47 protein-coding genes are annotated in these 47,396 nt (G+C 37.8%); 20 read left to right on the forward strand and 27 right to left on the reverse strand.

Annotated elements, in window-relative coordinates; genetic code table 11:
• Both K0A91_RS05970 and K0A91_RS05975 read right to left on the reverse strand, forming a co-directional pair.
• The coding region (locus K0A91_RS05970) for an IS256 family transposase (protein WP_295008970.1) at nucleotides 1-988 on the reverse strand (988 nt) is incomplete at its 3' end.
• Between the two features lie 15 nt (nucleotides 989-1,003).
• Nucleotides 1,004-1,126 carry a hypothetical protein gene (locus tag K0A91_RS05975; protein WP_295008972.1) on the reverse strand — a complete coding sequence of 41 codons (123 nt, stop codon included), beginning with the start codon at nucleotides 1,124-1,126 and terminating at the stop codon, nucleotides 1,004-1,006.
• An 80-nt stretch (nucleotides 1,127-1,206) separates the two neighbouring features.
• On the opposite strand from K0A91_RS05975, the gene K0A91_RS05980 reads away from it, so the two are divergent.
• A complete protein-coding gene (locus tag K0A91_RS05980; protein WP_295008974.1) occupies nucleotides 1,207-1,872 on the forward strand; it encodes a uracil-DNA glycosylase in 666 nt (221 codons plus the stop codon).
• Here the strand turns inward: K0A91_RS05980 and K0A91_RS05985 are convergent.
• From K0A91_RS05985 to K0A91_RS06010, 6 genes are all read right to left on the reverse strand, one after another.
• Nucleotides 1,865-2,812, reverse strand: coding sequence for an endonuclease/exonuclease/phosphatase family protein (locus tag K0A91_RS05985; protein WP_295008975.1), 948 nt, complete (start codon nucleotides 2,810-2,812; stop codon nucleotides 1,865-1,867). The genes K0A91_RS05980 and K0A91_RS05985 overlap by 8 nt on opposite strands.
• 56 nt (nucleotides 2,813-2,868) lie before the next feature.
• Nucleotides 2,869-4,818 carry a M3 family metallopeptidase gene (locus K0A91_RS05990; RefSeq protein WP_295008977.1) on the reverse strand — a complete coding sequence of 650 codons (1,950 nt, stop codon included), beginning with the start codon at nucleotides 4,816-4,818 and terminating at the stop codon, nucleotides 2,869-2,871.
• Between the two features lie 15 nt (nucleotides 4,819-4,833).
• Nucleotides 4,834-5,922, reverse strand: coding sequence for a trypsin-like peptidase domain-containing protein (locus tag K0A91_RS05995; protein WP_295008979.1), 1,089 nt, complete (start codon nucleotides 5,920-5,922; stop codon nucleotides 4,834-4,836).
• A 2-nt stretch (nucleotides 5,923-5,924) separates the two neighbouring features.
• Nucleotides 5,925-7,238: a hypothetical protein gene (locus tag K0A91_RS06000; RefSeq protein ID WP_295008981.1), complete on the reverse strand. Its 1,314-nt coding sequence runs from the start codon at nucleotides 7,236-7,238 to the stop codon at nucleotides 5,925-5,927.
• Between the two features lie 135 nt (nucleotides 7,239-7,373).
• On the reverse strand, nucleotides 7,374-7,880 hold the full coding sequence (locus K0A91_RS06005; RefSeq protein ID WP_295008984.1) for a hypothetical protein: 507 nt from the start codon (nucleotides 7,878-7,880) through the stop codon (nucleotides 7,374-7,376).
• A gap of 183 nt (nucleotides 7,881-8,063) precedes the next feature.
• Complete coding sequence (locus K0A91_RS06010) at nucleotides 8,064-8,243, reverse strand: hypothetical protein (protein ID WP_295008986.1); 180 nt, start codon at nucleotides 8,241-8,243, stop codon at nucleotides 8,064-8,066.
• A 197-nt stretch (nucleotides 8,244-8,440) separates the two neighbouring features.
• On the opposite strand from K0A91_RS06010, the gene K0A91_RS06015 reads away from it, so the two are divergent.
• Nucleotides 8,441-9,976 carry a GGDEF domain-containing protein gene (locus K0A91_RS06015; RefSeq protein WP_295008988.1) on the forward strand — a complete coding sequence of 512 codons (1,536 nt, stop codon included), beginning with the start codon at nucleotides 8,441-8,443 and terminating at the stop codon, nucleotides 9,974-9,976.
• A 13-nt stretch (nucleotides 9,977-9,989) separates the two neighbouring features.
• On the opposite strand, the gene modD is transcribed toward K0A91_RS06015, so the two are convergent.
• The 8 genes from modD to K0A91_RS06055 all read right to left on the reverse strand — a co-directional run bounded on the left by modD (nucleotide 9,990) and on the right by K0A91_RS06055 (nucleotide 16,679).
• Nucleotides 9,990-10,805, reverse strand: coding sequence for a ModD protein (gene modD / locus K0A91_RS06020; RefSeq protein WP_295008989.1), 816 nt, complete (start codon nucleotides 10,803-10,805; stop codon nucleotides 9,990-9,992).
• A 3-nt stretch (nucleotides 10,806-10,808) separates the two neighbouring features.
• Nucleotides 10,809-11,582 (reverse strand): sulfite exporter TauE/SafE family protein, encoded by a 774-nt coding sequence (locus tag K0A91_RS06025; RefSeq protein WP_295008991.1) that lies wholly within the window; start codon nucleotides 11,580-11,582, stop codon nucleotides 10,809-10,811.
• Nucleotides 11,582-12,436 carry an ATP-binding cassette domain-containing protein gene (locus K0A91_RS06030; RefSeq protein WP_295008993.1) on the reverse strand — a complete coding sequence of 285 codons (855 nt, stop codon included), beginning with the start codon at nucleotides 12,434-12,436 and terminating at the stop codon, nucleotides 11,582-11,584. The genes K0A91_RS06025 and K0A91_RS06030 overlap by 1 nt, the downstream gene beginning before the upstream one ends.
• The gene (modB, locus tag K0A91_RS06035) at nucleotides 12,437-13,126 is read right to left on the reverse strand and encodes a molybdate ABC transporter permease subunit (protein WP_295009055.1); all 690 of its coding nucleotides are present in this window, start codon (nucleotides 13,124-13,126) and stop codon (nucleotides 12,437-12,439) included.
• A complete protein-coding gene (locus K0A91_RS06040) occupies nucleotides 13,119-13,520 on the reverse strand; it encodes a TOBE domain-containing protein (RefSeq protein WP_295008995.1) in 402 nt (133 codons plus the stop codon). The genes modB and K0A91_RS06040 overlap by 8 nt, the downstream gene beginning before the upstream one ends.
• On the reverse strand, nucleotides 13,517-14,263 hold the full coding sequence (gene modA / locus K0A91_RS06045) for a molybdate ABC transporter substrate-binding protein (protein ID WP_295008997.1): 747 nt from the start codon (nucleotides 14,261-14,263) through the stop codon (nucleotides 13,517-13,519). Before modA ends, K0A91_RS06040 begins: the two co-directional genes overlap by 4 nt.
• A 9-nt stretch (nucleotides 14,264-14,272) precedes the next feature.
• Nucleotides 14,273-15,727, reverse strand: coding sequence for a hypothetical protein (locus K0A91_RS06050; RefSeq protein ID WP_295008999.1), 1,455 nt, complete (start codon nucleotides 15,725-15,727; stop codon nucleotides 14,273-14,275).
• A 160-nt stretch (nucleotides 15,728-15,887) separates the two neighbouring features.
• Nucleotides 15,888-16,679 (reverse strand): TOBE domain-containing protein, encoded by a 792-nt coding sequence (locus K0A91_RS06055; RefSeq protein WP_295009001.1) that lies wholly within the window; start codon nucleotides 16,677-16,679, stop codon nucleotides 15,888-15,890.
• 193 nt (nucleotides 16,680-16,872) lie between these two features.
• On the opposite strand from K0A91_RS06055, the gene pyrH reads away from it, so the two are divergent.
• The 6 genes from pyrH (at nucleotide 16,873) to K0A91_RS06085 (ending at nucleotide 23,808) form a co-directional block, all read left to right on the forward strand.
• Nucleotides 16,873-17,586, forward strand: coding sequence for a UMP kinase (gene pyrH / locus K0A91_RS06060; protein ID WP_295009003.1), 714 nt, complete (start codon nucleotides 16,873-16,875; stop codon nucleotides 17,584-17,586).
• Between the two features lie 134 nt (nucleotides 17,587-17,720).
• Complete coding sequence (locus K0A91_RS06065) at nucleotides 17,721-17,936, forward strand: DNA-directed RNA polymerase subunit omega (protein ID WP_295009005.1); 216 nt, start codon at nucleotides 17,721-17,723, stop codon at nucleotides 17,934-17,936.
• Between the two features lie 5 nt (nucleotides 17,937-17,941).
• Nucleotides 17,942-20,095, forward strand: coding sequence for a RelA/SpoT family protein (locus K0A91_RS06070; protein ID WP_295009007.1), 2,154 nt, complete (start codon nucleotides 17,942-17,944; stop codon nucleotides 20,093-20,095).
• 25 nt (nucleotides 20,096-20,120) lie between these two features.
• Entirely contained in the window at nucleotides 20,121-21,320 is a 1,200-nt protein-coding gene (tyrS, locus tag K0A91_RS06075) for a tyrosine--tRNA ligase (RefSeq protein ID WP_295009009.1), read from the forward strand.
• Nucleotides 21,320-22,411 carry a nitronate monooxygenase gene (locus tag K0A91_RS06080; protein WP_295009011.1) on the forward strand — a complete coding sequence of 364 codons (1,092 nt, stop codon included), beginning with the start codon at nucleotides 21,320-21,322 and terminating at the stop codon, nucleotides 22,409-22,411. The genes tyrS and K0A91_RS06080 overlap by 1 nt, the downstream gene beginning before the upstream one ends.
• An 8-nt stretch (nucleotides 22,412-22,419) precedes the next feature.
• On the forward strand, nucleotides 22,420-23,808 hold the full coding sequence (locus K0A91_RS06085; protein WP_295009013.1) for an N-acetylmuramoyl-L-alanine amidase: 1,389 nt from the start codon (nucleotides 22,420-22,422) through the stop codon (nucleotides 23,806-23,808).
• Here K0A91_RS06085 and K0A91_RS06090 read toward each other — a convergent pair.
• From K0A91_RS06090 to K0A91_RS06100, 3 genes are read right to left on the reverse strand one after another with little or no spacing between them, the layout of a single operon-like run.
• On the reverse strand, nucleotides 23,805-24,884 hold the full coding sequence (locus tag K0A91_RS06090) for a phosphoesterase (RefSeq protein WP_295009015.1): 1,080 nt from the start codon (nucleotides 24,882-24,884) through the stop codon (nucleotides 23,805-23,807). The genes K0A91_RS06085 and K0A91_RS06090 overlap by 4 nt on opposite strands.
• A gap of 1 nt (nucleotide 24,885) precedes the next feature.
• On the reverse strand, nucleotides 24,886-27,069 hold the full coding sequence (gene flhA / locus K0A91_RS06095; RefSeq protein ID WP_295009017.1) for a flagellar biosynthesis protein FlhA: 2,184 nt from the start codon (nucleotides 27,067-27,069) through the stop codon (nucleotides 24,886-24,888).
• 4 nt (nucleotides 27,070-27,073) lie between these two features.
• Nucleotides 27,074-27,475 carry an Rrf2 family transcriptional regulator gene (locus tag K0A91_RS06100; protein WP_295009019.1) on the reverse strand — a complete coding sequence of 134 codons (402 nt, stop codon included), beginning with the start codon at nucleotides 27,473-27,475 and terminating at the stop codon, nucleotides 27,074-27,076.
• 137 nt (nucleotides 27,476-27,612) lie between these two features.
• On the opposite strand from K0A91_RS06100, the gene rpsO reads away from it, so the two are divergent.
• Nucleotides 27,613-27,888 (forward strand): 30S ribosomal protein S15, encoded by a 276-nt coding sequence (gene rpsO / locus K0A91_RS06105; protein WP_137012063.1) that lies wholly within the window; start codon nucleotides 27,613-27,615, stop codon nucleotides 27,886-27,888.
• 48 nt (nucleotides 27,889-27,936) lie between these two features.
• Here rpsO and kdsB read toward each other — a convergent pair whose 3' ends face one another.
• Complete coding sequence (kdsB, locus tag K0A91_RS06110) at nucleotides 27,937-28,653, reverse strand: 3-deoxy-manno-octulosonate cytidylyltransferase (protein ID WP_295009021.1); 717 nt, start codon at nucleotides 28,651-28,653, stop codon at nucleotides 27,937-27,939.
• 104 nt (nucleotides 28,654-28,757) lie between these two features.
• Between kdsB and K0A91_RS06115 the strand changes: the two genes are divergently transcribed.
• The 4 genes from K0A91_RS06115 to trpC are packed head-to-tail and all read left to right on the forward strand — an operon-like array spanning nucleotide 28,758 to nucleotide 31,907.
• The gene (locus K0A91_RS06115; RefSeq protein ID WP_295009023.1) at nucleotides 28,758-29,453 is read left to right on the forward strand and encodes a methyltransferase; all 696 of its coding nucleotides are present in this window, start codon (nucleotides 28,758-28,760) and stop codon (nucleotides 29,451-29,453) included.
• A complete protein-coding gene (locus K0A91_RS06120; RefSeq protein ID WP_295009025.1) occupies nucleotides 29,441-29,821 on the forward strand; it encodes a YkgJ family cysteine cluster protein in 381 nt (126 codons plus the stop codon). The genes K0A91_RS06115 and K0A91_RS06120 overlap by 13 nt, the downstream gene beginning before the upstream one ends.
• Nucleotides 29,814-31,088 (forward strand): hypothetical protein, encoded by a 1,275-nt coding sequence (locus tag K0A91_RS06125; RefSeq protein WP_295009027.1) that lies wholly within the window; start codon nucleotides 29,814-29,816, stop codon nucleotides 31,086-31,088. The genes K0A91_RS06120 and K0A91_RS06125 overlap by 8 nt, the downstream gene beginning before the upstream one ends.
• Nucleotides 31,089-31,106: 18 nt before the next feature.
• Complete coding sequence (gene trpC / locus K0A91_RS06130) at nucleotides 31,107-31,907, forward strand: indole-3-glycerol phosphate synthase TrpC (RefSeq protein WP_295009029.1); 801 nt, start codon at nucleotides 31,107-31,109, stop codon at nucleotides 31,905-31,907.
• Nucleotides 31,908-31,982: 75 nt separating this feature from the next.
• On the opposite strand, the gene K0A91_RS06135 is transcribed toward trpC, so the two are convergent.
• Nucleotides 31,983-32,426: a GatB/YqeY domain-containing protein gene (locus K0A91_RS06135; protein WP_295009030.1), complete on the reverse strand. Its 444-nt coding sequence runs from the start codon at nucleotides 32,424-32,426 to the stop codon at nucleotides 31,983-31,985.
• A gap of 78 nt (nucleotides 32,427-32,504) precedes the next feature.
• Here K0A91_RS06135 and flgH point away from each other — a divergent pair, with 78 nt between their 5' ends.
• From flgH to K0A91_RS06150, 3 genes are read left to right on the forward strand one after another with little or no spacing between them, the layout of a single operon-like run.
• A complete protein-coding gene (gene flgH / locus K0A91_RS06140) occupies nucleotides 32,505-33,227 on the forward strand; it encodes a flagellar basal body L-ring protein FlgH (protein ID WP_295009033.1) in 723 nt (240 codons plus the stop codon).
• Nucleotides 33,172-34,656, forward strand: coding sequence for a hypothetical protein (locus tag K0A91_RS06145; RefSeq protein WP_295009034.1), 1,485 nt, complete (start codon nucleotides 33,172-33,174; stop codon nucleotides 34,654-34,656). The genes flgH and K0A91_RS06145 overlap by 56 nt, the downstream gene beginning before the upstream one ends.
• Before the next feature lies 1 nt (nucleotide 34,657).
• Complete coding sequence (locus tag K0A91_RS06150) at nucleotides 34,658-35,878, forward strand: EAL domain-containing protein (RefSeq protein WP_295009037.1); 1,221 nt, start codon at nucleotides 34,658-34,660, stop codon at nucleotides 35,876-35,878.
• A gap of 4 nt (nucleotides 35,879-35,882) precedes the next feature.
• Here K0A91_RS06150 and K0A91_RS06155 read toward each other — a convergent pair whose 3' ends face one another.
• Entirely contained in the window at nucleotides 35,883-37,517 is a 1,635-nt protein-coding gene (locus K0A91_RS06155; protein WP_295009039.1) for a SulP family inorganic anion transporter, read from the reverse strand.
• 16 nt (nucleotides 37,518-37,533) lie between these two features.
• Entirely contained in the window at nucleotides 37,534-40,164 is a 2,631-nt protein-coding gene (locus tag K0A91_RS06160; protein WP_295009057.1) for a valine--tRNA ligase, read from the reverse strand.
• Nucleotides 40,165-40,348: 184 nt separating this feature from the next.
• Here K0A91_RS06160 and K0A91_RS06165 point away from each other — a divergent pair, with 184 nt between their 5' ends.
• Nucleotides 40,349-40,780: a host attachment protein gene (locus K0A91_RS06165; RefSeq protein WP_295009041.1), complete on the forward strand. Its 432-nt coding sequence runs from the start codon at nucleotides 40,349-40,351 to the stop codon at nucleotides 40,778-40,780.
• Nucleotides 40,781-40,795: 15 nt separating this feature from the next.
• Nucleotides 40,796-41,134, forward strand: coding sequence for a conjugal transfer protein TraR (locus tag K0A91_RS06170; RefSeq protein WP_295009043.1), 339 nt, complete (start codon nucleotides 40,796-40,798; stop codon nucleotides 41,132-41,134).
• 59 nt (nucleotides 41,135-41,193) lie between these two features.
• Here K0A91_RS06170 and K0A91_RS06175 read toward each other — a convergent pair whose 3' ends face one another.
• Nucleotides 41,194-42,018 carry a GGDEF domain-containing protein gene (locus tag K0A91_RS06175; protein ID WP_295009044.1) on the reverse strand — a complete coding sequence of 275 codons (825 nt, stop codon included), beginning with the start codon at nucleotides 42,016-42,018 and terminating at the stop codon, nucleotides 41,194-41,196.
• A 169-nt stretch (nucleotides 42,019-42,187) separates the two neighbouring features.
• Here K0A91_RS06175 and K0A91_RS06180 point away from each other — a divergent pair, with 169 nt between their 5' ends.
• Both K0A91_RS06180 and K0A91_RS06185 read left to right on the forward strand, forming a co-directional pair.
• Nucleotides 42,188-44,263, forward strand: coding sequence for an ATP-dependent helicase (locus tag K0A91_RS06180; RefSeq protein ID WP_295009045.1), 2,076 nt, complete (start codon nucleotides 42,188-42,190; stop codon nucleotides 44,261-44,263).
• 53 nt (nucleotides 44,264-44,316) lie between these two features.
• Entirely contained in the window at nucleotides 44,317-44,862 is a 546-nt protein-coding gene (locus tag K0A91_RS06185) for a c-type cytochrome (protein WP_295009047.1), read from the forward strand.
• Here K0A91_RS06185 and K0A91_RS06190 read toward each other — a convergent pair.
• The 3 genes from K0A91_RS06190 to K0A91_RS06200 are packed head-to-tail and all read right to left on the reverse strand — an operon-like array spanning nucleotide 44,857 to nucleotide 47,155.
• Nucleotides 44,857-45,651: an EI24 domain-containing protein gene (locus K0A91_RS06190; RefSeq protein ID WP_295009049.1), complete on the reverse strand. Its 795-nt coding sequence runs from the start codon at nucleotides 45,649-45,651 to the stop codon at nucleotides 44,857-44,859. The two genes, K0A91_RS06185 and K0A91_RS06190, sit on opposite strands and share 6 nt — an antisense overlap.
• The gene (locus K0A91_RS06195; protein WP_295009051.1) at nucleotides 45,648-46,589 is read right to left on the reverse strand and encodes a DUF3137 domain-containing protein; all 942 of its coding nucleotides are present in this window, start codon (nucleotides 46,587-46,589) and stop codon (nucleotides 45,648-45,650) included. The genes K0A91_RS06190 and K0A91_RS06195 overlap by 4 nt, the downstream gene beginning before the upstream one ends.
• 11 nt (nucleotides 46,590-46,600) lie before the next feature.
• The gene (locus K0A91_RS06200) at nucleotides 46,601-47,155 is read right to left on the reverse strand and encodes a LemA family protein (RefSeq protein WP_295009053.1); all 555 of its coding nucleotides are present in this window, start codon (nucleotides 47,153-47,155) and stop codon (nucleotides 46,601-46,603) included.
• Nucleotides 47,156-47,396: the final 241 nt, after the last annotated feature.

Genomic DNA, 47,396 nt, shown 5'->3' on the forward strand with positions numbered 1-47,396 from the left:
GGACTAACAGACGCAGCACGGAGCCTTGATTTGGAAAAGCACCTACGACTTTGGTTCTTCTTTTTATCTCTTTGTTGAAACGCTCTACTAGGTTTGTAGAGTGTATTTTTCTATGATGCGCTTTTGGAAATGCCAAGAATGTCATCACATTACCGATGTTGTCGCTTAGATATTTTGCCAAACGAGGAAGTTTCTCTTCGTATGTCGCTATCATGCCGTGAGCTTCATTGTGTGCTTCTTGGACATTTTTGCTTTTTAGAACATCATTTAGATATTCTAAAACTCCATTTATCTCTTTTTTCGGTACAATTTTCATCAGGTTACGCTTAAAGTGTACACTGCATAGCTGCCAGCTTGAGCCTACAAAACTATGGGCTGCAGCTTTTTTAATCCCTTTGTGACCATCACTGATAATTAAATCAACTTTTTTCAATCCTCTCTCTTTTAAAGTATCAAAGAAACCTTTATAAGTTGCAAACGATTCTTCATGCATAATATCAATATCTAAAATCTCTCTGTATCCGTCATCATTAACACCAACGGCAATCATCACGGCCATCGAAACAAACCTTGAACCATTAAACACTTTGAGATACGCTGAGTCCGTATAAAGGTATGGATAATACTCTTTAAGAGGTGAAGTGCGAAATTCTGTTATCAGTTCATCAAGCTCATGGGAGAGATTACTCACTGTTGCATGAGAGAGTTCAATCCCAAGCTCTGAGATAACCGATTCAACTTTTCTGGTTGAGACCCCTTTGAGATAGCTCTCTACAATCATCGACACCAGTGCTTTATCGATGCGTGAATAATTTTCAAAAAGCTTTGTCTCAAACTTACCGCTTCTGGCATAAGGACGAAGCAGGTTCAACTCACCAAGTGTAGTTTTTAGCTGTCTCTCTTTATGACCGTTTCGATAATCACTTCTCTCATCAGAGCGTTCATGCTTAGAAGCACCTATGAAGCTCTCAAATTCTTTCTCAAGCACTGAATTTAAAAGCTTCTATCCTATATGACGAAATGCCTCTTGCTTGTTCGTCATAAGCAACGGCATCAACTCCTCTAAATCTAACTCTAATTTTTTCCCTTTGAATTCCATCTCTATGATTCCTTTTATTTTTATCATAGCTGATTTGGAATTTACAGAAATTATTTTACACTACCAAAATTTATATATAATCACGTTATAACTTTTCTAGGATATTAATGAAACTAAGCAAAAACTGGCAAATTTTTTTAGAGGATGAGATAAAAAAAGATTATTTTATAAAACTCAGTCAATACGTTGAATCTGAGTATAAGACAAAAACAGTATTTCCAAAATATGAAAATATTTTCAGAGCTTTTAATCTGCTTACACCCCAAGATGTAAAAGTTGTGATAATAGGACAAGACCCATATCATGGGCATAATCAGGCAAACGGCTTAGCTTTTTCAGTTTGTGATGAGTGTAAAATTCCTCCCTCTTTGGTAAATATTTTTAAAGAGCTTCATGATGATGTAGATTGTGCATTTGCAAAAAACGGAAACTTAAGTAAATGGGTCGAGCAGGGTGTTTTTCTTATTAATGCTGTTTTAAGCGTTGTTGAATCAATGCCAAACTCTCATAAAAATATAGGGTGGGAGATATTTACTGATTTTGTAATTCATCAACTCTCTCTTAAGTGCGAAAATCTTGTTTTTATATTGTGGGGAGCGCCATCTCAAAAAAAAGAGTCTCTCATAGACGAAACTAAACATCTGGTCTTAAAAGCTCCTCACCCATCACCGCTATCTTCATATAGAGGATTTTTCGGCTCAAAACCATTCTCGCAAACCAACTCTTATCTTAAATCTCACAACAGAGATGAGATAGATTGGTGTATCAGTTAACTCTGAATTTTGCCACAATCGCCAGATGGTCGGAGTAGCCTTTGCCTTTGTGTTTTGGCACTTTTGCACGAGATACTTCCCATCTGTGCATCTTCTTTTTATTAAATAGATACTCTTTGTTAAAATTGGTTATACTGCCATGAACATATGCGATATCTTTCGCGTTTAAAAGAGATTGAGAGACCAAAATACTGTCAAGCGTCTCTTTTTTATCTTTATAGATGTATGTATATCTATTCTCTTCGTCTGTATCATACCAGAGGTTGTAGAAGCTGTTTTTTGCATATTTTGTATCAGCGGCTCTCTCTTTTTGATTTATTGAGCCTAAAATATGATTTATGCCTGTTATTCCGTCTGTATCATTATGTTTTCTTTTTCTTTTGAACTTTATATACTCTTCATAGTCAGAGTTAAAATCCCCAAGTAAAATTATATTTTTGTCAAACCCAATCTCCGAAACTCTTCTCATAAGCGCTTTTGCGGAAAATACTCTTCTGCTCTCAGGTCCTGATTTTGATTTCCAGTGATTTATGAAAACATATAATTCTTTGCCGTCCATTTTATATTTAGTCTCTAATATATTTCTGTATTCATGTGTCGGTGTTACGCCTATCTCCTTTGAGTATACAAAAGGGATTTTACTAAGAAGTGCTACTTTTACGGTTGTCTCTTTTTTATCTGCGATTGAGTAGTACTCATAGTAAAGACCACTCTGCTTTAGTGCAAAGCGTAAATCCAGAAGTGCCTGAAGCGACTCAACTTCTTGGAGGGCTATGATATCCGCATCTATATCTTTTATAACCCGTGCAATATTTTTTAGCTTGATTTTGTAGTTTTTTTGATTCCACTCAGAAGCGCTGTTTGGAACATACTCACTATATTCATGTCCGCTCTTTTGCAAATCAAAGAGATTTTCAACGTTGTATGTTGCTATTTTCAAAATTTTATCTCCAAAAAGGGTTGCACAAAATAGCAGTGTTATAAGCAGAAATTTCACTATAAAATGCCGTTTAATCTAAGAAGATTGTCGGGATTTGGCTCTCGCCCCATCACATCTTTAAAGAGCGTCTCCATGCTCTTTGCGCCACCGCCCTCCAAAACTACATGTAGATATTTTTTGGCTGTTTTTGAGCCGAATATTCCCTCGTCAACCACACTTAAAAATGCATCCGCACTTAGTACTTCGGCCCATTTATAGCTGAAGTATCCAGCAGCATAACCGCCTGAAAATATGTGTGAAAAGCCGTTTTGAAACTTATTGTATGAAGGCGGTTTTATAAGTGCCGTCTCTCTCCTTATAGAATCTAGCAGGCTTTGAATCTCTTCGCCTTGAAAGAGTTTTGTGTGGAGTTTAAAGTCAAAGATGGAGAACTCAAGCTGTCTTAACATTCCTAGAGCCGATAAAAAGTTTTTGCTTTGTACAAGTTTGTCTATCATCTCATCGGAGATAATCTCTTTTGTTTTATAGTGAGACGCAAAAAGTTTTAAAACGGTAGGCTCGTAGGCAAAGTTTTCCAAAAATTGCGATGGAAACTCAACCGCATCCCACTCTACGCCGTTTACTCCGCTCACCTCATTCTCATTTACGCCACTTAACATGTGGTGGATAGCATGTCCCATCTCATGAAATAGCGTTACCACGTCATCGTGTCTTAGCAGAGAGGGGCTTTTTCCTTTTGACGGCGGAAAGTTACATACAATTACCGCAGAGGAGAGTTTTTCATCTCCTTTTTCATCTTTGCAGTGCGTTTGGAAGTTGTTCATCCAAGCACCTCCCTGTTTCCCTTTTCTAGCCTCCAAATCAAGATGTAGTCTCGATTTCAGCTTGCCCTCGTAGTACAAATCGTATGAAGAGGCTTTTTTATGCCACAGCTCCTCTTCTGCCTTTTCAAAGCTTATTCCAAAGAGCTTATTGAGAAACTCAAACATGCCCTCTAAGACGCTATTTTGCTCAAAATATGGGCGGTATAACTCTTCGTCGATATCATATTTGGCTTGTTTAAGCAGTTCGCTGTAGTATGCGCTGTCAAAACTTCGCAGAGGTTTTTTTGCAATCTCTTGAAGCTCTTTAAGCTCGTTTTCTGCCTGCGCTTTAGAGTTTGTGATTAGCTTTTCTAAGAAATTTATAACGCTTTTTTCATCTTTAGCCATTTTGCTCGCAAGCGAATATGAGGCATAATTATCAAATCCAAGAAGCCTGCTCATCTCGTCTCTAAGGCCTAGAAGCTCATCAATGATAGCAGCATTTTGAGGCGCTCTTGTAACATAGGCACGGTAGAGCTCCTCTCTGATTTTTTCATTTTTTCCATAGGTCATGTAGGCTATGTATGATGGCATCTGAAGCGTAAATTTGTACTTTGTAATGCCGTCTTCTTTAAATTTTGCACTTAGGAGATCACTTGCAGGGATACCCTCTACATCTTTCTCATCTGTAATAACATATTTGTACTCATTTGTGGCATTTAAAAGATTTTGAGAGAAATTATTTGATAATTCACTCTTTATTATATTTATCTCTTGAAGTCTCTCTTTTGTTTTTTCATCCAAATGCGCGCCGCTTAGCTCGAAGTTAAGGATATTGAGCTCCAAAACCCTTTTTTGTTCCTGATTTAGACTTTTTTCTTCGCTCTTTTGTATCTCTTTGTAGGCTTTGTAAATCTCAATATTTTGAGAGAGCTTTGTTGAATACTCTGTGATAATGGGCAGAGAGTCCGCATATACTTTTTGGGTTTTAGTGCTGTTTTTTACCGAGTTTAGATGTGAGAGCTGTGTAAAAAACTGCTCCAGATGCTCATTCATCATCTCTAATGGTTTGCAAAAGTTTGCAAAAGTTTTATCTTTTATCTTTAAAAGCTTTTTGACTTTTTTGTTGTTTTTTTCAACCCTCTTATTTAGCTCTTTTATAAAGCTCTCCAATTCCACTTTAAACTTTAAAAATTTTGACATGTATAAAATCCTTTTTTAATCTTCTTCATCACGTTTTTGTTTTGTAGCATTAAACTTCTCTATTAAAATATCATCATAGTTGTCCGAGTACTTTATAAGCCTCTCAAAGGCTATTCTACCCTCTTTTAGCGTCAAAGATGAGTCCACAATAAGGTGCGAGAGATATATGAAATTCTCATTTATGGAGAAGTGCAGATATGAGAATTTTTTGTTCTCATCAAGCAGATAGTCATAAAGCTGTAATATGTTCTCCTGTGGGATGATACAGAGTTTTGAATCGCCAATGATAATGCCGTTGTCGTAGTAGTTTATCTCTATTCTTGCGGTGCCGTAATCAACCCTCCATGATGCCTGAGACCTTCTGGATAAGGTTACGTTAACATCAAGAGAGGCTAAAATCTCTTCGAGAAGTTTTGTGCTGCCTGTCGGGTTGTACCCTTTTCTCCGCAGCTTTGCAATTTCAAGTTTTATGCCGCATGATGGGCAGTAGTCATTTTTTATATTCCGCTCGTCAATAAGGTTCTTGCATGACTGACACTTGATAATATTCTCTGTTTTTAAGCTTTTGTAGCTCTTTAGAGACTCCTCTACGTAGAAGTAGGGCAGAGCAAAACCAAGATTGTTTGAGTCTTGGATGATAAAGGTGTTGACGCCTATTACCTCTCCCTGAGTGTTTAGAAGCGGTCCGCCGCTGTTTCCGGGATTTATTGCAGCATCAATCTGCACATATTCAAGCTCTCCGTAAAGTCTTGAAGCTTTTGAGACAATCCCCTCGGTTGCGCTGTAGTTAAGACCGTAAGGGTGACCGACGGCAACTACGGTATCTCCGTTTTGGATGTTTTTTGTGGAGAGCGCAAGCGGGTTTTTTGGCGTCTCAAAATCAAAACTGATAAACGCAAGGTCATAGTAGGCGTCGTCATAAACAACTTTTGCGATGCTTCTTTTTATCTTTTTTGAGCTGATTACAACCTCTTTAAGTCCTGCAACTACATGCGAGTTTGTAACAATCAAATCGCCTATTATAAAGCCCGAACCGTTTCCATACGGCGACATAATCTGAATGATATTTTCGATATAGGTTTCTAGTATTATTTGAGTGTTCATCTCTATATCTCTTCGTAATTTAGATTTTTTAGCTGCAGGTAAAAGCTGTTGCTAAACTCATTAAGCGAGGTAAAGTTGAGCTTGTCTCCAAAGGGTTTTAGCAGTTTGAAACGGTTTTGATATGGTGAGATAATGCTCTCAACTCTAGATACAATCGCTCTTTTTGCAAAAGTTTCATTTTGCGAATCGTAGAGCTGTGTGTAGCCGAGCGCTTTAAAAAAGCTAGGATTTTGTATCTCAACTAAAGTGTGCAGAAGCTGTTTTGTAACAGGATGCAGGCCGTAGTTGTAGAGCAGATAAAGCGCTACGTATTTATACATCGTCGGAATTATCTGGTTGTATCTGTTGTTTTTGTACCATCTTATTTTTGAGAGTGATTCGGTAATAAAAACATCTATCTCTTCATGCGATGCTTTCTCGGTCGGATTGAACGTATATTTTGCATCATAAAAGTTCTTTTTAAACTCCTCGTAATTCATCACTTTAAGCTCTTCTATGTATATAAGAAGCTCTTCGTTTTTTGCTTCTACCGTGAGATTTTCATCGCTGAAATACTCTTGAATCTTCTTGCTTGATTTTTGAAAAATCGAATATTTAGGAACCAACATGTAGTCTATTTTAAAGATGAGACAAAGAAGTATAAACGACTGCATACCGGCATTGTCATTTGTAGGGAGAGTAGATATTTTAGACCTTGCTTCCTCTATCCATGAGAGCATAAACTCATATTTTAAGGTAAGCTCTTCCTCATTCAGAGGTGTTGTGTGCTGGGTATCTTCTATGGCAACATCAGGAAATTCGCTTCTTGTATACTCTTTGTCAAAGTCTGTATTAAGAGCTATCTCACGAAGCGGAAAAAAGACCTTTTGCGGGCTCATGGTAATGTTGTCATGTGAGAGTTTTAGTTTTATGTACTCATCATCGCTAAAGTAGTAGCTGTATGTCAGTTGGTAGTTTCTCTCTAAGATGAGTCTTTTTAGAGCAACGTTTGCGGATGATTTTTTTGTAAGGATGGCTTCGGCATAGAGACTCTCTTTTGTTATTGTCCCTTTTATTTTGGCGCACCCCTGATACATAACAAAGGTTAGCTTCTCGCCGTCTCGCTGTGATGTTATATTTTGATTTGAGACGCCGTTTGTGAAGTTCTCAAGAGATTTAAAGAAGTACTCATAAGCGCTGAGTATATCTTTTGCTTCAAATGCCTCGTGGGATTTATTGAAGAGATCCTCTTCATCATCGGAGAGATTTGCGTTTATTCCTCTGCCGAACTGATGTTTCAATTCGGCTTTTGTATCAAAAAAATTTAGCCAGCTCATAGACCTACTTTTCATATATGATTTATGAATTCATCTCTACATGTAAAATGAAATTAATTCATATCATTATAATGAAACCACCCTTATAAAAGAGCAATAAAAGCGCCGTTATAAGTAATGCGTTATTTCTACATGTTACTTTTTTAAAGCGCTTTTTTTTGTGAAATAGATAAAGAGCCCGAGCGTAAATATTAAGATTGAGACCCCGCCGATAAGATAAAATGCGTGAAGCATCTGCGAGTAGTCGTCAATTGCGATTTTAAAGACCACCATAAGAGACTCTATAAGCAGGGCGATGATAATCGTTATAGAAAACTTTGTTAAAACCTTATACTCCGCATCGCTGTTTTTAGAGTAGCTCTTAAAGACAACCTCTTGGGCAAAAACCGTTTTAGCGAGGTCAAAAATTGCAAGCCCGAGAGTAAGGGCAATTACGGGTTTAAAAATCAGCTCTATTGAGAGATTGTCTTTTATAAGAAGCGAATTTACAAACTCAAAAATTGAGTAGCCTATGGTAAAGAGTGCTAAAAGCATCATTACGCCTGCGGTAATAAAGTAGAAGCTTTTGCTTATAAAGTTAAAACCGCTGTGTATCTCGATAAGTCCCAATCTTTGAAGCAGAGCAGAGACGTTAAAATCCAAAAAATAGACCTTGTCATTCTCTTTTTTTGCAACAGTTACGCATGTCTCGCCCGTTGCGCTGCTGATATATGTTTTAGAGATTGCTATATTTTTGGAGCCAAACTCGATTTTTTCAAGAAGATAGTTTCTATCCCTGCCAATCGGAATATCGCTTGTTTTGTTTCTGTATATGTTCTTGGAAATCTAAATCATGCTTTTTTCATCGCAGACATATGTCAGTTCTAACGATGGAAATACTTTAAAGAGTTTTGAAAAGTTGTTACTCTCGCGCTCGTGCAGGCTTCCAAGATTAAAAACCGTCTCAAGTAAAAAATTTTCTATATAGTCTATATTGTTTTTGTATGTATCCATAAACTCTTGCATATTGACTCCTTTTTCTACAATTATATCTCTGGTGCAGAGCAAATAGTGCAAAAATATGGATAAAAAATATACAATATTTTTAAAATAAAAAATAACTGTTAAAAATATAGAGTAGAGCTCGTGCGCTCTTTGTTTAAGTTTCACTAATGTAGAATATTTATAGTGTTGTTATTTTGTGTGAAAGAGAAATTGTCATAATGTATGATTTAGGCAAAAAAAACAAAAGTGTAAAATATTTTGTATTTCTAGCGATAATGCCGCTTGCTGCTATTGTTGTCATGTTCTCATATGCCTTATTTCATATTCAAAAAGATTTGGATTTTGTTCACAATGAGATAGTTGGGCTTGATGCAATAACAAAGATAACGGATATTGTATTTGACATTCAAAAGCTAAGAGGTTTGACATGTATTGCAAATCCAAACAGCGGTTCTGCGGAGGCTATTGAGTTTCTAAAAGAGAGCATAAGTAAAGATTTGGCAGTGCTAAAACAAAAACTTTTCTACATAAAGAATAGCTCTTCTCTAAGATATGAACTGCTAGACTATATAGAGTCTATAGATAAGAGTTCGCTTGAGTATGCAAATTTTGACTATCTGTCCAAGCTTATATCTGATTTTATGATGTTTTCATATCGTATTTCCTATCTGTCAAAACTTATTTTAGACCCTGAGCCTTACTCCTATATTTTAGTTATAAATGCTGTCAGTTATCTTCCTGAACTTATTGAATATAACGGTCAAATAAGAGCAATAGCCTCATCAGCAGAGGAGGAGCTTCTATCCGCAGAAAAAAAACAAAGTATCAGGGTTCAGATAAATAAAATAGAAGAGAAAGTGGAGTTTGTTAAATACAACATGGAGATGCTCAGCGACTATATGAACGATAAAAAGATAAAAATAGTTTATGAAAAAATGCTAGAGGCGCAAGAGAGGATTTTTAATCTTACAAACAATCACTTATTAAACAGTGAAAAGCTTCCGTTTATGCCCGATGAGCTTAACTCACTTGCGACAAGGAATATTGAGTTGATAATAGATCTGTATCGTGAAAATTCAAAGCTTCTAGACAACATCTTAGAAAAAAAGTATGATTATAGTAATAGACTCATGCTCCATATTGTCATCGCTGAATTTTTATCTATTTTATTTATTCTTTTTGTAAATATACTTTTTTACAATAAAAATAAAAAGTTTGTTGAAAAAATAGAAAAACTTACAATTACCGATTCTTTGACGTCTCTCTATAACAGAAGATATTTTGATCTAATATTTGACAACCTCTTAAAAACTCAAAAAAGAACCGGGCAGACGCTTGTCTTTATTATTTTGGATATAGATTTTTTCAAACAGTATAACGATACCTATGGGCATCTGGCAGGAGATGAGGCTCTGAGGAGAGTTGCGAGCTGTCTGAATGGTTCTCTAAAGAGAGACGGAGATTTGGCTTTTAGGCTTGGAGGCGAGGAGTTTGGAGTATTGTGCAGTGGGCTTGATAACTCCCAAGCATTTGATTTTGCAAACAGCATAAGGAAATGTGTCGAAGATGAGAATATTGAGCACAAAAATAGTCTGGCAAGTCAACATGTAACAATCTCAATGGGACTGGTAGTCGTAGAGCCCGAGTTCGTAAATAGCGTAAATGACATATACAGATACGCCGATGAAGCGCTATACAAAGCAAAAGATAACGGAAGAAACCAAGTCAGTGTTTACTTTTTTTGCAATAAGTAGACTCTTTTAAGATTTATAGTTTTCCCATTTCTACTTTAATATCAAGCGGTTTTGCATGGTATGGTGAAGATGTAACTATGAGATCAACTCCCGTTTTTGCAAACTCCGTAACATTTTCAAGATTTATACCGCCTGTCGCGGAGATAGTGATGTTCTTAAACTCCTCTTTTAGTTTTACACACTCTTTGAGCATCTTAAAATCCATTTTTTCACACTGAAGTATATCTACTCCCAAAGAGGCAAAATAGTGTGCATCTTGAGGGTTGTCTACCTCTGCCGTAATCTTTTTTTCTATAAATTTTCTCTTTAGGGTTTTAAAACTTCTCTCTAGTTCTTGCTTGTCGCTAAGAAATACCAAATGTTGCTCAAAGATTAAAATCGAATCATAGAGTCCAAGCCGATGAGGTGCTCCACCGCCGTCCATTACCGCTTTTAACATGAGCTCTTTTGAACCTGGGAAATTTTTTCTTGTTGTTATTATGGCAATATCCGGATTGATGGCTTTTGCAAGTTGCAGCATTTTGTCTGTATACGTGGCGATGCCACTCATATACTCAAAGATATTTTGAGATATTTTCCAAGCATGATGAAGCGATTTTGCATTTCCGCTGCACTCCAAAATAGTCTCTTTTGGAGCAGTCATATCGCCGTTTTTTTTCAAAAATCTATATTTTAAACCACACTTTTTTACAATCTTCTCTACTTCATCGCAGCCGCTGAGGATTATCTCACTCTTTGGAGCAAAACTCATAGAACCCTCTTTAACGCCGATTCCCAGCCCAAAAGTTGTCAAATCAAAATAGCCGCCGTCTTCAAATAGCAGATCCATATACTAAACCTTTTTTTTACTAAAAAGTTTATATGCGGAGATTAAAAGGATAATTCCAAGTAAAGCTTCTAAATAAAGGGCATCTACTATCCCATACGCTAAAGCTCCTATAAAAGCACCGATCATAGAACCGATTGCCATATAGATGATAATCTCTTTAAAACCAAAAACTTCTTGCAGTCTCTTTGTTTTATTGTATTTATAAATACCCACAAGTAAAGTAGGAAACGATATAAGCAGACTTAATGTTCCTGCTGTTTTTATATCTACAGAATACAAAAGTACGATAGTAGGGATAAGAAGCTCTCCGCCGGCGACTCCCAAAATAGAACTTATCATCCCTATGCCCACACCAAGAGCAAAACCTAAAATAATCCCAATCCATGAAGGAATTAAAACTTCACTTTTAAAATCAAAAAACATATGGCTAAAAAGTACAAAACTTAAAAATACAAGTAAGATAAATATATAACCGTTAAGCTTTTGTTTATCAATGCTTGAAGCTTTGTTTGCCCCGATGTAAGCACCTATAAGAGTTCCTGTTAAAAGATTGGCAACTATATAAAAATTTGAATATATACTCTCATCTATCCCTCTAAAAATCAAAGCGAAGAATACTGTTACTAACGAGATGATTATATTGAGCATTACCGCATGGAGAGTGTCTATTTTTAAAATACCAACCAAAAAAGGGAGGCGAAACTCTGCACCTCCCAAACCGATAAGCCCTCCTAGGGAGCCTATAGAAGCTCCGCCTATAAATGATTTGAGTTTCACTACAAACCTTTGATTATAGGGCTAAATGCTTTAGTGCTTAAACTTACACTTTGACCTATTTTTAAACTATTAGCTTCATTATCGCTTATTACCACTTCAACTAACTGTTGACCGACTGAAACTATGGCTATGTTTATCACATCTACTTTTACTATATCGAGTAACTCACCCTCAAAAGAGAATTTTTGACTCCCACTAGTTTTGAGTAAAATATCTTTTGGCGAGCCGTCGTTTACAATCTCTCCAAAATTTAACATAACCACTCTTTGCGCCAATCTATATATCTCACTTGGATCATGGCTTACCATAATTGTTGTAGTTTTAAACTCTTTATGGAGTGTTAATATCTCTTGCTGGAGTTTTGTTCTCATGGTAGGATCAAGTGCCGATAAAGGCTCATCCATGAGTAAAAGATTTGGTTTATTCATCATAGCACGACAAAGACTCACACGCTGTTTTTGCCCACCGCTTAAGGTGTTTGGCAGCCTTGCCTTTAGTTCAGCCATCTCCGTCATCCCCAATAGACTCTCTGCCAATCGCTTGTCATTGTTTACATAGAGCAAATTATCAAGTACACTCATGTTATTAAAGAGTGCATAATCTTGAAATACAAATCCTATTTTCCTTTTTTGTGAGGGTAAACAAAACTTCTTATCAAGCCAAACTTCATCACTCATTTGAATAGTTCCGCTAGCATCTTCAAGACCTGCCAAAATTCTTAAAAGTGTAGTTTTTCCACTTCCGCTTTGCCCTGCGAGTGCGACAAAGTCACCATCTTCAACAGTTAGGTTTACATTCAAATCCATTTGACCGTCTGCGCCATGGAGTTTTTTATTTATGTCTATTTTTATCACTTATACCCCTATTTTATTCTGGTTGCCGTTAAAAATATAAACACTAAGAAGTACCAAAAAGCTAATAACCACCATGATGGCACTGTAAATATGAGCTGAAGTATAATCCATTATTTCAACCATCTCATAAATAGCAACAGATGCCACTTTTGTCTCACCCGGAATGCTTCCCCCAACCATCAAGACAACTCCAAACTCTCCGACCGTGTGGGCAAATGTAACTATAATAGCAGTCATAAGTGCCGGTTTCATGTTTGGAAGAGCAACTTTAATTATGGTTTCAAACTTACTTTTACCGGTTAAATAGCTAGCTTCGAGCATATTTTTATTTATAGATTCAAATCCCCCCTGAAGAGGTTGCACCATAAACGGAAGAGAGTAAAAAGCACTAGCTACTACAAGCCCCGTAAAGTTAAAAACAAGTTTTACCCCAAAAACATCTTCAAAAAACGCCCCGACAGGAGAGTTTTGTGACAGTGCTACAAGGATATAAAAGCCTAAAACAGAAGGCGGCAGTACAAGAGGAAGTGCTGTTAAACTCTCCCAAAACGGCTTCATCTTTGACTTTGTTTGAGATAGATACCAAGCCAAAGGGGTACTAATAATAAAAAGTATCAAAGTTGTTAAACCGGCTAGTTTAAAAGAGATTAAAAATGGTTCAAACTCTAAGTTATGAAACAGCTCAATCATCACAAATCTCACTTATTGAAACTTCACTTGCTTTTATAAGAGCCGTGACCCTATCTCCTGCTTTTAAATTCATTCGCTTAGATGAATCTACGGTAATAATTGACTCCAAATCAGTGTCAAAAAACTTAAGTTTTATATTGGATAAAAGTTGCCCGTTTTCACAAGATACAATGGTTGTTTCTAATTTATTTGAGTAACTAACCTCACCGCTAAAATCTTTGGCAATTGCTACATGAGACGGTTTAACGGCAAGCTTCACTTTTGTTCCGACTTGGATGGCATCATTTAAGTCCAAACTCATCATAGATAAAGTTTGACCGTTGCAGTCAAACTTTACTATATGCAAACTATCACAAGCTTCTATTTGTGTTACAGTTGCAATCAAACTGCTCATGGAACTAAATATCCAAAATCAATTAATATTTTTTTCGCTTGAGCACCTAACATAAAATCATAAAATGCTTTCGCATCACTGTTGTCTTTAGCATTTTTAATGATTACAATCCCTTGATTAATTGGGGTGTAAAGCTTAGAATCCACATCTACCCAATGCACACCCTCTTTGTACTGAGTCATTTTAGGGCTATAGAGTGAAGATTTTGCAATGAAGCCTATATCCGCAGCTGTTACAGCATAAGAAACTGTTTGGGAGATAGATTCTGCATATACAAATTTACTCTCTACATCAGCTAATACTCCGGCATTTTTTATAGCTTCAAGAGCTGCTTTGCCGTACGGGGCAGTTTTTGGATTTGCTATTGCTATTTTCTGGATACTTTGATCTTTAAGAAGATTTATTGATTTTGAAAAATCTTTTTGACTATTGCTCAGCATCGCTAAACTTCCTTGTGCATACACAACCGGTACCGTAATCGCAATACCTTCTTCATATAAGCTTTGCGGAAACATCATATTTGCCGCCATAAAAAGTTGGTATGGCGCTCCATTTTTAATTTGAGCAGTGAGTTTTCCACTACTCCCTAAAGTTACCTTTACTTGTGTGTCGGGATTTGTTTTATGAAACTCCTCTAAAAGTTTATCCATAGCATAACTCACATTTGCAGCAACTGCTACATTGATAGTTCCTGCAAACAGACTCATACTTAAAACCATTAAACCTAGTACTATTTTTTTCATCTTTAATCCTTAAAATAGGTAGTTCAGCTCAAAACGAGCATCTAAACTATCCGCATCTACTTTATCAGTATCCGTGTAACCTAATCTTAAACGCCACTGTAGCTCTGGCATCATAGGCAAGTTTTGTACAAATCCTGCATAATAGAAGTTTTCATCAAACTGTCCTTTGTCCTCATCGGCGTCTGTGTGAAGAGCAGAGAGTTGCATATACACATCCTTGTAAACTCCTGTTTTATTTGGGTTTATAGTTAATTCGGCACGATAACTTTTTGTATTTGCTACCCAGTTGTATCTTGCCATAGAACGAGTGTAACCTGCTGTTGGAAATCCTCTCCATGGAGTTACTAAATCCGCTTCGTCAAACACCTTTGAATACCCGAGATTTAGTTTAAAAACATCATACGCAGCAACTAAACGAGCAGCTATCATTTGCGAATCAAGTGAGTTTGGGTCTTTGTATCCGGTTGGTGTTGCATCATAAGCCGCGCCTCCAATGTCACCTGCTCCGTTATCAAACTGTTTGATATAGCGAACACCCGGCGAGAGAGAAAAGCTACCCATGTTTATTTTGTAATTTGCCTCTGCCATTGTCTCAGATATAAGCTCAGGTACCGCGTAAAATGATGCGTCGAGTTTTAAATTTTCTATAGATGTATTATGAATATCTCCTGTTATTAAAGGGGCATCTTCTTTCCCGACAGCTTTTAATTTTGTATATGTCAAACCCTTATGCATTGCCGAATCATCATTTTGATCCCAAGACGGGTTTAAAGATGAAGAAGAGCTTGCATCACCGTATGCCAAAACTGAGTGCGTGTCTGTATGCGCACGGAGTTTTTCTTTTGCTAGATACGCAAGTTTAATCGGAGTTTTTGAAACAAGAGTTGTGTTAAAAACTATACCGTCAAAAGCGTTTGGTATCATTTTTGTATCGTTTGAAGCAGTATAAAAAGTTTCTACTAACTGACGACCAACTGTTATGCTACTTTTTTCTAAACCGCTATAGCGGATGTAAGCCTGCCCTAAAGCACTCATATTTTGATTTCCCGTATTGCTATAATCAAATCTACTAAGAACATCTTGCCCTGGTTTAGCAAATTTAATGTCGGCTTCTGATAAGTTTGTAAATCCATGACTATAGTAAAGAGCACCTCTAAAATCGAAGTCATTATAGATGGCACTTTGATACACTAATGAACCGCCCAAACCGCTTGTGTAGTGATCTTTTTGTTTGCTGTTTTCTTCTTCCCATTTGTACATAAATGTATTTGAGCGAAGTCTGCCGTAAAAAATCCCCTCTTTAAACATTTGCGAAAAATTATCAACTTGTTTAGGTTTTTGACTATAGACCAGTTGATAATTTGTTTTAAGTGCCTGTTTAGGAACTTCGTCATTTGCACTTGTTACGGTTGTTACAAGTAGTGCCGCCGCTATAACAGTGCTTAATCGAATTTTTGTTTTCAATCTGTTTTTCTTTTAATGTAATTTTAATTTGTTATACTTTTATCGCTTCTTCCAAAGCACTTGTCTTGCAGTTACCGCTGCAAGGCTTTTAATTCTCATCTCTCATTTGACCTCCAACTTTTAATTTTCGTAATATTAAAAAATCCATAGCGATGATTTTTTACCATCTGCCTAAGATAATGCTTTTTGGTTTACAAAAAGCGCTCACCTGCATCCCTTTTTTGAGATTTAATTTCTCAAGCAGCTCTGTTGGCATAATAGAACATACCGTGTTAGAGCCTTTTAGCTCAATGATAACCTCTGCATTTAAACTATCATGTTCTATTCGGATAATTTTCCCTATGAAACTGTTCATATCGTTTTTATCGGGTGAAAATTCATCATTTAAAATCAGAGCGTTTGCTTTAAAGAGCACATACAGCTCCATGCCTACATCAATTTCAAGAGTAGTTAACGAATCATTTGTGATGATTGCCGTTATATTCTCTTTGTTGTTAAGCTCAAGAGAGAGTATGCTCTCAACAGCTCCACTTTGAATAGTTAAAACTTTTGTCTTTAGCTGATTTCTTGCACTTATACGGATATCCATACTCTTTAAAAGATGGATATGTCCATTTTTTTCACTTACGCGCTTGGAGAGATTTTCTAAAAATTGCTGATGCTCTTCTTGAAGGATTTTGTAGGTGTCTATAAGCTCTTTTGCATATTCACTTAGATGTGTTCCGCCGCCGCCTTTGCCACCTTTAGAACTCGTAACAAGCGGAAATTCAGAGAGGTTATTCATGGCATCTACCGCATCCCATGCAGCTTTGTAGCTCATCTTCATGGATTTAGCCGCTTTTGTTATGGAACCCTCTTTTTGGATGTGTATTAAAAGTTCCATGCGACCTTGTCCAAGGAAGCTATGTTCTGATTTATTTATCCATAATCGTCCGTTAATACTGTTTGGCATGGTTTTCCTTAAATGTTAAAAGCGTAGTATATAAAAATATATAACGCTTGTCAATTATATTAAAAACTATACATGCAGGATTCAATCTGCCTGTATAGTTTTTTTAAAAGCAGTAAGAAGAATAGTTTATAAAACAAAGCAAAACAAAAGCCAATTTTAAGTACAATCTGCGTAATTTTAACAAAGGAAATGCATGGCTAAAAAGCGCGTATTAGTAAAGTTTTCAGGCGAAGCTCTTGCAGGTGAAGCGGGTTATGGAATTGATACAAAAATTCTAAATTACATCTCCCAAGAAATTAAATCTTTAGTAGAAGCGGAAATCGAAGTCGGTATAGTTATCGGCGGCGGTAACATCATCCGCGGGGTAACTGCGGCTCAGGACGGAATTATTAAAAGAACTTCCGGTGATTATATGGGAATGCTTGCAACTGTTATAAACGGTATAGCGATGCAAGAGGCTTGCGAACATGCAGGGCTTCAAGTTCGTATGCAGACGGCTATAAAGATGGAGCAGATTGCAGAGCCGTATATTAATCGCCGAGCGGTTCGTCATCTAGAAAAAGGGCGTGTTGTTATCTTTGCAGCCGGAACCGGAAATCCGTTTTTTACTACAGATACGGCAGCAACGCTTAGAGCAGTTGAAATAGGCGCAGAAGTTATTATAAAAGCTACAAAAGTTGACGGTGTTTATGATAAAGACCCAAATAAATTTAGTGACGCAATTAAACTCTCTGAGTTGTCTTACGAGCAGGCGCTCAGCGATAATATTAAAGTGATGGATGATACGTCAATTGCGTTGGCAAAGGACAATTCACTTCCTATTTTAATATGTGATATGTTTAAAAAAGGCAATCTTTTAGACATTATAGCAAACGGTAATATGCAAAATTGCTCAATAGTAAGGTAGTTTTTAAAAGGATTTAATTCTTTTGTGAGACTTATCTGGCACGAAAGTGTCAAACTTTAGTAGCCATGGCGGCTTTAGCGAAGTAAAAGGGAGTTGGTTCCTTTTATGGATTTATCAAAATAAAAAGGAAAGAAATGAAAGTAGAAGTACTAACAGCAAAAATTCTAGACAATAACCCAAATATGGACCGTTACCAGCTAGCAATAGCTGTTGCAAAGAGAACTGATGAGCTGTTAAATGGTGCGACAAGCAAACTAAATATTTCTAAAAAAATAAAAGCTGCTGATTTAGCTTTAATGGAAATTGCTGAGGGCCTTATAGTTATAAAAGGCTTTGCCGACAAGAAGTAGTCACTTTGAACCAGAGTCAAGTTGATATCCAAAAAATAAAACATATAGATAGCGTTGACTCTGCTACTGAGTACCTTTTTTCACAAATACCTTCAAGCGACACTCTGATAAATGCTCTAGAGTACTCCAAAAAAGCTCATGAAAAGCAGTTTAGAAAGAGTGGAGAGCCCTACATAATCCACCCAATACTGGTTGCTAGCATAGTATCCTCAATTACAAATGATGAGTCAATGGCGATAGCCGCACTTCTTCATGACGTTGTAGAGGATACACTGGTAAATATAGATGATATAAAATCGCTTTTTGGCACTGATGTCGCCCATCTGGTGGAGGGTCTTACAAAGATTGACACTATCAGGGATGCGGAACTAATCCCCTCTAGCTCAAATGAAAAATTGGTCATATCCGCACTCTCGTTTCGTAAAATGTTACTAGCGAGTATAAAAGATGTAAGAGTTTTGGTTGTAAAACTGTGTGACAGACTTCACAATATGTTAACCCTAGATTCACTATCGGTGTACAAACAGGAGCGGATAGCCGAAGAGACGCTTGTTGTTTACGCACCAATCGCACACAGGCTTGGTATCTCTTTTTTGAAAAATATATTAGAAGATTTAAGCTTCTCATACATTTTTAAAGAAGAGAAAAGAGAGATAGATTGGTATTTTGATACAAACTATCACGCCATTGAGATGAAGCTCGATGAGTTTAAAGAGTCCATAAATAAACTCTTGGTTCAAAACGGCTTTTGCGAAGATGATTTTGAGATACTCTCACGCGTAAAGCACAGATACTCTATATATCTTAAAATGCAGAGAAAAGGCGTAGGCATAGAGGAGGTGCTAGACCTTTTGGCAGTTAGGATTTTAACAAACGATGCCGTAAGGTGCTACAATATTTTAGGGCTAATTCATCTCCATTTTCAGCCGCTCTCATCGAGATTTAAAGACTATATTGCCGTGCCTAAAGATAACGGATACAGAACCATTCATACTACAGTTTTTTACAATACTGCAATATTTGAGGTGCAAATCAGAACGTATGATATGCATCAAACCGCAGAACTAGGAGTTGCTGCACACTGGAAATATAAGAGCGGCGGCAACGACAATATTAAGCTTGACTGGCTTCATAATCTGGGCTATCAAAATGAGTCTGTTGAAGATTTCTACGACCTTATTAAAAATGATCTATACAGCGAAGATATATCTGTTTTCTCCCCAAAAGGAGAGGTTTTCACACTACCGCGGGGCGCTGTTGTGCTTGATTTTGCCTACGCAGTCCATACGCAAGTCGGAAATCATGCAAAGTCTGCTCTTGTCAACAAAGCAAAAGCATCGCTAATAAGTGAGCTTCATAACGGAGATATCGTAAAAATAGAGCTTGACGAGAACAGTATAACGAGATGCAGCTGGATTGACGCCGTTAAGACTTCAAAAGCAAAAACAAATATGCGCTATATCTGCAATGCCAGAGTAAGAGAGATAGACTCAAAGTCGAGTATAAATATTGTAGCAACAGCTATGAAACTAAACAGCTCAAGGGTAGAAGAGTGGCTTGAAAAAAACTATAACGAAAAAATTGCTACTATCGCGACGGATATCGAGCATTTTCGCGAGATAATTTATAAATATACCGCCGAGATAAGCCAAAACAGCCGTTTTAGAAGTTTTCTCTCAAGACACAGGTTTAAGCTAAAGCAGTATAGCTTTAGAGGGCTTGAGATATTTAGCACCTTAGGTATCAATGATGTAGTGTTTGACTACTGCTGTCATCCAAAAAGCGGCGACGAAGTAATGGCATTTTTGGAAAAAGGGAAGGCTCATGTGCACCATAAGATGTGCAGCAGCGCTTCAAAAAAACTAGATGCAAAAGAACCTATGGTTTTTCTTAGATGGGAGAAGCTAAATATTTACAAATACAACATGATTGTCTCTCTTCACAGCGGAGTAGGAACACTGGCTGAATTTTTAATTTTTTTGGCAAAGTACAAAATAGATATAAATCTAATTGAGCTGGGAAAAAACAGAAGTGAATCAACACGCTATTGTGAGATAGGATTTGAGTCAAAAGAAGCAGATATTAACTCACTTCGTGTTAAAATCGAGCAAAAAGTAAAAGTGATACATCTTATTCGTACGGATGACGCATATAGATAGAAATTAAACAGGAAAATATAGAATTATGTTACAAGAAGCTTTAAAAGAGATAAAGAGAGGCGCTGCCGAGATAATAGACAATGAGAGAATTGAAAAACTGTTAAAAGCATACTTCGATAATAAAGAGACATACACGGTAAAAGTGGGTTTTGACCCAACAGCGCCTGATTTACATCTAGGACACACTGTATTGCTACAAAAATTGGCTATATTTCAAAAATATGGCGCAAAAATACAGTTTTTAATAGGCGATTTTACTGCTCAAATCGGTGACCCGACGGGCAAGAGCGCGACTAGAAAAACTTTGAGCGCATTTCAGATTCAAGAGAATGCTGCGAGCTACAAAGAGCAGGTTTTTAAAATTCTAGACCCGTTAAAAACTGAGGTTGTATTTAACTCAGAGTGGATAAATCCGCTTGGGGCTTCTGGAATGCTGACTCTTACTACTACGTTTAACGTTGCAAGAATGTTAGAGCGTGACGACTTTGACAAAAGATACAAAAGCGGTACTTCAATCTCTATAAGCGAGTTTATATATCCGCTTCTTCAGGGCTATGACAGCGTTCATCTCAAAAGTGACATTGAGATAGGCGGAACTGACCAGAAATTCAACCTTCTTATGGGAAGACATCTTCAAAGAGCGTATGAGACAGGAAAAGAGCAGGCTGTTTTAATGATGCCTATCTTAGAAGGTCTTGACGGCGTGCAAAAGATGAGCAAATCTCTAAATAACTATATCGGCGTAGCAGATGAGCCAAACGACATGTTTGGAAAAGTGCTGAGTATATCCGATGAGCTGATGTGGAGATATTATGAACTCTTAAGCGCAAAAACTCTTAGCGAAATTGAAGCATTAAAAAATGGCGTAGCTGATGGTTCTTTGCATCCAAAAAAAGTTAAAGAGGAGCTGGCTTTAGAAATTACTGCGAGATTTCACTCCGAGGTGCTGGCAAATGAGGCAAAAATGGAGTTTGACAGAGTACACTCAAACAATCAAATTCCTACAGAGATAGAGGAGTTTAGCTCTGATGGAGAGATTTCTATAACTAAAGCCCTTGTTGATTGCAATTTAGCGCCTTCAACTTCTCAGGCAAGAAGAGATATTAAGCAAGGTGCTGCTAAAATAAATCAAGAAAAGATTGACAACGAGCATCTACAGCTAAGAAGCGGGGAGTATATACTCCAAGTCGGAAAAAGAAAATTTGCAAAGCTAAAGGTGAGCTAATGAGCTACAAATCATTAAAAATTGGTAAATATATAATAGAGAAACCTATAGTTCAAGGTGGAATGGGTGTCGGTGTCAGTTGGGATCGGCTTGCCGGAAATGTTTCAAAAGAGGGTGGCTTAGGCGTAATAAGCGCAGTTGGAACCGGATACTATGAAAATAAAAAATATGCTTCAAAACTTGTGGCAGGCAGACCGCTTGATGCTCTTGGATTCTACTCAAAAGATGGTTTTGACGCGATTATAAAAAATGCCAGAAAAATCTGCGGCGATAAGCCGTTAGCGGCAAATATCCTCTATGCAATAAACGATTACCCAAGAGTAGTGCGAGACGCATGTGAGAGCGGTATAGATATTATTATTACTGGAGCAGGACTTCCTACAAATATGCCTGAGTTTACGGAAGGGTATCCTGATGTTGCGCTCGTTCCAATCGTATCATCTGCAAAAGCTCTGAAAATTATCTGCAAAAGATGGAAGCAGAGATATAACAGACTTCCTGATGCGGTAGTTCTTGAAGGGCCAAAAAGCGGCGGTCATCAAGGTTTTACATATGAGCAGTGCTCAATGCCTGAGAATCAGTTAGAAAACTTGGTTAGACCTGTTGTTGAAGAGGCGGCTTTGTGGGGAGATATTCCAGTAATCGCGGCAGGCGGCATTTGGGATAAGAGCGATATTGATGAGATAATGTTGCTGGGTGCCAGAGGTGTTCAGATGGGGACGCGTTTTATAGCAACGCACGAGTGTGATGCACATGAAAACTTTAAAAAAGTTCTCCTTGAGGCAAAAAAAGAGGATATTGGGCTATTCTCCTCTCCCGTTGGGTATCCTGCACAGGGGATAAAAACAAATTTAACGCTACTGGTTGAAAAAAGAGAAGGTCCGGCTATTAAATGTATCTCTAATTGTGTTGCCCCTTGTAATCGCGGTGAAGAGGCAAAAGAGGTAGGTTATTGTATTGCTGACAGACTTAGTGATGCTTATAACGGAAATCTCGAGACGGGACTCTTCTTCTCTGGTACAAACGGTTACAGAGTTGATAAAATAATCTCAGTAAAAGAGTTGATGAAAAAATTAGTAAACGGTGAATAATCCAAGAGATGATTAAACTCTTTTTATTCTCGCTCTTTTTATTTATTTCCGTAGAGGCGTATGCAGACACGGAGATGTTAAAAAGAGCGGACAGATACATGCAAAGCGGTACGCAAAGCGATACTTTTCGCGCCTACAATAACTATAAAAATCTATATCTTCGTTCAGTAATTAATGATGATACATTTTTAAAAATAGATGCATTAAAAGGGATTGTAAAGAGTGGAAACAAGCTAAGTATAGATGTTTCAAAATATTCAAGCGAACTCCAATCTCTCTCTCTAAAAGGCGGTTACAATCAGCCTGAGCCAAAGCCCATGAAAAAAACAAAGAAGATTGAAAATGTACATGTAGGAACTCTGCATAAACTAAAATCTGTTGAATGGAGAGAGGATACGCTGCTTTTAATCTTTGACAAAAAATTAAATTCGAAGCAGATTAAATATTTTACACTGCATGACAAAGCCAAAAAAAAATATAGATATGTATTTGATATAAAAACATCAATGCTTACAAGCTCGCAAAATATCAATAAAAACGGCATAAATAATGTAAAATTAGCACAGTTCACTCCTGATACATTAAGATTGGTTATTGAAAACAGCTCTAGTGTTGATGTAAGCCATATGTTAAACTCCGAAGCGCTGGAGATAAAATTAATTCCCTCCTCATATAAACCCGCCGAAGTTCTAGAGAAAGCTCTACCGCCAAGAAAAGACAGAGACAAAACGATTGTTATAGACCCAGGTCATGGAGGGAATGACCCAGGAGCAGTCGGGTATAAGAAATATAGAGAGAAAGTTGTTGTTTTTAATGTATCAAAAGAGCTCTCAAAAATTCTCAAATCCCGCGGATATAAAGTTTTTATGACAAGAGAGAGTGATAAATTTGTAAAGCTCAGAAAGAGAACGGAGTTTGCCAATGAGAAAAAAGCTGATATATTTATAAGCATACATGCAAATGCAGTTGCAAACGGCAATGCAAAAGATGTTCATGGGATAGAGTGCTATTTTCTCTCGCCGTCTCGTTCTGAGAGAGCTAAAAGAGCAGCGGCACAAGAGAACTCTGCGGATATGAGCGATATGAACATGTATGGAAAAGACAGCTACCTAAACCTTCTAAATCACCACAACATCTTGGCATCAAATAAACTCGCAATAGATTTGCAAAGAGGAATGTTGGGCTCTCTAAACAAAAAGTATAAAGATGTAAGAGACGGTGGTGTTAGAGAGGGACCTTTTTGGGTTTTAGTAGGAGCTCAAATGCCTTCAGTGTTGGTAGAGGTAGGGTTTATATCCCATCCAAAAGAGGCATTGCGTCTCGTAGATGATGAGTATATAAAAAATATGTCAAGAGGATTGGCTGACGGAATAGAGAGATATTTCGCCAATAACTAATTTTCTTTTTTATAATCCAAATCGCCTGCGACAGACTCTTTTTCATTTATAATCTTCTCTATCTGCTTCTTGACCAAATCGTATCTGTACTGCTCTTTAAATCCGTTGATGCGACCACCCGCAGCGTTTGGATGTCCGCCTCCGCCAGCCCACTCTTTTGAGATTAGTGAAACGCTTACTTTATTGTTTGCTCTAAGGCTTATGGTGCCTCTGTAGCTTACGTCAACTATAAAGTCATACTCGGGGTAGGTAAGCAAGAAGCCGTTTCCAATTATAGAGGTGTTTCCGACACCATAGCTTAAAAAGCCTCTGTAGCCTTTGTAGTAGATTGTTTTTTCATCCCTTGCTTCACCAAGCAGAGAGACTATAAACTTTGTGCTTAGGTTGTCAATAGTATCATTTTGCTCTTTTTTAAAAAAACTCTTCTTTATCATATGGATATTGTCATCTAAAACAACGGGCGCAAAAGGCATATCTATATACTTAGTCGCTTCAAGCAGCAGATAAATTTTATACATGTTGTCTGTTTTTGGAAACATTACTTTGTTGAGTTCCCTTGCTTCTGAGATAAGACGCATGCAGACTTTGCCGTACTCGAAATTATCATGTTCCTCCATCTTCCATAAATCAACTGCATTTACGATATTGACAAACTTCTCCATCCAAAGAGGCTCATCTAGTTTAAAATGCTCTTTTACATAGTCGTACGTAATTTTGGTAGCAGATCTTAAAGTGTCTAAATTGTACCACTCATATTTTGTGGCACTCTCTTCTCCGGTTCCGTGGTGGTCAAGAAGCAACAACGTAATATCTTTTTTGTTTTCGTTTAGTTTTAAAACTTCATTGTTTATCCATTTTGACTCATCGGCAGTCAAGTTAAGGTCTGTTATTAAAATTGTTGCACTTTTATTCTCTTGGCTTATGTTTTGTAAAATAAGCTCCAGCGTCTGTTTAACCTCTGCACCATAGTTTGCATTATAGTTTATTAATTTGTAGGGCGTATATTTCATGACAAGCTGGCAGCCATATCCGTCTAAATCGGTGTGTGAGAGATGGTGAACTATTTTGTTATTCATTTTATTCCTTAAAGTTGTTATTTATTGAGATTGAGCCCATTACTTCAAATGTGGCGCTAGAGTCTATCTCTGCATGCGATAACGTTACCACCTCAAGAGAGAATCGCTCAAATATCTCTGCTACGCCTCGGCGCAAGAGAGGGTCTACGATAATCACGACAGGAGAGACTCCTTTTTGAAGAAGTTCTGCTGCCTTTGCGCTTGTTGCTTGGATGAGGGCGTTAATCTCCGCAACACTCAACAGAAGATTTCTTGTGCCGTCTCTCTCTTGTGATTTTTCAAGAAGCAGCTGTTCAGATGCCGTATCAAATGTCAGTAATCTTATAACTCCATCGCTTCCTGAGTACATCTGGGTGATAATGCGGGAGAGTTTGGAACGCACCTGTTCTGTGATAATGTCGACGTTTTTGGTGTATTCGGAAATATCTGCAATAGTCTCAAGAATTGTGAGCATATCTTTAAGAGGTATCTTTTCATGCAGAAGAGCTTTAAGAACCCTTTGGATAAGTCCAATAGATGCGACTTTTTGAACATCATCGATAATAACAGGGAAGTCGGTTTTAATTTTTGTTACTAAAGTTTGAACCTCTTGACGGGTAAGAAGATCTTCAGCATTTTTCTTTACGAGTTCGCTCATATGTGTGGATATAACGGTAGCAGGATCTACAACCGTATAGCCGTTAATAATCGCATCCTCTTTAAGCTCAGGAGATATCCATATAGCATCAAGCCCAAAAGCAGGCTCTTTTGTAGGCTCTCCTTTTATTTCTCCGGTTGCCATACCGCTGTCCATTGCCAAAAATTTATCAGGCATAATCTTGCCCTCGCCAACCGCAATCCCTTTTAAGAGTATTTGGTATTGTTGGGGCTGCAGGTGCAGGTTGTCTCTGATACGCACCTGAGGCATTAAAAAGCCAAAGTCTGATGCTATTTTTCTTCTCATTGAGCGAATGCGCTCTAGCAAATCACCGCCTTGCGCGCTGTCTGCAAGGCGAATCAGCTGATAACCGAGGGTGAGTTCTAGCATCTCAACTTTTAGTATATCTTCAAGCGCACTCTCCTCCTCTTTTGCAATCTCTTCATTTGTTTTTGCAGGTCTTGAAGCAGCTTTTTCCTTTGCCTGAAGCTCTCTCTCTCTTGGTGACAGCATCCCCTCTATGTTAAGTATAGTAAGCTCGCCCTTTTCATATTTATAGACTGACCAGCCAAGAAGCGCAAACATAATCCCTACAAAGCCCATGGAGGCAGTTGGAAGACCAGGAACAAGAGCAAAAAGAATCATAATAAAACCTACAATCATCATGATTTTAGCATTGCCCATTATCTGGCTGATGGCGCCGTCTGCGAAGTTCTCCCCCTCTCCAGAAGAGCGGGTAATCATAATACCCGTAGCAGTTGATACTATAAGTGCGGGAATCTGTCCAACAAGACCATCACCTATTGTAAGAAGCGTAAATGTAGTAGCGCTGTCGCCTACGCTCATATCGTGCTGGAAAACGCCTATTAAAAATCCGCCGATAATGTTTATAAGAGTGATGATAATACCGGCAACCGCATCACCTTTGACAAATTTACTAGAACCGTCCATTGCTCCGTAAAAGTTGGCATCTTGAAGTATGTCTGCTCTTCTTTTTTTGGCCTCTGCATCATCTATAAGTCCAGCATTTAGGTCTGCGTCAACCGCCATCTGTTTTCCGGGCATTGAGTCGAGAGTAAAACGAGCTGCAACCTCTGCAACCCTCGTTGAACCTTTTGTGATAACCATAAAGTTAATAAGAACAAGAATAGAAAAAACGACAATACCGATGACGTAGTTTCCGCCGACTACAAAGTTACCGAAGCTCGTAATAATGTTACTTACCTCTTCGGGTCCCTCATGTCCATGGCTTAGAATCATTCTTGTTGTGGCAATATTTAGTGCAAGTCTAAAGAGCGTAAGAATAAGGATAAGCGTCGGAAAAGTGGTTAAGTCGGTAGGTTTTGGAACATAGAGCGATATTAAAAGAATCAACACGGCAAGAGCCATAGAGATTGTAAGCAAAACATCAAGTATGGAAGAAGGCAGAGGAACGATGATAATAGCCAGAATTGCCATTACGAAAACAACTACGCTTAAATCTTTTTGACCTAATAAAAAGTTTAAAGTCGTACCGATTTGCTGTCTTGTAGTTAGTTTTTTTGCCAAGTTTTTACTCTAAAATATCTGCTAAAGTTAAATCTGCTAAAAAAGAGTCTATTTTACCTTGTAGTTTATTTAGAAACGGCCAGAGAGAGCAGAGCGGTGCTTTGCCTGAAGGACATGAGTACATTGAGGGAGCGCAGTCGAAAACAGCCGGAGCCTTTCCCTCGACAGATGACATGACATCAAGCATGCTTATATCTTTTGGATCCAGTAAAAGAGAAAATCCGCCGTTTACGCCTTTGAATGACTTCAAGATGCCATGTTTAGCCATTGCTTGAAGAATTTTTGCTAGAAAACTTTTTGGAATAGAGAGCTGCTTTGAGAGCGTCTCGCTATCCATCGGAGAAGAGGCTTTTGATAAAACAATAAGTGAGAGTATCGCATACTCACTGGCACGAGTTATTAACATATTATTACTTTATTTTATTTTTCGTAAATTATATCAAAAGAAGTTGAAATTAAAGTAGAAATAGGATACTATTTCACTTCAACTTTATACACTGAATTTGTGTGGACTGTTAGATTATATACCTTTTGGAGGCCATTATGGCTTTAGATTCGGCTAAAAAACAAGAAATTGTTGCAAAATACGGTCGTGGTGAGAATGACACTGGTTCAAGTGAAGTTCAAATCGCATTATTAACAACTAGAATCAGTGAACTAACTGAGCACTTAAAAGTGTTCAAAAAAGATCATGCATCAAGACTTGGTCTTTTAAAATTAGTAGGACAGCGCCGCCGTCTTATGAAATATTTTAAAAGAAAAGACAAAGATGCTTATCTTAAACTTGTAGCAGATTTAGGTATTCGCGACAATATCTAAATCGTCTGAACGAAGCTTTTTTGCTTCGTTCATCCTTCTTTAAACTCTTTAGAGAAAAATCTCCACCGCTCTTTTTAAATCTTCCTCTGTATCTATACCAAAGCCTGTACTTGTTACTTTAACCATGCTTATCTTCTTTTGATGGTAGATTGCGCGAAGCTGTTCTAGTTTTTCAATATCTTCAATAGGCGCATCATTAAGATCGCAAAACTCTTTTAGACTTTTTTTACTAAAACCGTATATCCCTATGTGACCAAAATATTGTGCTCCGCCGCCTCTGTTGTAGGGAATAAGTGAGCGCGAAAAGTAGATGGCGTTATCTTCGTTGTCGAGTACTACTTTTACAAGGTTTGGGTCTTTTGCCGCTTCATCGTTTATGGAGTTGTAACAGCTTGCCATGATGAACTCTTCACCTTTTTGTTTTAGCTCTTGGAGTCTTTTAATAAGCTTTTCGACAACATCCGCCTCAATAAAAGGCTCATCTGCCTGAACGTTTATAACAATCTCATCATCAGGCAAATTCAGAATATTTGCACACTCATTGATGCGGTCAGTTCCGCTTTTGTGAGTTGTTGAGGTCATCATTACTTCGATATTGTATTTCTTACATGTAGAAACTATAAGCTCATCATCCGCCGCTACTACAACTCTGCCTAAGTGAGCTACTCTTTGAGCAGTTCTTACAACCATAGGCAGACCTCCGATATCTGCAACTACTTTTTGTGGAAACCTTGTTGAAGCAAGTCTAGCCGGAATAATTATCATTTAATGCCTTTTCAACCGATCTTACACATTATAATGTCATTTAGCATATAGTGTGTAAGGTCAGTTTTGATATAATCGCGAAATTATACTCTAAAAGGTTTTGTATGCTTCTTTATCAGCCTCAAGATGGGTATTGCTACAACAGTGATTCCGTTTTTTTGTATGATTTTATAAACTCTTTTAAACCTAGCGGAAAAGTTTTGGATGTTGGTGCTGGGTGCGGCATAGTCGGACTTTTGGTCGCACGAGACAATAAAAAAGTAGAGCTTGAAGCAGTCGAGAAGCAGGATGCTTTTGTAGAGTATGCAACGATTAATGCAAGAGTTAATAAAATAGATTATAAAATTCATAAAAAAGATTTTTTAGAGCTTGAAGAAGATGTTAAGTATGACTATATAATCTCAAATCCTCCTTTTTACCATGACGGCGTAACAAAGAGCGAAAATGAGATGTTGTTTAATGCTAGGTATAATGTCAATTTACCGTTGGATAAATTTTTTAAAAAGGTCTCAAGGCTCTTAAAACCGAGGTCACATTTTATCTTCTGCTACGACGCATCTCAGTTTGGACTCATCTGCGCAGAGCTCCATAGAGTAAAGATGAGGGTTGTTGACGTTCAGTTTATTCATCCAAAAATAGACAGGGTGGCATCGCTGGTTATGGTGCACGCAAAAAACGGCTCAAAGTCTCTTATGAAAGCGTGGCCGCCGTTTATCAGTTTTGACGGGGAAGAGTTTTCAAAAGAGGCTCAAAATATATATAAAAAAGCACGGACACAAAGCATAAAATGTCAAATATAATTAAAAAAGACGGATATAGCTACTCTTTTGATGCTAACGCGTGTTCTACGTGTCAGGCAAGGTGCTGCACAGGAGAGAGCGGATATATACATGTAAATAGTCGCGAAATAGAGGATATCTCTAAATTATTGGGACTTAGTATTGAAGAATTTACGCAAAACTACCTTTTTAAAAACGGTTACAAATACTCGATAAGAGAGAGAAAATTCGGTGATAGCTACGAGTGCGCTTTTTATAACAGAGAGACAAACGGTTGTGCTGTTTATGAAGCACGACCTATGCAGTGCAGAACTTTTCCGTTTTGGGACTATTTTAAAAACAGAGTCGATGAGTTAAAACTTGAGTGTCCAGGAGTTATTGATGCGTAATACGGCAGGATTTCTATTTATAGCGCTTACACTAATCATCTTTGGCGGTTGTGCGGCAACTCAGCCATCACCTCAAAAAGGGTATGAAAAAGCTTTTGAGCATGAGGACTTATATATACTCTCAGCACTCTATCTCGAAGATATTGGTGATTATGAAAACTCATCAAGTCTCTTTAATACTCTCTATAAAGAGTCAAAGAAAAGAGAGTATCTCTACCGCTCACTGAAAAACAATCTTGCAGCTAAGGAGAATGAGAAAGCAATCAAAAGGGTTGATGAGATTGCAGGAGAGAGCGTAGAGGATTTTGAGCTTGCAAGAATTAAAATAGTTGCGCTGATGAGAGCAGATAGATTAGCTGAAGCAAAAGAGCTTGCAATGAGACTTGTAAAGAGCTCAAAGAGTGTTGATGATTACCTTTTGGTAAGCGAGATATATGTAAAGCTTAAAGAGTACGACAGCGCATTAAAGTACCTAGAAGGTGCATATGTCAAAGATTATAATGAAAAAATCCTAGAGAAGATGGCTATCATTTTATACGTCAACTTAGAGAGAAAAAAAGATGCAATAGCACAGCTTGAGTCACATTCTAGGATTAACGGATGTTCTGCTTCTGTATGTAATAAGCTTATTGGATTTTACAGCAATGACAACAATATTGAGGGGCTTCTCTCTACCTATTTAAGACTTTATAAAATAGACCCAAGCAGAGATACCGCAAATAAAATAGTTCAAATATACGGTTATAAAAAAGATTATCCAAAGATGACTCAGTTTTTAGAAGAGAGCAGTAGTGACAACGAGCTGTTATTGCAACTCTATATTCAGGCTAAAGATTATAAAAAAGCTGCTCTTAAGGCAAAAGAGCTTTATGACGAGAGCGTAGAAATCTCATTCCTTGGACAGAGCGCTATTTTTGAGTACGAGAGCAGTGAAGACAAAAATGACAAAGCTATGCAAAAAAGAGTAATAGCAAAACTTCAAGAGGTTATCGCGCTAAAGAGAGAAGGGATGTATCTAAATTATCTCGGATATCTTCTGATAGACCATGAGATAGATGTTAAAAAAGGGATAGAGTATGTGAAAGAGGCTCTAAAAATCGAGCCTGACTCTATCTACTATCTTGATTCTCTTGCATGGGGATATTATAAATTCGGTAACTGCAAAAAAGCGGCAAATATTATGAAAAAAATTGAAAATATGGATGGAAGCGACAATGAAGAGGTCATTAAGCATATTGAAGCTATCAAGAAGTGTAATAAAAAATAAAAAGGGCAGTAAAAAAGAATGATTTTAGATGAAATAATCAAAAAAACAAAAGAAGATTTGGTAAAAAGAGAAAAAGAGTTTTCGCTTGATTGGCTTGGACGCTCACTCGCTTTTAACGCACGCGCTCCAAGAGATGTGTTTCCATATTTGACAGCTACACCAGAGAACCCGTACAGAATTATTGCCGAGGTAAAAAAAGCCTCTCCATCAAGAGGCGTAATTCGTGAAGATTTTGACCCCGTAGCAATAGCGCAAAGTTATGAGCGAGGCGGCGCAAGTGCTATCTCCGTACTTACGGAGCCTCATTTTTTTCAAGGAAATCTTGATTATCTTGGACAGATTAGAAGATATGTGAGCATCCCGCTTCTTAGAAAAGATTTTATAATCTCTAAATATCAGATTTTAGAGGCAATGGTTCACGGTGCCGACTTTATACTTCTTATCGCAGCGGCTCTTAGCAAAGGTGAGTTAAAAGAGCTTTTGGGCTATACAAGACACCTCGGCATGGAGGCACTTGTTGAGGTGCATGACAAGAGTGACTTGGTAAAAGCCATTTATGCCCGAAGCGATATTATCGGAATAAATCACAGAAATCTTCAAACTTTTGAGATGAATATGAATCTATCTTACGAGCTTATTCCCATGATACCAAACGGGAAAATAATCGTTGCAGAGAGCGGAATATACGAGCATGGACAGTTGGAAGATTTGTCAAAGGCCGGGGTAGATGCTTTCTTGGTCGGCGAATCGCTAATGAAACAAGATGATGAAGAAGCAGCGCTTAGAAATTTGAAATATGGAAAAAATAAAAACGCCTAAAAAGAGGCGAATGCCTCGCAGCGCGCTTAGAAAACTAAAGTTTGGGCAATTTAAAAACCAAACTCTAGTGTTGATTTAAGAGAGCAGAGTTTTAGCAAACTCGTTAATTCTTTTGCCATCTGCTTTGCCTGAGAGCTCTTTACTTGCCACTCCCATAACTTTTCCGATATCTCTTATGGTTGTTGCTCCGACTTTTGCAATAATCTCTTTTAGTGCAAAGCTCAGCTCATCATTACTGAGTTGTGCCGGTAGATACTCTTTGTAGTAAGCTATCTCGTCAAGCTCTATCTGGAGGAGATCATCGCGTCCTGCATCTCTGTATTGTGTAGCAGCATCATCTCTTCTTTTAACCTGGGATTGTATGATTTTTATAACATCCTCATCGCTAAGCTCTTTGCGTTCATCTACCTCTATCTGTTTAAAAGCGCTCATAAGCAGTCTTAACGCATCTCTTTTTTTGCTATCTTTTGCTTTCATAGCATTTTTTACGTCTTCGTTTATTCTATCTCTTAAACTCATTTTGTTGCCTTTTTTCTTTGGAACTATTATTGCTACAATTATATCTAAATAAAGAGAGATAACTCTAAAGAGATGATAATGATAAAAAGTTTATTAATGTGTTTGATGCCTATTTATGCTATACTTTTTCTTTCTGGATGTACGGCGAAACTAACAGATCCAGAGATTGACTTTGAACCTCCTGCGTATGTTGAACAGATGCCCTCACGTGAAGACAACAGAGATTTTACGTCGGTCGGAAGTGTTTTTGGGCAAGGGGATAATCCTCTCTTTTCAGATCATAAAGCAATGCATGTAAATGATATAGTAACGGTTGTTATCTCTGAAAATGCACAGAGTTCAAGCAGCGGGTCAAAACAGTTAAGCGAGAGTGACTCCATGAGTCTTGGCGGCGGAACATTTGCTTCTGCCGGTAATAATTCGGCTGTAAATTCAGCTGTTTCAAAACTAAACGGTATAGCAAATCTCGGTTTTGCAAGCAGCTCAGATAGTGCCTATAAAGGGCAGGGAAGCGCTAAAAAAGACGCCTCTTTTACAACTACCGTATCAGCTAGAATAGTTAAAGTTTTACAAAACGGAAACTATTTTATCTCCGGCAAAAGAGAGATACTTGTTGATAACCAGAAGCAGATTATACAGATAGGCGGGGTTATCCGTCCGTACGATATAGACCAGGGCAACAGAATAAACTCTTCACAGATAAGTGAAGCAAAAATTCTTTACAAAACAGAAGGAGACGTTGATCGTGCAATGGAACAAGGTTGGGGAACAAAAATTATTCAGGCTGTTTGGCCGTTTTAGTATAATTCTATTAGTTGGTTTTTCAACGCTTGGTGCAGAGCAAAGTTTCAAAGATTTCAAAAGGTCTCAATCAGACTCATTTAAGAGTTATAAAGATGTGAGAGACAACGCCTTTAACAACTACCTTATACAGGAGTGGGCGGCGTATAGCGCTTATAAATCCGAACCTCTTTATGAAAAGCCAAAGCCGCTTGAGATAGAAGTGGCAAAGCCAGAGATACTGAATCCTGTCGGTCCAAAAGTAAACATAAAAATAAAAGAAGAGCCCGAAAAAGAGTCATTGCCTGAAATAGCGCAAAAAGAACAAGAGAGAGTGATTCCGCTAGAAGAGAAAAAGCCTACAGATATCTATTTTGATTTTTTCGGTACAAGGTTGGAGTTTGATATTCCCTCTGGCATAAAAAATGCAAACTACTATCCTCAGACTCAAGCGGGTGTGGCAAATTTTTTTGGCAGTGCGGCCTCAAGCGACTATGAGCCTCTGCTTTTAGAGATAAAAAGAATTTCGCAAAAAATGAACCTTAATGATTGGGGTATCTATTTGCTTGTTTCAAAAATTTCAAATATGACATATTCAGACCAGGAAAATTCAAAACTTCTCAGCTGGTTTATCTTTAACAAGTTGGGCTACGCGGTAAAAATTGGTTTGCAAAACAGACATGTAGTTTTGATGCACCACTCAAAAAAAACAATATACTCTACTCCAAACTATGATTTTAATAATAAAAAATATTACGTAATAGCAAATTATGCAAAAGGGAGCCCCGGAAGAATTTTCTCTTACAAGCAGGATTATCCCGGTTCCACAAAAGAGCTTGACCTATCTTTAAAAACTCTTCCAAATCTTGAAGCCGATATAAAGAATAAGAGTCTAAGCTTTTCTTATTTTGGACAGGAGTACGATATAGAGTTTTCTTACAATAAAAATCTTATAGACTTTATGGCTTCATACCCTCAGGCAGATTACGAGACATTTTTCAATGCACCTATTGATGATATAACATACAGAGATTTGGCAAAATCACTAAAGAGACATATTGATGGAAAAAAAGCCAGTGAAGCGATGAATTTTGTGCTTAATTTCGTTCAAAAATCGTTTGTATACGAGCAGGATAATCAGCAGTTTGGCAGAGAGAAGGTCATGTTTGCGCAAGAGACTCTCTATTTTGATAAATCAGACTGTGAAGATAGGGCGGTGCTCTTTTCATACCTGATAAAAGAGCTTTTTGGAGTAAGTGTCCTTGGCGTAAAATACGAAGACCATATGGCTACGGCAGTTTATGTTCCTATTGAGGGAGATAAAGTAATGGTACAATCAAAGAAATTCGTTATCGCAGATCCTACATATATAAACGCCACTATCGGCATGAGTATGCCTAAGTATAAGTCGATAAAGCCTCAGAGCTATATCGTTGTAAGAGAAAATTAGTATGGGCAATCTATACGATTCGCTTACAAACACCCAGAATAGATTTGCTCTGATGAAATACCTCCAAAATTTGGAGCATGCAAATATTTTTTTGATAGATATAGATAATTTTAACAATATAAACAACGCTTACGGATTTGAGATAGGCGATATGGCTTTGGTTGAGATAGCAAGACTGATAGGTATAGCAAAGCCCTCAATCTCGAAGCTTTTCAGGTTGAACTCAGATGAGTTTGTAGTTGTATGTTTGGATGCCATGAGCTCAAAGAGACTTGCAGAAACGGCAAGCTCCATGATATCTTTTTTTGACCAGAGTGAAATAGCGCTCACAGATGAAATAGATTTGAAAGTATCTATCAGTATAGGCATAGCGATTGGCAGTGGCACCGAAACGCTTAATCATGCAAGAACGGCAATAAAAGAGTTAAGAGAGCATAGAAGATCATCTTATAAAATGTATGACCCAAACTCTGAATTTATAAAAAAACAGCAGGAGAATATCTACTGGATACACAAAATAAAAGATGCTTTTGAAAAAGAGCATCTTGTCACATACTACCAGCCTATTTATAACAATAAAACAAAAAAAATTGAGAAGTATGAGTGCCTAATCAGAATATTTGACAATGGAATACTTACCCCTCCTGTCAGATTTATGGAGGCTTCAAAATTAACTGGTACGCTTTCTCTTGTTACAAAAAGTGTAATAGAGCAGAGTTTTAAAAAATTCAGCAGTACTGATTATGAGTTTTCAATAAACATAACAAGCACTGATTTGTATCTTGATTATTTAGAAGAGCAGCTTTTGAAATGTGCAAAAAAATATGGCATAAAACCCTCTAGGGTCTCCTTGGAGATGCTTGAGAATATAGACACGCTTAACACGCCTGAGATACTTGCTCAGCTTAATTCACTAAGATATCACGGTTTTAAGATATCGATAGATGATTTTGGCTCAGAGAGCTCAAATTTCTCCAGACTTTTAGAGTTTTCACCCGATTATATAAAAATTGACGGCTCCTTTATAAAAAATATTTTAACCGATAAAAATAGTTTAATTATTGTAGAAGCTTTGGTTTTGTTATGCAAAAAGAGCAGTATCAAATTGATTGCAGAGTTTGTTCATAGTGCTGATGTGCAGGCAAAAGTAGAGGAGCTTGGTGTTGACTACTCCCAAGGATACCATTTTGGCGAGCCGAGAGAGTATTTGGTGAGTGTTTAAATCTTTAGTTAATTATCGTTTTTGAATGTTTTAACGCTTTGTCAAATGAGTCAAGTATATTCTCATCTCCGATTAGTGACGTTATGCCATGCTTTTTTAAATCTTGCAAAACAGAGTTTTCGACTCCGGAGAGCACTATCATAACATTTGATTTCTGCAATGTTTTAATCATCTCTTCAAGGTTGTGAAGTGCGGTAGAGTCCACAAAAGGAACATGGCGCATGCGGATGATTAGTAATTTGCTCTTAAGACCTATCTCTTTTATCACTTCCGAGTACTGTTTTGCAGAAGCAAAAAAGAGCGGACCGCTAATTTCGTATATGGAGACACCCTCAGGTAAATCAGAGTAATCCTCAAGCAAGTCGCCATCAACATGACTTGGAGTTTTTATGCCGATATCTGCCATTCTTTTCATAAATAGAAGTGATGAGAGAACAATCCCGATTTCTATTGCTACGGTCAAATCTATAAACACGGTAAGCAAAAAGGTACTTAGCAGAACTATAATGTCAAAAGGAGAGCCTTTTAAAATCGAGATAAAAGAGCGCCATTCGCTCATATTATAAGCAACGATAATCAAAATTCCTGCCAAACATGCCATTGGAATTAGTTTTGCATAACTTGCAAAAAAGAACATGATAAGCAACAGGGTTAGAGCGTGAACAATTCCGGCTATCGGGGTTCTTCCGCCGTTTTTTACATTTGTAGCAGTTCTTGCAATTGCTCCCGTTGCCGCTATGCCGCCAAATATCGGAGTAACTATATTTGCTATTCCCTGAGCTATAAGTTCCGTATTTGAGCGGTGGTTACCGCTTATCATTCCATCTGCCACAACGGCAGAAAGAAGAGACTCTACTCCTCCAAGCAGTGCTATAGTTAGGGCAGGGGCAATGTAAATGTATAGGTTATTCATCTCAATGTTGGGTAGCGAAAAATTAAAAGTATTTGGGATTTCGCCGAAAAATGACTCAATTGTCGTTATCGGAATATCCATAAGCTGAACAATAAGGGTGATAAAAACAATAGCAACAAAGGAACCCGGAACTTTAGCTGTTATCTTTTTTGAATATATTGTTATAAGTATTGTGGCAACTGTGATAGCAACAGCATAAATATTGGCTTCGCCTAGGTTTGAAAAATAAACAATCCATTTTTCATAAAATTCGGAAGGCAGTTTTTCGATAGGCAGACCAAAAGCATCTTTTATCTGTGTTGAAAAGATAACTACCGCGATACCGCTTGTAAAGCCTACGATAAGCGGATGCGGAAAGTATTTGAGAAGATCGCCAAGACGCAAAAGCCCAAAGAGTATGAGAATAACTCCCGCCATCATGGTAGAGATAATGAGCCCGTCAATTCCGTATTCTTGAACAATCGCGTATATTATTACGATAAATGCTCCTGTAGGTCCGCCGATTTGAACTCTGCTCCCGCCAAGAAACGAGATAATAAAACCTGCAACTACGGCAGTAATCAGTCCTTTTTCAGGAGAGACACCGGAGGCTACGGCAAATGCAATGGCTAGAGGAAGTGCAACAATGCCGACAACGATACCTGCAAAGATGTCGGAGATAAGCTGTTCTTTGCTTATCCCAGACTTTAGAAGTGTAAGAAGTTTAGGTTGAAAAAGTTCACCCATTTTATTTTTCCTTATTTTAGTTTTGCAGTGAGTGAAGCTGCTCTTTTACTTTGTTTCGTTTATCTTTTGCATCCGCTAAAAGCTCTCTGTTTTTTGCCAAAACATCTTCCGGTGCATTTGCAACAAAACGTTCATTGCTCAACATACCGCCCAGCTTATCAATCTCTTTTTGAAGCTTTTCGTCCTGTTTGCTCAAACGTCCTATAATTGGTGCGAGGTCAATGCTCTGTGTCGGGATAAAAGTCTCACATTTTTGAGAGATGTCGCTTATTGCATTTTCTATTTTTACGTCCGTAAACTCCACGCTCTCAACCTTTGCAAGTCTTGAAATAAACGGCTTCATTGACTCCTTCTCTTCCTCAGAAATCCCGTCTATTTTGACATAAGCTTTCTCAATCTTCTGGTTTGCTAAATCAACTAAAACTTTTGCACGACGGATAGAGATAATTGCATCCATAATAAGCTCAAATTTTGCTTCGTCTTTTTCACGTTTTTTAATTTTAAACGGATATTTCATAAGCATAATGGAGTCACCGCTCTCTAGATTTGTGCCTGAGAGCTCATGGTATAGATACTCTGTGATGAAAGGCATAAACGGATGCAGAAGCTTCATAGCCTCTTTGAAAATCGCTCCAAGCTCTACAATCGCACCTTTGTCAGCTTTGCTAAGTTCAATTCCCCAGTCGCAGAACTCATTCCATAAAAAGCGGTATAGCACAGTTGCAGCGTCGTTAAATCTGTACTCATCCATGCATGCGCGAACTTCAAGCGTAGCCATGTTTAGACGGGATAACATGTATCTTCCAAGGTCGCTCTCAACACAAAAACCTTTTAAATCAGGAAATGTGTCTACGTTCATTTGAAGGAATTTTGCCGCGTTGTAGAGCTTGTTTGTAAAGTTGCGGTTCTGCTCCAGCTTATCCGTACTCATTCTTATGTCACGACCTTGCGCTGCACTGATAGCAAGAGTAAAACGCAGAATGTCCGCACTGTACTTCTCTGTCATGTCAAGCGGGTCGATAACATTGCCTTTTGATTTGCTCATCTTCTGTCCATGCTCATCGCGAACAAGCGCATGAAGGTAGATGTGGTTAAATGGCAGCTCGCCGATAAAACTCTCGCCCATCATCATCATTCTCGCTACCCAGAAAAAGAGTATGTCAAAGCCCGTAATAAGAAGCGAGTTCGGATAAAAATCTTTCATATCCTGTGAGCTGAAAAGTTTGTCCATATCAACATCGCCGTTACCCCAGCCAAGAGTTGAAAAGGGCCATAGCGCAGAGCTGAACCAAGTATCTAGCACATCAGGGTCTTGAGCTATATTTTTTGAAGCGCACTTTGGACACTCATGCTCAACATCTTTTAAACTCGCCCACTCATGGTCGCAATCCCCGCAGTAAAAAACAGGGATCTGATGCCCCCACCAAAGCTGACGCGAAATACACCAGTCTCTTAAATCCCCCATCCATGAGTTGTAGGAGTTTATCCAGTGAGGCGGGAAAAATTTCGCTTCGCCGTTGTTTGTTTTTTCTATTGATTTTTTAGCAACTTCGCTTCTTACAAACCACTGTTTTGAGATGTATGGTTCAACGATATTTTTACATCTGTAGCAGTGCCCGACCTGATGTTTATGCTCTTCAATCTTTACGACAAAGCCCTCGGATTCAAGTTTTTTCACGATTATCTCTCTTGCTTCAAGACGCTCTAACCCTTGAAACTCTCCGGCATATTCGTTTAAAATACCTTTCTCATCAAACACGGTGATAAACTCTAAATCATGTCTTTTACCTACTTCATAGTCGTTTTGATCATGTGCGGGAGTTACCTTAACCACGCCTGTTCCAAACTCCATATCCACATGTTCATCGGCGATAATTGCGACTTCTCTCTCGGTCAGAGGGAGTCTTATCTTTTTACCGATGATATCTTTGTATCTGGCATCGTCGGGATGCACCATGACCGCAGTATCACCGAAGTATGTCTCAGGTCTTGTAGTTGCAACTTCCACAAAACCGCTTCCATCAGCAAAAGGATACTTTATGTGGTAAAATTTTCCGTCATGGTCTTCATGCTCGACTTCAATATCGCTAAGTGCGCCGTCATGCGTACACCAGTTAACCATGTAGTTTCCGCGAACTATAAGTCCTTGGTTGTAGAGATGTACAAACGCCTCTTTTACGGACTTTTGGAGCCCCTCATCCATAGTGAAACGCTCACGTTTCCATGCGGGAGAGACGCCCATTTTGCGAAGTTGAGAAGTCATTATCCCCGCAGACTCCTCTTTCCAAGCCCACGCACGTTTTAAAAACTCCTCTCTGCCTATCTCTTCTTTAGTCGTCCCCAGTGCAAGAAGCTGCTTCTCCACAACGTTTTGAGTAGCAATTCCTGCGTGGTCCGTTCCCGGCTGCCAAAGAGTTTTGTATCCATCCATACGTTTGTAGCGAGTGATAATATCTTGAAGCGTAAAAGTCAGTGCATGACCTATATGAAGACGACCTGTGACATTTGGAGGAGGCATCATTATGGAGAAGTTTTTGCCCTCCTCTTGGATGGAGCTGTTCGCATCTACTTCAAAGTAGCCTCGCTCTTCCCAAATTTTATAAAAGTTACTCTCGGTAAGTTGTGGCTCGTAGCTGTTTGATGACATGTAATTGACCTTAAATCGCATAAATAATTTCTCGATTATATCTCAACTGTAGTGAGGATATGCTTATACGAGGTATTCTAATTTGATTATTGTTTTTAAAGATTGTTTTTATAATTTCTTGATAGAATGAAGCTGTATATATCTTAAATTATAACTCATTTTCAATGAGCTAGCAGGAGTTTCTATGTCACCAAAACTTATCGTTATTACAGATTTGCAGTATTTTAAACTATTTGAAACAAAAAAAGACCCTCTGGGCAGACTCTCTTTAGAGCTTCTTGAGAGTGCTGAGAGCGCTGACACACATAAAAAGTTAAGCGAAAAAGTCTCTGACCAGCAGGGTAATTTTAAGAGTGTAGGTGGTAGCGGTGCAGGTGAAGATCACAATCTTGTTCTTGAGTGGGAACGCAGAAGAGTAAAAGAGATAGGGGAACAGATAACTGATGCCCTTCAAAGACATACTCATGAAACATGGGGACTTGCAGCGCCAAAAGCTATAAATAACCAAATAGTAGAGCTTTTAAACGAGGAGAACAAAAAGAGTTTGAAGAAAAATCTTCTTTCAGACTTGGCAAAAATCCCAAATCACAAGCTTTTGGAGCATTTTTTAAAATAAATTAAGGGGCTTAGTATGAGTGCTCGTACAGATTTAGATTTTGAAGATTTTGAAAAAAAACTCAAAGCAGAAAAGAAGAGGGTGGAGCTTAACCTGCAAGCAGTTAGAGACGAGGCGGAGGCTCTTGCTTTTGAAGACGAGATTGACGACGATATCGATATGGCTGAACTTCAGATTGAGAATGTAGTAGATCAGGCGCTTCTTCGTAGCCTAGAGGCGAAAATTTTAGAGATTGACGCAGCACTTGTACGTATCGAAGACGGCACGTATGGGATATGTCAAAAAACTAGCAAGCCGATTCCAGCTGAGAGGCTTAAAGCAAATCTGCTTGCAAAAACTATAAAAAACGAGTAGCCAAAAGCAATGCGGTTGGAGGCAATATCTCAAAGTGCCTCATTGAATAAAATTAATGTTTATTTGAGATTGGGAATTCTTTTTTTAATTTCTGCTTTATCGTCGTACATCTTTATGTCTGCTTTTTCAATTATTTCGCTTAAGCTATCACCTTTTTTAAACTCCTGAACACCAACTGAAAAACTTACTTTGAATGAGATATCTTTAATTTTTAAGTGTTTGGTTAATAGATTTTCTCTTGCAGCATTTAATTTTAGCAGAGCGTTTTTTTCTGTGGTCCCTTCGGAAAAAATAATAATAAATTCATCTCCTCCGTATCTTAGAACATTTTTTTCCACTCTTTTAAGTAGGTTGGCAATAAAAATTAGAACTTTATCTCCAACTACATGTCCATATGTGTCATTTACTATTTTAAAGAAATTTAAATCCATAATGGCAAGCGTACCGGAATTTTTGAAACTTTGAGTGGATTCATCAAGCAGAGTATCAAGCAGCCACTTTCTATTGTAAACATTAGTAAGCACATCTTTGTACATTATCTCTTTTAATTTATTTATCTCCTCTTTAAGCTCTTGTGTCTCTTCTAAAACTTCTGTAAGAATTTTTTCATTTTCATTTTTTATAGCAAAGATAGCTTTGTCTGTATAGTCACTTAGTTTTTTGGTATTTTCGGATGTTTGATTTTGCATATTTGCTAATTGTGTAATTTTATCATTCAATAAGTTGTCAGTTATACTCTCTTCTTCATCAATGTCGGCGTCATGCAGAGTGGCAAATTTAGAGAATATAGAGGCATACATAGTTGGAGTAACAACATCCATGCCATTTATGGTATTTTTTGTTTCATGAGAAATGATTTCAAGCAATCTGCTGTCAGCTTTCATTATAAATCCTAATGCGTAGTTATCACATTTTATCGTAAAATATATATACTTTTGGTTTAATATAAAGACATTTAAAATACATTATGCTCACATGAGTGCTATGTTTTTAAAAGTAGATTAAATAAGCTTAAATCAGTATAATCACACTCTTAGTTTTATAGGAGTTTTTTTGCCACTTTCGCGTTTAAATGAAGAACAATATCTAGCTGCCACCTCTGCAAGCGAACAAAATCTTATCATAGCTTCAGCAGGAACCGGCAAAACATCTACTATTGTAGGACGCATCGCATATCTGCTCGGCAAAGGCGTAAAACCATCCGAGATACTTCTTCTTACCTTCACAAATAAGGCCGCCGCAGAGATGGTTCAAAGGGTTGCAGACTTTTTCGGAAAAGATGTGGCCTCAAATATAGATGCGGGAACTTTTCATGCGGTAAGTTACAGATGGCTAAAAAAACATGACAAAAAAATTGTTCTAAAACAGCAAAGAGAGTTAAAGACACTCTTTAGAAGTGTTTATGAAAAACGCTCATTTGGCCACATTAGCGCTGAAATTTCACCTTACGGCGGAAATTATCTTTATGACGTCTATTCTTTTTACCAAAACACAGAACTTGTAAATAATTTTGAAGAGTGGGTAAAGGGCAAATACCCTGAACATGAGCTCTTTGCTATGATTTATGCAGATATTGTAGATGAGTTTGAAGCTCTGAAAAAAGAGTATGGTTTTGTAAATTTTAATGACCTGCTTTTGCATTTTAGAGCTATGTGTAAAACAGAGGAGCTGGGATATCAAGAAGTTTTGGTCGATGAGTATCAGGATACAAACGCGCTTCAAGGCACTCTCATAGACGCTATGAACCCGCCATCACTCTTTTGCGTCGGAGACTATGACCAGAGTATCTACGCATTTAACGGCGCAGATATCTCCATTATCGGTACTTTCTCTCAAAAATTTACAAATGCAAAAGTTCATACTCTTACAAAAAACTACCGCTCTACGGTGCCGATTTTATCTCTTGCGACAAAGGTTATAGAACATAACGAGAGGATATACCCAAAAAAACTTGAGGTCACACGCACTCATGACTCAGAGCCGCCTAAGCTGTTGGCTTATGATGAACTCTTCGATCAGTATCATGATATTGCTTATAAAATCAACAATACAAAAACACCAAGAGATGATATTGCCGTTATCTTTAGAAACAACTCATCTGCCGATGGCATCGAGGTCGGACTAAGAGAACTCGGAATTACATGCAAGAGAAAAGGCGGAACCAGTTTTTTTGACTCACGCGAAGTAAAAGCAGTTCTTGATTTTTATACTCTTTTGATAAATGAGTCAGATATGATGTCTTTTATACATCTTTTTGAGTTTGCCAGAGGCATAGGAAGCGCTATGGCAAAAGAGCTCTATATCGGGCTTAAAACATTGGGGCATAGGAGTATGTTTTATGGGCTTTATGCGCCTGATGAGTCTATAAGCAATCCTTTTGAGAAACGAAAACTTAACCATCAGCTTGGACTGTTTGATGATTTTTTGGAGCTTGGCAGTGTTGGAAAATTTGCCAGGCTTGGATTTGAAGATAAGTTTATGAAAAATCCTATTTTAAAGCATCCAAAACTGACAAAAGAGAGCGCTACATTTTTACATGATTTTTATCTTCTCTTCCGCGATTTAAAAGGTGTCAAACAACCTCGCGTTATTGTCAAAAAGATTGCCGAATCAGCGATTTACAAATATATATCTGAAAGTTTGGCAAGCAAAAGAGCAACGCTTAAAGACGGCACGATTGATGAGAAGCAAAAAGCTGATTCTCTCTCTAGAATAGAAAGAAAGATGGTTCTTTTGGAAGAGCTCTCAAAACCATACTCTGAGCATGAGAGATTTTTAAACGCTATGATTTTAGGCTCATCGGATTTGACGCAAGGCGAGGGTGTGAATCTGCTGAGCGTGCATGCCTCTAAGGGTTTAGAGTATACAGAGGTCTATATAGTCGACTTGATGGACGGCCGCTTTCCAAACAGAAAACTTATGCAGCGCGGGGGCTCTTTGGATGAAGAGAGACGTCTATTTTATGTTGCAGTTACAAGGGCAAAAGATATTCTTTGTCTGAGTTATGCGAAGTATGACAAAATAAAAAAGATTAACTTCCTGCCATCACAATTTTTATATGAGGCCGGTCTGGTGCCAAAAGACGAGGCTTATAGAGCAATGGTCTTAAAAGAAGAGGATAAAGAGTAAAAACTGCTCCTTATTTGGAGTATAATCTAGAATCGACAAGATAAGGATGAGAGATGAAAATTTTAATTTCGGTGACGTTAGCGCTATTTTTAGTAGGGTGTGGCAGTGATACAAAAGAGAAGACAGAGGCTCCTGCAAGTACGGAGTCTGCGAAAGTTAAAGCTGAGGCGATGATTGAGACAACAAAGGATAAGGCTGTAGAAGTTAAAGAAGAGGTTGTTTCAAAAGCTGAAGATGCGACAGATGCAACTGTAGAAAAGGCTCAAGAGATTAAAGAGGCAACTGCAGAAAAGGCTCAAGAGATTAAAGAGGCAACTGTTGCAAAGGTTGAAGAAATTAAAGATGCGGCTTCAACACAAAAAAGTGGCGCGGTGCTTTACCAAGCGTGTGCAGGCTGTCACGGAGCAGATGCTTCAAAGTCGGCTCTTGGAAAATCGCAAATCATCAAAGGGTGGGATGCGGCAAAAATCGCAGCTTCACTTCATGGTTATAAAGCAGGAACATATGGCGGCGCTATGAAGAGTCTAATGGTAGGTCAAGTTACTAAACTAAGTGATGAGGATATAAAAACACTCTCAGAGCATATCTCAAAACTATAACCCACAGAGAGGTTTTTTTATGCCTCTCTTAACCTCTATAAAATATGTGTGCCCCAAATATATTACATAAAAAACAGCCGCAAAAAATATCATAAACGGAATAAGCGATAAAAGATATAGCACAAGCGTTTTTACCCTTAGTCTGTTTGCATAAAAATATGATATCTGCTTATCTTCATCAGCCGTTGATATAGTTGATGATATATCAAATTTCAGCATCTTGTGGAAAAAATAGTAGAGCGGAATATTTATGGCTACTATGTTGATAAATGGGATAAAGTAAAACGGTATAAGCAGAATAAAAAGCAAGAACATCGTCGCCACCCACTTTAGAGTCAGCAAAAGCGTATATATCGCGTTTGAGTGGCCAATCATCTCAACATCTCTATAGTGTCTTGTTTGAAGCTCTTTGAGAATAAAGGGCGTTAGAAAACCAACAACAATAACCGCTACGAAAATTGAGGCGTATATAGTTAAAAAGCCACCAATAGCGTAGATGAGAAAAGTTGCAAGCCAGGAAGTTATGGCGTAGCTCATCAAAAATTGAATAATCGAAGAACCTTCAAGTTTTGCATCCAAGCTTTGTGTGTGCGGTATGCCGTTTTCAATGGTTGTATGCGTACTTTGAACATTTAGAGTGCCAAGCTCATCAACCCATACGCCTGCTAACACAAAGAAGAGCGTATACATAACTACTAAACTGACGATAAGTGGCATAAGAGAGAATTTGAGCATTTTGAGTGTCAAAAAATCCTTGATACTAAGCAGTACTATATCTTTCTCGTTCATCTTTTGCTCCAAAGCATTTGGTCTAATTTTAACTCTTCAACAATACTGATTGCCAAATGAAGTGTTTTTACATACTCCATAGCCACCTTGTAATCTAAAAGCGAGCGAAATACGGACGGCTCAAAGAGGTCTTTATTATAGCTGATTGCCATATAAACATGTGAGCCTATAAACGAGATATAAAGAGGATGTTTTGATTTTTGTTTAAATGTCAGCAGTCTGTTCATAAGTGAATGCGACAAAATATATCTTGCCTCTATCTGATCTGTTGAGTAGACGACAAACTCTTTTTCAAACTCTAGATCATCCATCTTGACAAGTTCATCTCTTGCAATATTATTTGACTGCATCCAGTGACCTATAACATCTCCAAATCTGTTTTGTGCCGTGTCTGGCAATACGACAGTATTGCCGCTAAGAAGTTTGTTAAAATCAGCAATTATAAAGAGACCTTGAAATATGGTAATCCAACTCTCTCTGCTATTTCTGTTTTGATGTTTTTTCTGGGCATGAATATCTGAAAACTGTATATTTATCCCGTCAATGCTCCCTTTTACATAGTCGTTTCCGTTCATTTTGTCAGGTTTTTCAAAGAGCTGCGAGTGTTCAAAAAGATACTCCGAGACATGCGTCTTGGATGAGTAGAGCAGGGTATGGTCGATAGCATGAATAAGCGGTTTGATTACGCTTGCTTTAAACTCATGCGTGTAGTCATGAACCAAAAATTTGTATATTATTGCGCCGAGAGCAATATATGCAAAGAGGACAAATTCGTAAAAACTTCCCAAAGAATAAGCGATAACAACGCATATGGCAGTGTATGCAGTTGCGACTGTTATGATTTTGTGTCTTAGATTTTTCCTATCTCTCTCTAGTTTCTCCAAAGTAGGAAATAGTGTTTTGTAGTAAAAATCTGTAAGATAACTTACACTTTTCATCTTTTAAGCCTTTAGCTAAATAGCTCTTTAACGTCTACATTTTTACGTTCACCCTCAACAATCTCAAAAACCTGCTTCTTTTGGTAGCTCATCAAAGAAGCCATAAAATTTGTAGGAATCATTTCGATTGCGTTGTTGTAGTCTGTTACGGACTGATTATATGCACGTCTCGCCGCAGATATCTGCTCTTCTACCTCATGCAGGGTGTGTTGAAGGTGCATAACGTTTTCGTTTGCCTTGAGCTCAGGATAGTCCTCAACAGCCACCATTATGGAGTCAAGAGCTGATGTGATTTTTGCATCAAGCGCGATTTTGTGTGCGTCACTTAAGTTTGGTTTTGTAGCTTCTGAACGAAGTTTCGTAGCCTCTTCTAAAAGCGACTTCTCATGCTCCATATATCTGCTAACAGTTGCGACAAGGTTCGGGATAAGATCATATCTTTTTTTAAGAATAGTATCAACACTTGCAAAGATATTTTCAACCTGATTTTTCTTTGCGACAAGCGAGTTGTACATTAAAACTAAGAGTAGAGCTAAAATAAGGAGAATTATAAAAGGCATTGACATGTAGAAATCCTTCAATCGTATCTAATAGTAGTTTACCTTAAAATCATTAAAAATATTTTAAGATTTATTTATATTTAATTAAGATTCTTAGATGTATAGTGTTTGTTAATATGTTGCAAAAAACGGTTCAAATCGGACACTAATGTCGGTTGAGTTCGGACAGTGATGTCGGTTCTAATCGGACAGTGGTGTCGGAAATGATTCGGACACTTTGGAGTAAAAACCGACACTTAAGTTTAAT

It is taken from the genome of Sulfurimonas sp. (assembly GCF_019429335.1).
Lineage (GTDB): Bacteria > Campylobacterota > Campylobacteria > Campylobacterales > Sulfurimonadaceae > Sulfurimonas.

Coding starts and splice junctions, on each gene's coding strand:
- K0A91_RS05975 (WP_295008972.1), bottom strand. CDS start 1,126: ATGATAAAAATAAAAGGAATCATAGAGATGGAATTCAAAGGGAAAAAA.
- K0A91_RS05980 (WP_295008974.1), top strand. CDS start 1,207: ATGAAACTAAGCAAAAACTGGCAAATTTTTTTAGAGGATGAGATAAAA.
- K0A91_RS05990 (WP_295008977.1), bottom strand. CDS start 4,818: ATGTCAAAATTTTTAAAGTTTAAAGTGGAATTGGAGAGCTTTATAAAA.
- K0A91_RS05995 (WP_295008979.1), bottom strand. CDS start 5,922: ATGAACACTCAAATAATACTAGAAACCTATATCGAAAATATCATTCAG.
- K0A91_RS06000 (WP_295008981.1), bottom strand. CDS start 7,238: ATGAGCTGGCTAAATTTTTTTGATACAAAAGCCGAATTGAAACATCAG.
- K0A91_RS06010 (WP_295008986.1), bottom strand. CDS start 8,243: ATGCAAGAGTTTATGGATACATACAAAAACAATATAGACTATATAGAA.
- K0A91_RS06015 (WP_295008988.1), top strand. CDS start 8,441: ATGTATGATTTAGGCAAAAAAAACAAAAGTGTAAAATATTTTGTATTT.
- modD (WP_295008989.1), bottom strand. CDS start 10,805: ATGGATCTGCTATTTGAAGACGGCGGCTATTTTGATTTGACAACTTTT.
- modB (WP_295009055.1), bottom strand. CDS start 13,126: ATGATTGAGCTGTTTCATAACTTAGAGTTTGAACCATTTTTAATCTCT.
- K0A91_RS06040 (WP_295008995.1), bottom strand. CDS start 13,520: ATGAGCAGTTTGATTGCAACTGTAACACAAATAGAAGCTTGTGATAGT.
- modA (WP_295008997.1), bottom strand. CDS start 14,263: ATGAAAAAAATAGTACTAGGTTTAATGGTTTTAAGTATGAGTCTGTTT.
- K0A91_RS06055 (WP_295009001.1), bottom strand. CDS start 16,679: ATGCCAAACAGTATTAACGGACGATTATGGATAAATAAATCAGAACAT.
- pyrH (WP_295009003.1), top strand. CDS start 16,873: ATGGCTAAAAAGCGCGTATTAGTAAAGTTTTCAGGCGAAGCTCTTGCA.
- K0A91_RS06065 (WP_295009005.1), top strand. CDS start 17,721: ATGAAAGTAGAAGTACTAACAGCAAAAATTCTAGACAATAACCCAAAT.
- tyrS (WP_295009009.1), top strand. CDS start 20,121: ATGTTACAAGAAGCTTTAAAAGAGATAAAGAGAGGCGCTGCCGAGATA.
- K0A91_RS06080 (WP_295009011.1), top strand. CDS start 21,320: ATGAGCTACAAATCATTAAAAATTGGTAAATATATAATAGAGAAACCT.
- K0A91_RS06085 (WP_295009013.1), top strand. CDS start 22,420: ATGATTAAACTCTTTTTATTCTCGCTCTTTTTATTTATTTCCGTAGAG.
- K0A91_RS06090 (WP_295009015.1), bottom strand. CDS start 24,884: ATGAATAACAAAATAGTTCACCATCTCTCACACACCGATTTAGACGGA.
- K0A91_RS06100 (WP_295009019.1), bottom strand. CDS start 27,475: ATGTTAATAACTCGTGCCAGTGAGTATGCGATACTCTCACTTATTGTT.
- rpsO (WP_137012063.1), top strand. CDS start 27,613: ATGGCTTTAGATTCGGCTAAAAAACAAGAAATTGTTGCAAAATACGGT.
- kdsB (WP_295009021.1), bottom strand. CDS start 28,653: ATGATAATTATTCCGGCTAGACTTGCTTCAACAAGGTTTCCACAAAAA.
- K0A91_RS06115 (WP_295009023.1), top strand. CDS start 28,758: ATGCTTCTTTATCAGCCTCAAGATGGGTATTGCTACAACAGTGATTCC.
- K0A91_RS06120 (WP_295009025.1), top strand. CDS start 29,441: ATGTCAAATATAATTAAAAAAGACGGATATAGCTACTCTTTTGATGCT.
- K0A91_RS06125 (WP_295009027.1), top strand. CDS start 29,814: ATGCGTAATACGGCAGGATTTCTATTTATAGCGCTTACACTAATCATC.
- trpC (WP_295009029.1), top strand. CDS start 31,107: ATGATTTTAGATGAAATAATCAAAAAAACAAAAGAAGATTTGGTAAAA.
- K0A91_RS06135 (WP_295009030.1), bottom strand. CDS start 32,426: ATGAGTTTAAGAGATAGAATAAACGAAGACGTAAAAAATGCTATGAAA.
- flgH (WP_295009033.1), top strand. CDS start 32,505: ATGATAAAAAGTTTATTAATGTGTTTGATGCCTATTTATGCTATACTT.
- K0A91_RS06150 (WP_295009037.1), top strand. CDS start 34,658: ATGGGCAATCTATACGATTCGCTTACAAACACCCAGAATAGATTTGCT.
- K0A91_RS06155 (WP_295009039.1), bottom strand. CDS start 37,517: ATGGGTGAACTTTTTCAACCTAAACTTCTTACACTTCTAAAGTCTGGG.
- K0A91_RS06160 (WP_295009057.1), bottom strand. CDS start 40,164: ATGTCATCAAACAGCTACGAGCCACAACTTACCGAGAGTAACTTTTAT.
- K0A91_RS06165 (WP_295009041.1), top strand. CDS start 40,349: ATGTCACCAAAACTTATCGTTATTACAGATTTGCAGTATTTTAAACTA.
- K0A91_RS06170 (WP_295009043.1), top strand. CDS start 40,796: ATGAGTGCTCGTACAGATTTAGATTTTGAAGATTTTGAAAAAAAACTC.
- K0A91_RS06175 (WP_295009044.1), bottom strand. CDS start 42,018: ATGAAAGCTGACAGCAGATTGCTTGAAATCATTTCTCATGAAACAAAA.
- K0A91_RS06185 (WP_295009047.1), top strand. CDS start 44,317: ATGAAAATTTTAATTTCGGTGACGTTAGCGCTATTTTTAGTAGGGTGT.
- K0A91_RS06190 (WP_295009049.1), bottom strand. CDS start 45,651: ATGAACGAGAAAGATATAGTACTGCTTAGTATCAAGGATTTTTTGACA.
- K0A91_RS06195 (WP_295009051.1), bottom strand. CDS start 46,589: ATGAAAAGTGTAAGTTATCTTACAGATTTTTACTACAAAACACTATTT.
- K0A91_RS06200 (WP_295009053.1), bottom strand. CDS start 47,155: ATGTCAATGCCTTTTATAATTCTCCTTATTTTAGCTCTACTCTTAGTT.